The sequence below is a fragment of the Actinosynnema sp. NPDC053489 genome (assembly GCF_044544865.1).
Lineage (GTDB): Bacteria > Actinomycetota > Actinomycetes > Mycobacteriales > Pseudonocardiaceae > Actinosynnema.
Window position 1 is genome coordinate 558,058 of record NZ_JBITXT010000003.1, and the last position, 55,876, is coordinate 613,933.

At 74.1% G+C, this 55,876-nt stretch carries 59 protein-coding genes (2 of these 59 running past the window's edge); 27 read left to right on the forward strand and 32 right to left on the reverse strand.

The window, feature by feature from the left end; all coding sequences use genetic code 11:
• Positions 1-764, reverse strand: the 5' portion of a protein-coding gene (locus ACIGNX_RS09375; protein WP_396538013.1) for an NAD(P)H-quinone dehydrogenase. Its footprint begins 640 nt before the window's first position; the window shows 764 of its 1,404 coding nt (coding positions 1-764); the start codon lies at positions 762-764; its stop codon lies off the left edge, out of view.
• A gap of 136 nt (positions 765-900) precedes the next feature.
• On the opposite strand from ACIGNX_RS09375, the gene ACIGNX_RS09380 reads away from it, so the two are divergent.
• Complete coding sequence (locus tag ACIGNX_RS09380) at positions 901-1,350, forward strand: gamma-glutamylcyclotransferase family protein (protein ID WP_033429064.1); 450 nt, start codon at positions 901-903, stop codon at positions 1,348-1,350.
• A gap of 58 nt (positions 1,351-1,408) precedes the next feature.
• Here ACIGNX_RS09380 and ACIGNX_RS09385 read toward each other — a convergent pair whose 3' ends face one another.
• The 9 genes from ACIGNX_RS09385 to ACIGNX_RS09425 all read right to left on the reverse strand — a co-directional run bounded on the left by ACIGNX_RS09385 (position 1,409) and on the right by ACIGNX_RS09425 (position 9,228).
• Positions 1,409-2,326 (reverse strand): DUF559 domain-containing protein, encoded by a 918-nt coding sequence (locus ACIGNX_RS09385; protein WP_396538015.1) that lies wholly within the window; start codon positions 2,324-2,326, stop codon positions 1,409-1,411.
• 167 nt (positions 2,327-2,493) lie between these two features.
• Positions 2,494-3,288, reverse strand: a complete 795-nt coding sequence (locus tag ACIGNX_RS09390) for an ESX secretion-associated protein EspG (protein WP_396538017.1) — start codon at positions 3,286-3,288, stop codon at positions 2,494-2,496.
• Positions 3,288-4,631, reverse strand: coding sequence for a PPE domain-containing protein (locus ACIGNX_RS09395; protein WP_396538019.1), 1,344 nt, complete (start codon positions 4,629-4,631; stop codon positions 3,288-3,290). The genes ACIGNX_RS09390 and ACIGNX_RS09395 overlap by 1 nt, the downstream gene beginning before the upstream one ends.
• Before the next feature lie 27 nt (positions 4,632-4,658).
• A complete protein-coding gene (locus ACIGNX_RS09400; RefSeq protein WP_396538021.1) occupies positions 4,659-5,036 on the reverse strand; it encodes a transcriptional regulator in 378 nt (125 codons plus the stop codon).
• Positions 5,037-5,152: 116 nt separating this feature from the next.
• Positions 5,153-5,740, reverse strand: a complete 588-nt coding sequence (locus tag ACIGNX_RS09405; RefSeq protein WP_396538023.1) for a DUF3558 domain-containing protein — start codon at positions 5,738-5,740, stop codon at positions 5,153-5,155.
• 6 nt (positions 5,741-5,746) lie between these two features.
• Positions 5,747-6,187, reverse strand: a complete 441-nt coding sequence (locus ACIGNX_RS09410) for a GNAT family N-acetyltransferase (RefSeq protein WP_396538025.1) — start codon at positions 6,185-6,187, stop codon at positions 5,747-5,749.
• A gap of 11 nt (positions 6,188-6,198) precedes the next feature.
• A complete protein-coding gene (locus ACIGNX_RS09415; RefSeq protein ID WP_396538027.1) occupies positions 6,199-7,065 on the reverse strand; it encodes an HAD-IA family hydrolase in 867 nt (288 codons plus the stop codon).
• Positions 7,062-7,442, reverse strand: coding sequence for a DUF1707 domain-containing protein (locus tag ACIGNX_RS09420; protein ID WP_396538029.1), 381 nt, complete (start codon positions 7,440-7,442; stop codon positions 7,062-7,064). Before ACIGNX_RS09420 ends, ACIGNX_RS09415 begins: the two co-directional genes overlap by 4 nt.
• A 10-nt stretch (positions 7,443-7,452) precedes the next feature.
• The gene (locus tag ACIGNX_RS09425; protein WP_396538031.1) at positions 7,453-9,228 is read right to left on the reverse strand and encodes an acetyl/propionyl/methylcrotonyl-CoA carboxylase subunit alpha; all 1,776 of its coding nucleotides are present in this window, start codon (positions 9,226-9,228) and stop codon (positions 7,453-7,455) included.
• A gap of 163 nt (positions 9,229-9,391) precedes the next feature.
• On the opposite strand from ACIGNX_RS09425, the gene ACIGNX_RS09430 reads away from it, so the two are divergent.
• Positions 9,392-10,012 (forward strand): hypothetical protein, encoded by a 621-nt coding sequence (locus ACIGNX_RS09430; protein WP_396538033.1) that lies wholly within the window; start codon positions 9,392-9,394, stop codon positions 10,010-10,012.
• A gap of 132 nt (positions 10,013-10,144) precedes the next feature.
• Here ACIGNX_RS09430 and ACIGNX_RS09435 read toward each other — a convergent pair whose 3' ends face one another.
• Both ACIGNX_RS09435 and ACIGNX_RS09440 read right to left on the reverse strand, forming a co-directional pair.
• Positions 10,145-11,488 carry a dicarboxylate/amino acid:cation symporter gene (locus ACIGNX_RS09435; protein WP_396538035.1) on the reverse strand — a complete coding sequence of 448 codons (1,344 nt, stop codon included), beginning with the start codon at positions 11,486-11,488 and terminating at the stop codon, positions 10,145-10,147.
• Positions 11,489-11,665: 177 nt separating this feature from the next.
• On the reverse strand, positions 11,666-12,274 hold the full coding sequence (locus tag ACIGNX_RS09440) for a Maf family protein (protein ID WP_396538037.1): 609 nt from the start codon (positions 12,272-12,274) through the stop codon (positions 11,666-11,668).
• A gap of 93 nt (positions 12,275-12,367) precedes the next feature.
• Here ACIGNX_RS09440 and ACIGNX_RS09445 point away from each other — a divergent pair, with 93 nt between their 5' ends.
• Positions 12,368-12,766: a hypothetical protein gene (locus ACIGNX_RS09445; protein ID WP_396538038.1), complete on the forward strand. Its 399-nt coding sequence runs from the start codon at positions 12,368-12,370 to the stop codon at positions 12,764-12,766.
• Positions 12,767-12,824: 58 nt separating this feature from the next.
• Here the strand turns inward: ACIGNX_RS09445 and ACIGNX_RS09450 are convergent, their stop codons facing one another.
• Complete coding sequence (locus tag ACIGNX_RS09450) at positions 12,825-13,037, reverse strand: acyl-CoA carboxylase subunit epsilon (protein ID WP_396538040.1); 213 nt, start codon at positions 13,035-13,037, stop codon at positions 12,825-12,827.
• Positions 13,034-14,665 (reverse strand): acyl-CoA carboxylase subunit beta, encoded by a 1,632-nt coding sequence (locus ACIGNX_RS09455; protein WP_396538042.1) that lies wholly within the window; start codon positions 14,663-14,665, stop codon positions 13,034-13,036. The genes ACIGNX_RS09450 and ACIGNX_RS09455 overlap by 4 nt, the downstream gene beginning before the upstream one ends.
• A gap of 174 nt (positions 14,666-14,839) precedes the next feature.
• On the opposite strand from ACIGNX_RS09455, the gene ACIGNX_RS09460 reads away from it, so the two are divergent.
• From ACIGNX_RS09460 to ACIGNX_RS09495, 8 genes are read left to right on the forward strand one after another with little or no spacing between them, the layout of a single operon-like run.
• Positions 14,840-15,628, forward strand: a complete 789-nt coding sequence (locus tag ACIGNX_RS09460) for a biotin--[acetyl-CoA-carboxylase] ligase (protein WP_396538044.1) — start codon at positions 14,840-14,842, stop codon at positions 15,626-15,628.
• A gap of 43 nt (positions 15,629-15,671) precedes the next feature.
• Positions 15,672-16,199, forward strand: a complete 528-nt coding sequence (locus ACIGNX_RS09465; protein ID WP_396538046.1) for a PH domain-containing protein — start codon at positions 15,672-15,674, stop codon at positions 16,197-16,199.
• Entirely contained in the window at positions 16,186-17,115 is a 930-nt protein-coding gene (locus ACIGNX_RS09470) for a hydroxymethylglutaryl-CoA lyase (RefSeq protein ID WP_396538048.1), read from the forward strand. Before ACIGNX_RS09465 ends, ACIGNX_RS09470 begins: the two co-directional genes overlap by 14 nt.
• A 54-nt stretch (positions 17,116-17,169) precedes the next feature.
• Positions 17,170-17,871, forward strand: a complete 702-nt coding sequence (locus tag ACIGNX_RS09475) for an adenosylcobinamide amidohydrolase (RefSeq protein WP_396538050.1) — start codon at positions 17,170-17,172, stop codon at positions 17,869-17,871.
• Positions 17,868-18,398, forward strand: a complete 531-nt coding sequence (locus ACIGNX_RS09480; protein WP_396538052.1) for a YbaB/EbfC family nucleoid-associated protein — start codon at positions 17,868-17,870, stop codon at positions 18,396-18,398. Before ACIGNX_RS09475 ends, ACIGNX_RS09480 begins: the two co-directional genes overlap by 4 nt.
• Positions 18,395-18,703 (forward strand): hypothetical protein, encoded by a 309-nt coding sequence (locus tag ACIGNX_RS09485; protein WP_396538054.1) that lies wholly within the window; start codon positions 18,395-18,397, stop codon positions 18,701-18,703. Before ACIGNX_RS09480 ends, ACIGNX_RS09485 begins: the two co-directional genes overlap by 4 nt.
• Before the next feature lie 14 nt (positions 18,704-18,717).
• Positions 18,718-21,471 (forward strand): glycohydrolase toxin TNT-related protein, encoded by a 2,754-nt coding sequence (locus ACIGNX_RS09490; RefSeq protein WP_396538056.1) that lies wholly within the window; start codon positions 18,718-18,720, stop codon positions 21,469-21,471.
• Complete coding sequence (locus tag ACIGNX_RS09495; RefSeq protein WP_396538058.1) at positions 21,468-21,755, forward strand: hypothetical protein; 288 nt, start codon at positions 21,468-21,470, stop codon at positions 21,753-21,755. The genes ACIGNX_RS09490 and ACIGNX_RS09495 overlap by 4 nt, the downstream gene beginning before the upstream one ends.
• Here the strand turns inward: ACIGNX_RS09495 and ACIGNX_RS09500 are convergent.
• Both ACIGNX_RS09500 and ACIGNX_RS09505 read right to left on the reverse strand, forming a co-directional pair.
• Complete coding sequence (locus ACIGNX_RS09500; protein WP_396538060.1) at positions 21,742-23,016, reverse strand: ATP-binding protein; 1,275 nt, start codon at positions 23,014-23,016, stop codon at positions 21,742-21,744. The two genes, ACIGNX_RS09495 and ACIGNX_RS09500, sit on opposite strands and share 14 nt — an antisense overlap.
• The gene (locus tag ACIGNX_RS09505) at positions 23,016-23,687 is read right to left on the reverse strand and encodes a response regulator transcription factor (protein WP_396538062.1); all 672 of its coding nucleotides are present in this window, start codon (positions 23,685-23,687) and stop codon (positions 23,016-23,018) included. The genes ACIGNX_RS09500 and ACIGNX_RS09505 overlap by 1 nt, the downstream gene beginning before the upstream one ends.
• A gap of 33 nt (positions 23,688-23,720) precedes the next feature.
• Between ACIGNX_RS09505 and hisN the strand changes: the two genes are divergently transcribed.
• The gene (gene hisN, locus ACIGNX_RS09510; protein WP_396538064.1) at positions 23,721-24,539 is read left to right on the forward strand and encodes a histidinol-phosphatase; all 819 of its coding nucleotides are present in this window, start codon (positions 23,721-23,723) and stop codon (positions 24,537-24,539) included.
• On the opposite strand, the gene ACIGNX_RS09515 is transcribed toward hisN, so the two are convergent.
• From ACIGNX_RS09515 to ACIGNX_RS09525, 3 genes are read right to left on the reverse strand one after another with little or no spacing between them, the layout of a single operon-like run.
• Entirely contained in the window at positions 24,500-25,048 is a 549-nt protein-coding gene (locus ACIGNX_RS09515; protein ID WP_396538066.1) for a GtrA family protein, read from the reverse strand. The two genes, hisN and ACIGNX_RS09515, sit on opposite strands and share 40 nt — an antisense overlap.
• A gap of 37 nt (positions 25,049-25,085) precedes the next feature.
• Positions 25,086-25,601, reverse strand: a complete 516-nt coding sequence (locus ACIGNX_RS09520; protein WP_396538206.1) for a GtrA family protein — start codon at positions 25,599-25,601, stop codon at positions 25,086-25,088.
• A 35-nt stretch (positions 25,602-25,636) separates the two neighbouring features.
• On the reverse strand, positions 25,637-27,928 hold the full coding sequence (locus tag ACIGNX_RS09525) for a sigma-70 family RNA polymerase sigma factor (RefSeq protein ID WP_396538068.1): 2,292 nt from the start codon (positions 27,926-27,928) through the stop codon (positions 25,637-25,639).
• 147 nt (positions 27,929-28,075) lie between these two features.
• Between ACIGNX_RS09525 and ACIGNX_RS09530 the strand changes: the two genes are divergently transcribed.
• The 8 genes from ACIGNX_RS09530 (at position 28,076) to ACIGNX_RS09565 (ending at position 34,802) form a co-directional block, all read left to right on the forward strand.
• Entirely contained in the window at positions 28,076-28,882 is an 807-nt protein-coding gene (locus ACIGNX_RS09530; protein WP_396538070.1) for a GGDEF domain-containing protein, read from the forward strand.
• A gap of 178 nt (positions 28,883-29,060) precedes the next feature.
• Positions 29,061-29,471 carry a GntR family transcriptional regulator gene (locus ACIGNX_RS09535; RefSeq protein WP_396538072.1) on the forward strand — a complete coding sequence of 137 codons (411 nt, stop codon included), beginning with the start codon at positions 29,061-29,063 and terminating at the stop codon, positions 29,469-29,471.
• A complete protein-coding gene (locus ACIGNX_RS09540) occupies positions 29,468-30,334 on the forward strand; it encodes an ATP-binding cassette domain-containing protein (protein ID WP_396538074.1) in 867 nt (288 codons plus the stop codon). The genes ACIGNX_RS09535 and ACIGNX_RS09540 overlap by 4 nt, the downstream gene beginning before the upstream one ends.
• On the forward strand, positions 30,331-31,308 hold the full coding sequence (locus ACIGNX_RS09545; RefSeq protein ID WP_396538076.1) for a hypothetical protein: 978 nt from the start codon (positions 30,331-30,333) through the stop codon (positions 31,306-31,308). The genes ACIGNX_RS09540 and ACIGNX_RS09545 overlap by 4 nt, the downstream gene beginning before the upstream one ends.
• A 54-nt stretch (positions 31,309-31,362) precedes the next feature.
• Positions 31,363-32,550 (forward strand): 5-(carboxyamino)imidazole ribonucleotide synthase, encoded by a 1,188-nt coding sequence (locus ACIGNX_RS09550; protein ID WP_396538078.1) that lies wholly within the window; start codon positions 31,363-31,365, stop codon positions 32,548-32,550.
• A complete protein-coding gene (gene purE, locus ACIGNX_RS09555; protein ID WP_396538080.1) occupies positions 32,547-33,053 on the forward strand; it encodes a 5-(carboxyamino)imidazole ribonucleotide mutase in 507 nt (168 codons plus the stop codon). The genes ACIGNX_RS09550 and purE overlap by 4 nt, the downstream gene beginning before the upstream one ends.
• A 52-nt stretch (positions 33,054-33,105) precedes the next feature.
• Entirely contained in the window at positions 33,106-34,269 is a 1,164-nt protein-coding gene (locus tag ACIGNX_RS09560; protein WP_396538082.1) for an acyl-CoA dehydrogenase, read from the forward strand.
• Positions 34,270-34,478: 209 nt separating this feature from the next.
• Positions 34,479-34,802, forward strand: a complete 324-nt coding sequence (locus ACIGNX_RS09565) for a hypothetical protein (RefSeq protein WP_396538084.1) — start codon at positions 34,479-34,481, stop codon at positions 34,800-34,802.
• A gap of 4 nt (positions 34,803-34,806) precedes the next feature.
• Here the strand turns inward: ACIGNX_RS09565 and ACIGNX_RS09570 are convergent, their stop codons facing one another.
• The 4 genes from ACIGNX_RS09570 to ACIGNX_RS09585 form a co-directional block, all read right to left on the reverse strand.
• Positions 34,807-35,928 carry a VanZ family protein gene (locus ACIGNX_RS09570; RefSeq protein WP_396538086.1) on the reverse strand — a complete coding sequence of 374 codons (1,122 nt, stop codon included), beginning with the start codon at positions 35,926-35,928 and terminating at the stop codon, positions 34,807-34,809.
• A gap of 152 nt (positions 35,929-36,080) precedes the next feature.
• The gene (locus ACIGNX_RS09575) at positions 36,081-36,776 is read right to left on the reverse strand and encodes a TIGR03089 family protein (RefSeq protein ID WP_396538088.1); all 696 of its coding nucleotides are present in this window, start codon (positions 36,774-36,776) and stop codon (positions 36,081-36,083) included.
• Between the two features lie 221 nt (positions 36,777-36,997).
• Positions 36,998-38,209 (reverse strand): LCP family protein, encoded by a 1,212-nt coding sequence (locus tag ACIGNX_RS09580; RefSeq protein ID WP_396538090.1) that lies wholly within the window; start codon positions 38,207-38,209, stop codon positions 36,998-37,000.
• A gap of 84 nt (positions 38,210-38,293) precedes the next feature.
• Positions 38,294-39,742, reverse strand: a complete 1,449-nt coding sequence (locus tag ACIGNX_RS09585; protein WP_396538092.1) for an LCP family protein — start codon at positions 39,740-39,742, stop codon at positions 38,294-38,296.
• Between the two features lie 252 nt (positions 39,743-39,994).
• Here ACIGNX_RS09585 and rfbB point away from each other — a divergent pair, with 252 nt between their 5' ends.
• Together rfbB and rfbD are read left to right on the forward strand one after the other, a co-directional pair.
• On the forward strand, positions 39,995-40,987 hold the full coding sequence (gene rfbB / locus ACIGNX_RS09590) for a dTDP-glucose 4,6-dehydratase (protein WP_396538094.1): 993 nt from the start codon (positions 39,995-39,997) through the stop codon (positions 40,985-40,987).
• On the forward strand, positions 40,987-41,880 hold the full coding sequence (rfbD, locus tag ACIGNX_RS09595) for a dTDP-4-dehydrorhamnose reductase (protein ID WP_396538096.1): 894 nt from the start codon (positions 40,987-40,989) through the stop codon (positions 41,878-41,880). Before rfbB ends, rfbD begins: the two co-directional genes overlap by 1 nt.
• A 34-nt stretch (positions 41,881-41,914) precedes the next feature.
• Here the strand turns inward: rfbD and ACIGNX_RS09600 are convergent, their stop codons facing one another.
• The 4 genes from ACIGNX_RS09600 to ACIGNX_RS09615 form a co-directional block, all read right to left on the reverse strand.
• Positions 41,915-42,355: an Imm1 family immunity protein gene (locus tag ACIGNX_RS09600; protein WP_396538098.1), complete on the reverse strand. Its 441-nt coding sequence runs from the start codon at positions 42,353-42,355 to the stop codon at positions 41,915-41,917.
• A 286-nt stretch (positions 42,356-42,641) separates the two neighbouring features.
• The gene (locus ACIGNX_RS09605) at positions 42,642-43,727 is read right to left on the reverse strand and encodes a glycosyltransferase family 4 protein (RefSeq protein ID WP_396538100.1); all 1,086 of its coding nucleotides are present in this window, start codon (positions 43,725-43,727) and stop codon (positions 42,642-42,644) included.
• Positions 43,720-46,212 carry a glycosyltransferase gene (locus ACIGNX_RS09610; RefSeq protein WP_396538102.1) on the reverse strand — a complete coding sequence of 831 codons (2,493 nt, stop codon included), beginning with the start codon at positions 46,210-46,212 and terminating at the stop codon, positions 43,720-43,722. Before ACIGNX_RS09610 ends, ACIGNX_RS09605 begins: the two co-directional genes overlap by 8 nt.
• Before the next feature lie 47 nt (positions 46,213-46,259).
• Positions 46,260-47,192 (reverse strand): glycosyltransferase family 2 protein, encoded by a 933-nt coding sequence (locus tag ACIGNX_RS09615; RefSeq protein ID WP_396538208.1) that lies wholly within the window; start codon positions 47,190-47,192, stop codon positions 46,260-46,262.
• 26 nt (positions 47,193-47,218) lie between these two features.
• Here ACIGNX_RS09615 and ACIGNX_RS09620 point away from each other — a divergent pair, with 26 nt between their 5' ends.
• The 4 genes from ACIGNX_RS09620 to ACIGNX_RS09635 all read left to right on the forward strand — a co-directional run bounded on the left by ACIGNX_RS09620 (position 47,219) and on the right by ACIGNX_RS09635 (position 50,837).
• Positions 47,219-48,253 (forward strand): glycosyltransferase family 4 protein, encoded by a 1,035-nt coding sequence (locus ACIGNX_RS09620; protein WP_396538104.1) that lies wholly within the window; start codon positions 47,219-47,221, stop codon positions 48,251-48,253.
• A 79-nt stretch (positions 48,254-48,332) separates the two neighbouring features.
• Positions 48,333-49,463, forward strand: coding sequence for a glycosyltransferase family 4 protein (locus tag ACIGNX_RS09625; protein WP_396538210.1), 1,131 nt, complete (start codon positions 48,333-48,335; stop codon positions 49,461-49,463).
• 68 nt (positions 49,464-49,531) lie between these two features.
• Positions 49,532-49,975 carry a DUF4396 domain-containing protein gene (locus ACIGNX_RS09630; RefSeq protein WP_396538106.1) on the forward strand — a complete coding sequence of 148 codons (444 nt, stop codon included), beginning with the start codon at positions 49,532-49,534 and terminating at the stop codon, positions 49,973-49,975.
• A 10-nt stretch (positions 49,976-49,985) separates the two neighbouring features.
• Complete coding sequence (locus tag ACIGNX_RS09635; protein WP_396538108.1) at positions 49,986-50,837, forward strand: glycosyltransferase family 2 protein; 852 nt, start codon at positions 49,986-49,988, stop codon at positions 50,835-50,837.
• A 4-nt stretch (positions 50,838-50,841) separates the two neighbouring features.
• Here ACIGNX_RS09635 and ACIGNX_RS09640 read toward each other — a convergent pair whose 3' ends face one another.
• Together ACIGNX_RS09640 and ACIGNX_RS09645 are read right to left on the reverse strand one after the other, a co-directional pair.
• Positions 50,842-51,678: a DNA-3-methyladenine glycosylase family protein gene (locus tag ACIGNX_RS09640; RefSeq protein ID WP_396538212.1), complete on the reverse strand. Its 837-nt coding sequence runs from the start codon at positions 51,676-51,678 to the stop codon at positions 50,842-50,844.
• 131 nt (positions 51,679-51,809) lie between these two features.
• Positions 51,810-52,886, reverse strand: coding sequence for a sugar phosphate nucleotidyltransferase (locus ACIGNX_RS09645; RefSeq protein ID WP_396538110.1), 1,077 nt, complete (start codon positions 52,884-52,886; stop codon positions 51,810-51,812).
• Between the two features lie 156 nt (positions 52,887-53,042).
• Here ACIGNX_RS09645 and ACIGNX_RS09650 point away from each other — a divergent pair, with 156 nt between their 5' ends.
• Positions 53,043-53,414, forward strand: a complete 372-nt coding sequence (locus tag ACIGNX_RS09650) for a hypothetical protein (protein ID WP_396538112.1) — start codon at positions 53,043-53,045, stop codon at positions 53,412-53,414.
• Positions 53,415-53,534: 120 nt separating this feature from the next.
• Here the strand turns inward: ACIGNX_RS09650 and ACIGNX_RS09655 are convergent, their stop codons facing one another.
• From ACIGNX_RS09655 to cofD, 3 genes are all read right to left on the reverse strand, one after another.
• Positions 53,535-54,080 carry an NUDIX hydrolase gene (locus ACIGNX_RS09655; RefSeq protein WP_396538114.1) on the reverse strand — a complete coding sequence of 182 codons (546 nt, stop codon included), beginning with the start codon at positions 54,078-54,080 and terminating at the stop codon, positions 53,535-53,537.
• A gap of 86 nt (positions 54,081-54,166) precedes the next feature.
• On the reverse strand, positions 54,167-55,501 hold the full coding sequence (locus ACIGNX_RS09660) for a coenzyme F420-0:L-glutamate ligase (RefSeq protein WP_396538214.1): 1,335 nt from the start codon (positions 55,499-55,501) through the stop codon (positions 54,167-54,169).
• Positions 55,494-55,876 carry the final stretch of a 2-phospho-L-lactate transferase gene (cofD, locus tag ACIGNX_RS09665; protein WP_396538116.1) on the reverse strand. The gene runs 583 nt beyond the window's last position, so only the last 383 of its 966 coding nucleotides appear in the window; its start codon lies beyond the right edge, outside the window; it ends in the stop codon at positions 55,494-55,496. Before cofD ends, ACIGNX_RS09660 begins: the two co-directional genes overlap by 8 nt.

Below are 55,876 nucleotides of genomic sequence, written 5' to 3' on the forward strand. Positions count from 1 at the left end.
TGAATCAGGACACCGTCGCCGACGTTCTCGACCCGGTCCGCGCGGGCGTGCTTGACCACCGCCGTGCCGCGTTCGGCGAAGACGTCCTCCAGCACCACGGCCGCGTCGGCGTCCTCGTGGGGGAGCACCCGGTCGCGGCTGGAGACCATGGTCACCTTCACGCCGAGTTCCGTGTACGCCGAGGCGAACTCCACACCGGTGACACCCGACCCGATGACGGCCAGGTGCTCGGGCAGCTCCGGGAGGTCGTAGATCTGCCGCCAGGTCAGGATCCGCTTGCCGTCGGGCTCCGCGCCGGGCAGCACGCGCGGGGTCGCGCCCGTGGCGATGAGCACCACGTCGGCCGGGAGGACCTCCCTGCCGCCGTCCTCGGTGAGGGCGACGACCTCGTGCTGGGCCAGGCCGCGGGCGTTGTCGCAGAACTTGGCGACGCCGTTCAGGATGCGCACGCCCTCGCGCTGGAGGCGGGCGCGGACGTCGGCGGACTGGGCGAGCGCGAGGCCCTTCACCCGGCCGTGGACGACCGGCAGCTCGACGGCCGCCTCCGCGTTGTCCGTGCGAATGCCCAGCTCACCGGCGTTGCGGAAGGCGCTGCGGCCGCCCGCGGAGGCGATGAACGTCTTGGACGGCACGCAGTCGTAGAGCACGCAGGCGCCACCGAGGCCCTCGCGTTCCACGATGGTCACGTCGGCCCCGTGCTGGGCCGCGACCAGTGCCGCCTCGTAACCTGCGGGGCCGCCGCCCATGATGACGATGCGGGTCACGACACGTCCTCCTCCTGGTCATCGGCGCTGTTCGCGCCGCCGGCAGCCGCAGGTAACCGTACGCGGTCGGGTGTCGGGGTGTGTCGTCCGGTCTTCTGGTCCTTCGCGGTGATCGCGAGGTCGCTAGGCTGTGGGCGTGCCGCTCTATGCCGCGTACGGGTCCAACATGGACCCGAACCAGATGATGGAGCGAGCGCCCTACTCCCCCATGGCGGGGACGGGGTGGCTCGCCGGATGGCGTCTGACGTTCGGTGGCGAGGACCTGGGCTGGGAGGGCGCGCTCGCCACCATCGTCGAGGACCCCGACTCGCAGGTGTTCTGCGTGCTCTACGACGTGAGCCCGCGTGACGAGTCCCGCCTCGACCGCTGGGAAGGCGCCCTCGGCCTGTACAAGAAGATCCGCCTGCGGGTCCAGACCCTGGAGGGCTCGGTCACCGCCTGGCTCTACGTGCTGGACGCGTACGAGGGCGGTCTTCCCTCGGCCCGCTACATCGGCGTGGTGGCCGACGCCGCCGAAGCCGCGGGCGCCCCCGACGACTACGTCGCCGACCTGCGCACCCGCCCCTGCCAAGGCATCGGCCCCTGACCCCCGCGAGAGTCCAACGTTCACGTCGCGTGAGTCCAACGCTCAACGCGCGTGAGTCCTACACCCAGAACGCGTGAGTCCTACGTTCAGGACCCCCGAGTTCAACGCTCAACTGTCGGAACAGCCGTGCGGGGTTGCGGAGGTCCGAGGCGTCGGCCCGCAGCACCTTCCACCCGCGCCGCCGCAGGTCCTCGTCACGGGCCTGGTCCGCCTCGGCCTTGTCGACGTGCGCCGCGTAACCGTCGTACTCCAGGGCCACCCGGGCGTCCGGCCACGCGAAGTCGAGCCGCCAGAGCTCACGGCCGTCCAGGTCGCGAACGGGGTGCTGGGGCTCCGGCAGCGGGAAGCCGGCCTCGGCGATCGTGAGCAGGAGCGTGCTCTCCGCCGGTGACTCGGGCAGTCCCGTGGCCAGGTCCAGCAGGAACACGCCCTGCCGCCGTCCCCGGTGGTCACGGCGGGTCGCGATGCGCACGGTCAGGTCGGCCTTGAACGCGGCACGCTCCTGCGGAGGGAGGGCACCGAGTGCCTGATCGGCGCAGGCCAGGGCCGTGGAGCGGCGACGGCTGCGGCACAGCAGGTCGGCGATGGCGTAGTCGAGCATCATGCACCGCAGCCCGTCGACCTCGACCACGTCCGCCGGGTCGTACTGGTGGTAGTGGACGGCGAGGCCGGGGCGGGGGCGGAGCCTGCGGTCGTAGTCCAGGAGGATGTGCACGCGGTTGGTCTCGGCCGCCGTGCAGCCGTGCAGCCAGGCCGCCGTGTGGTCGGTGAGCACGGCGTCGGGCCCGGCCATGAGCAGCGCGGCGGCGGCCCGGGTGTGCAGGCTCATCATGCGTTCGCGCTGGATGACGACCGTGCGGCAGTAGTTGACGAGGTGGCCGTCGCGGATGGCGCGGCTCACGGCTTGCCGGCCGATGTGGTCGTGCAGCCGCGTGCGGGGGTAGGCGCCGTGGAGGCCCGGGGGCAGTTCGATCATGCATAACCGAGTGGCGGGACTCCCGATCCCGTACACGGTTCACCTGATCGTGGGAAGCCGCGATGCGTGAGCGTTGAACTCACGGCGTCCGAACGTAGGACTCTCGCGGGCTGACGGTTGGACTCACGCGCCGTGAAGGTAGGACTCTCGCGAGCTGGGGGTTGGACTCACGGGGTGGTCAGGGATTCCAGGTGGTGGAGGAGGCGGCGGGAGTCGACGGGGGCGACGGTGCTCCACGGTTGTTGGCCCGGGGTGGCGCGGCGCAGTTGGATGTAGCGGCCCTGCGGGGTGTCGAAGAACGACACCACGTGGTCCTGGCGCACGCGCTTGCCGTACTTGTCCCGGCTCGCCGCGCCGAACTGGCCGCGGTGACCCGCGTCGCGGAACATGTCGGCCAACGTGTGCGCGTCCTGCTGCCGGATGCCCCGCGACAGCAGCGCCTGCTCCAGCTCGTCCGGCGTGTTGGACACGGCCGCGGCGGCGTCCAGGTCGGCGCTCGGCAGCGTCACGGAGTGCCCGGGCCCGGCCGGGAGCTGCGGCAGCACGGACAGCGCCTCCCGGGCCAGCCCCTCGGCCGACGCGGGCCGCAGCGTCAACCGGTCGTGCTCCAGCACCGCCAGCACGCCCGACTGGCCCTTGGCCGCCGCCAGGACGCGGACGCTGTGCCCCAGCCACAACCGGCCGTCCACCTCGTGCCGCGGCCGGTTCAGCAGGTGCAGCAGGTCCTCCAGCACCGGGTCCAGCGACACCGGGCGGCCGAGACCGCGCCGGTCCAGCTCCGACCACGCCCGCTGCTCCAGCTCGGCGCGCTCGGCGTGCGTCTTGCCCGGCGACGGCACCTTCAGCACCAGCGGCATGGTCTCCAGCCGCAGGTGCTCCCACAGCACGTCGAACTCCAGTGCCGAGATCGTCACGGGTTCGCGCAGGTCGTTGTCGCCCAGGTCCAGGCCGAACGTCGTCATCAGCGGGTGGTGCTCTCCCCGATCACCGGTGGCGAGATCATCCCGCCGACGCCGTAGATGTCGTCGGTCTGCCGCAGGTAGTCCGCCGCGTCGTGCGTGGCGTCCTCTTCCTCCTCCGCCGCACGCGGACCGCCCAACCCGCCGAACGGGTCGAACACCTGCTGCGCCGGGGCGGGCGTGCTGCGCTTGTGCACGGTGTCGTTGCCGCCGACCTGGCTGCCGGCGCCCATCAGCGACCCAGTGGACCCGCCGGGGGCCGCCACCGCGTGCTGCGCGTTGGCCGTCGCGAACGCGCCGATCTCCGCCGAACTCGCCGTCGTCGTCCCGCTGGGCAACGCACCGCCGGGCAGCAGCTGCTGCTGGCTCGACGACGACCCCGACCCGGAGCCGCTCGCGCCACCGCCGCCGGAACCGCCCTGCTGGCCGTTGCTCGTCTCGGTCGACCCCGAGGCGTTGTTGCGCCGGTCCTTGGTGTTGCCGCCCTGCTGGCCACCGCCGCCGATCACGTCGCCCGGCCCGTACCCGCCCGGCGTCGAGCCGGGGCCCGTGCCGGAGGCGGACGCCGGGGTGGTCGTCGTCGCCGTCGACGGCCTGGTCGACCCCGAGGAACCCGACGACCCGGACCACGACGTGCCCGTCGACCCGCCGGGCGCGGGCTGCGCCGGGCGCGGCGCCCAACCGCCACCGCGACCGCCACGACCACCGCGCCACCCACCGCGGCCACCGCCGCGCCCGCCGCGCGGACCGCCGTAGCCCCAACCCGGCGCGGCCACGCCCGCCGAGTCGTTGCGCACCACGTCCGGGGTGCTGATGACCAGCTGCGGCGGCTGGTGGAACTGGCCCAGCGTGCTGGTGTTCGAGGTCGTGCTGGAGGCGTAGGTCGACATGACCTCGCGCGCCCGCTGCTCGGCCGCGTTCTTCGCCTTCTCCTGCGCCTCGAAGTCGGTCTGCCCGCCCACCAGGTTCGTCAGCGCGGTGACGAGCAGGTTCGGCTCCTCCGCGGTCACCTTCACCGGCGGCGGCATGTCCGCGCGCGCCTTGGCGATGTAGTCCGCCTGGAGCTCGGCCGACACGCGCATCACCTCCGCGCCGGCGCGGGCGTCGTCGGCCCACGCGGCCAGCGGGTTGATGCCCGACCGCGCCTTCTCCGCGGCCTGGCCCTCCCAGGTCGCCCCGGACCGCAGCACGCCGGCGTGCAGCTCGGCGTTGATCTCGGTCAACGCGGCGGAGACGCCCTGCCACCGCTCCACCGAGGCGTGCGAGGCCCTGGGCCCCGGCCCGGAGTTGATCTGCTCGTACAGCTCTTCGTGGCTGTACCCGCTCCAGCGGTGTCCGTCGGGCATGATCTTCCCCTTGCCTGCGCCGGGCGCTCAGCGGCGGCCCTGCTGTCCCATCAACCCGGTGTTGTCTTCCTCGATGGACCGGTACTGCTGCTCCACCAGGGTGAGCGCGTCCATCGCCGACTTGAGCTGCCGCTGGTAGTTCTCCAACGCGATCAGCGCCGAGTCGCCCGATTCCAACGACCGCTCGTTGAACCGCTCCGCCGCGTCCTGGCTCACCGGGTCACCCGCCCACGGGCGGACCCGCACCTCGGTGATCGCCAGCTCGATCTGCTCGTCCAGCTTGGTCAGCGCGCCCGCGAACGCGCTGCGCAGGCCGGGAATCGCGCCGGGCTCGACGTTCAACGTGTGCGCCAGGGGCGGTGGTGAGCCCGTGTCAGCGCCGTGGCCGTGGTCTTCCGACGGCATCGACGACCTCCCGCCTTCCTCGTTCCCGTCACGCGTCATCCGGTTCCCGCGCAAGGTCACTCTAGCCACACGGTCCGACAGCGGGGAGTAGGTGGACCCGACATCGCCCGCGTGGATCAGCGCCGCTGCAGCAAACCGGCTACCGCCGCTTCTGCCGCCCGTTGCGCCCCCTGGCACAGAGTGTCCTGCTTGGCCGCCGTTTCGTTACCGCCGTCGCGGAACATCACGTCGAGGAACTGCCCCTCCGCGACGTCCACCTCGACGTTGCACACGTTCTCCATGCCCGGTGTCCGCACCGTCAAACCCGGGAACCCGGAGATCGTGGTCTGCTCCACGTGCACCTGGGCGTTCTCGCTGAGCCACACTCCCACGCCCTCCACTGTGACGAGGGCGAGCCGCACGACGTTCCCGCTGATGTTGCTGCGCATGGTGCACGCCTTCGCGTTGCCGAAGCTCGACTCCACGTACGGGCTGGGCGGGTTGTCCAGGCTCAGCTGGACGCGCTGCTCCTCCGACAGCACCTCGCACGGCTCGACGCGGTCCAACCGCAGCTCACGGGGCCTGGGCGGCAACGACGGCACGGTGGTCGCGGTGACGTCCAGCGGTTCGTCGACGCGGCCGTCGGCCTTCTTCTCGGGGACCGGGGTGCAGGAGGCCAGCACCAACGCGCAGAGCGTGGCGGTGAGCACCCGAGCACCCCTCATGGACACCTACCGTAGCCGGGTCCACACGCCAAGTGGACCCTCGGCTGTGAAGCCGCACTTCGCGGCGACCCGCCGCGCGGCCTCGTCCGGTGGTCTGGCGGTGATCAGCGGGAGGTCGAGGAACCCGAAGCCGAACCGCAGCACGGCGCCGGTCGCGCGGGTCGCGATCCCCCTGCCGCGCAGCCCCGGTGTCGTCCAGCAGTCCAGCTCGCCGGCGGCGGTCAGCGCGACCACGCCGACGGCCGTCCCGGTGAGCTGGTCGCACACGGCCCAGGAGCACGACTCCTCGGCGTGCCACTGGCGCGCGCGTTCGGCGATGTGCGCGCCGGCCGCGTCCAGGTCCGGGAAGAGACCGCCGCCCACCAACGCCACCCGGTCGTCGATGCGGTCGTCGGCGCGGAGTTGGCGCAGGTAGAACTCACCCGCGTTGATCTCGACGGCCTCCATGCGGGCAGAGGCTAGTCCGTCACGAACCCGTCGTGCCGCCGGGCCAGCTCTTCGACCAGCCCTCGGTGGGCGGACGCGGGCCGGTCGTCGGGACCGGTGGTCAACTCCACGACCCAGTCGGCGTCCTCCAGGTCGTCCTCGCCGGCCAGCACGTCCTTGTGCACCGCGCACGGCGACCAGCCCGCCCCGGCCAGCTCCCGCGCGGCCTCCTCCGCGTCCCCGCGGTCGTGCAGCACCAGCAACAACGTGCCGTCACCGTCGTCGTCGCCGTCCGGGTCGTCCAGCAGGCCGCGCGACGACAACGCCCCGTGCAGCGCCGGGAAGTCCGGCGTGTGCACGGCGTCGATCCCGAGGGTTCGGGCGGCGTCGACGTTCACCGCGTTGTCGTCGCAGAACAACGTCCCCGACGGGGCGTGCCGCAACTCCCGCAACGCCCGCCGGAACACCTCGGGCGCCGGCTTGGCCACCCCGAGCCGGGCGGACGACAGCACCTCGTCCACCTCCCGGTCCAGGCCCAGCTCCGCGAGGTCGCGCGGCAGCCGGTCCGTCGCGTTGGACAGCAACGCCACCCGGCACCGCCGGCGTGCCCGCCGCACCAGGTCCAGCGCTTCGGGGACGACCTCGCCGACCCGCGTCCACGCCGCCACCGCCTCGGCCGCGCGCTCCGGCGCGAGCCCTTCGGAGGCCAGCCGCTCCCGCACGGCCGCGCGCCACTCCTCGTCGGTGGCGCGGCCCGCGATGGCGGGGTCGGACAGGGCGAACGACACCCGCGCCAGCGTGCCGCGGGGCAGGCCGAACCGGTCCTCGACCGGCGCGTCCGGCGGGAAGCGCCGCAGCACGCCGTCGAGGTCGAGCAGCAGCAACGTCGGCGCGCTCACCGCCTGCCCATCCGTCCGACGACCAGCGCCACCAGGGGGATCAGCAGGAACACCAGCGGGAACTTGGTCACGAAGAACAGCACCACGCTGATGATCGCCACCGCGGTGATGGCCGCGCTGCCGAGCCGCGCGTCCACGGCGAACCCGCGCTGGGCGGGCGCGGGCGCGAGCGGTTCGAGTTCCGTGAACCGCGGTCGCGGCGCGGGCAGGTCGGCGAACAGGTCGTACAGGTCGCCGCGGGTCTTCGCGGTCGCGACGCGGGCGGAGCGGTCGCCGTACTCGTCCACCGTCAGCCGCCCCTCGCCGAGGTGCGTGCCGAGCAGCCCGAGCGCGTGCTCCCGCTCCGCGTCGCCGATCCGGATCTCCCGCTCGCTCACCCGGGTGAGCCTATTCCTTGATCTCGCAGATCACCGTGCCCTGGGTGACGGTCGCGCCCGGCTCGGCGGCCAGGCCGGTGACGACGCCCGCCTTGTGCGCGGTGACCGGGTTCTCCATCTTCATGGCCTCCAGCACGACGAGCAGCTCGCCCGCCTCGACCTGTCGGCCGTTCTCGACGGCGACCTTGACGATCGTGCCCTGCATCGGCGCCGCCACCGCGTCGCCGGAGACCGCCGCGCCGCCCTTAGCGCCACCGCGCTTGCGCGGCTTGGCCTTCGCGCCCGCCTTGGTCGCGACACCGCCGCCACCGCCGCCGAGCACCAGGTCGCCGGGCAGCGAGACCTCCAGGCGACGCCCGCCGACCTCGACGACCAGCGTCTGCCGCGCCTCGGCCTCCTCGGCCTCCGCGCCGTCGGTGAACGGCGCGATGGTGTTGTCGAACTCGGTCTCGATCCACCGCGTGTGCACGGTGAAGCCGTCCTCGGTGCCGATGAACGCCGGGTCGCGCACGATCGCGCGGTGGAACGGCAGCACGGTCGCCATGCCGTCCACCACCATCTCGTCCAGCGCGCGCCGGGCCCGCTCCAGCGCCTGGTTCCGGTCCTCGCCCGTGACGATCAGCTTCGCCAGCAGCGAGTCGAACTGGCCGCCGATGACCGTGCCGCTCTCCACGCCCGCGTCGACCCGGACGCCGGGGCCCGACGGCGCGGTGAACGTGGTGACGGTTCCGGGCGCGGGCAGGAAGTTGCGGCCCGCGTCCTCGCCGTTGATGCGGAACTCGATCGAGTGGCCGCGCGGGGTCGGGTCCTCGGTGAAGCGCAGCACCTCGCCGGCGGCGATGCGGAACTGCTCGCGCACCAGGTCGAGGCCCGAGGTCTCCTCGCTGACCGGGTGCTCGACCTGCAGGCGGGTGTTGACCTCGAGGAAGGAGATGGTGCCGTCCACCGCGACCAGGTACTCGACCGTGCCGGCGCCGTGGTAGCCGGCCTCCTTGCAGATCGCGCGGGCCGAGCGGTGGATCTCGGCGCGCTGCTCGTCGGTCAGGAACGGCGCGGGCGCCTCCTCGACCAGCTTCTGGTGGCGGCGCTGCAACGAGCAGTCGCGCGTGCCGACGACGATGACGTTGCCGTGCTGGTCGGCCAGCACCTGCGCCTCGACGTGCCGCGGCTTGTCCAGGTACCGCTCGACGAAGCACTCGCCGCGGCCGAACGCCGTGACGGCCTCGCGCACCGCGCTGTCGAACAGCTCGGGGATCTCCTCGATCGTGCGGGCGACCTTGAGGCCGCGCCCGCCGCCGCCGAACGCCGCCTTGATGGCGACCGGCAGGCCGTGCTCCTCGGCGAACGCGATCACCTCGTCCGGGCCGGACACCGGGTCCTTGGTGCCGGGCACCAGCGGCGCGCCGGCGCGCATCGCGATGTGCCGCGCGGTCACCTTGTCGCCCAGGTCCCGGATCGCCTGCGGGGTCGGCCCGACCCACGTCAGGCCCGCGTCGAGCACCGCCTGCGCGAAGTCGGCGTTCTCGGACAGGAAGCCGTAGCCGGGGTGCACGGAGTCCGCACCCGCCCGCTTGGCCACGTCGAGCAGCTTGTCGATCGACAGGTAGCTGTCCCCGGGCGTGCTGCCGCCCAGGGCGAACGCCTCGTCCGCCAACCGGACGAACGGGGCGTCCCGGTCCGGGTCGGCGTACACGGCGACGCTGGCCAGACCGGCGTCTCGGCAGGCACGGATGACCCGGACGGCGATCTCACCGCGGTTGGCGACGAGGACCTTGCGCAGCGACACGACGTCCTACCTCCTGGCAACGCTGGGACTTGGAGCGGCAATGGTCGGGGAGTTTAGTGACCTGTCCGTTCCCGGTGACCGAGAGACAGCTCACGCTTGGGTGGAACAATCGGGAATCGTGACACGCCCGCCTGCGGCCGCGCTTATGACAGCTTGCGCAGCTGTGCTCATCACTATCGCGGGACTGGTCTTCGCCTGGTCACTGCGCCCTCCTCCGGCCGCCGACCCGGGCACCGTCGCGCCCCGGGACGAATTGCGCTGCGGCGCGGCGGCGTGCCGTTCGGTGGTGAAGCAGGAGGTCGGCCTCGATTCAGTGGAACTGCTCGTCGGCGTCCTCTCGGGCCGGATCAAGACCAGCGGCGCTTCGGGGCCCAACGTCTTCGAACTGACCATCGCGTCTTCGGGAGCCCGGATCGACGCGTCGTCCCTGCAGTGCGTGGACGCCGAGGTGGCGGTGTGCCTGGCGCGCGGCGAGGTCCGGGGCGAGATCGAGGGCGAGGTGCTCGTGCGGCGGTCCGGGGCGTGGTCGCGGGTGCAGGCGCCGTACGTGGCGGGCGGCGGTCACCTCGGGCTGCACGACGTGGACGGTGACGCGGTCGCCGACGTCGTGGCCGTGCAGCGGGGGTGCCCGGCGGGGGTGGCGTGCGAGCGGTGGTTCGCGCAGGTGTTCTCGCCGACCCGCGGCGAGCTGGGGTGCACGCCGGTGGTCGGCGGTGCGGAGGCGTTGCCGGGGTGGCCCGCCGTGGCGCCGGACGCGTCGGAGCTGCGCCGCTGCGGCACGTGACGGGGACCGGAACGCGGAACCCGGGGGTCCCGGGCGTTCGACACGAAGGGCCCGGGTGTTCGACACACGCGCGTGTCGAACACCCGGGCCCGGTGTGTCGAACGTTCAGGACCCCCGGGTTCTACGCCCGGGTCAGGCCGGGACGGGGGTGTTGGTGGTGGTCGCGGTGGTCGGGCGCGGGCCGGAGAGCAGCGGCGGCTCGCTCGGGGCGTTGAGCACCTCGTCGTCCAGCAGGCCCTCGCCGCGGGCCACCAGGACCGGGACGGTGATCTGGCCGGTCACGTTCGTGGCCGTGCGGACCATGTCCAGGATCGGGTCGATCGCGTAGACCACGGCGACACCGGTGGCGATGACCTCCGGCGGCATGTTCACCGCGCCCAGGGTCAGCGTCAGCATGGTGAACCAGCCGGTCGTGCCCGCGGTGGCCAGCGCGCCGAAGACCGCGACCGCGACGATCGCCACGTACTGCCACACGCCCAGCTGCACGCCGAACAGGTTCGCGATGAACACCGTGGCGACGGCCGGGTACACGGCCGCGCAACCGTCCATCTTCGTGGTCGTGCCCAGCGGCACGGCGAACGACGCGTAGTCGTTGTCCACGCCGAGGTTGGCGGCGGTCTGCCTGCTCAGCGGCAGCGTCGCGCCCGACGACCGGGACACGAACGCGAACTGGATCGCGGTCCACGCCTTGGCGAAGAACGTCACCGGCGACACCCGGCCGACGAACCGCAGCAGCAGCGGGTACACCACGAACAGCACCAGCAGCGACCCGCCGTACACCGCCGCGATCAGCGAGAACAGCGGCCGCACGAACGAGTTGCCGTAGGTCGCGAACGCCGTGCCGATCAGGCCGAACACGCCGATCGGGGCCAGCAGCACGACCCAGCCGACGATCTTCTGGATCAGGTCGAACGCCGAGCGGGTCAGCGTGACGAACGGGGCGGCCTTCTCGCCGAGCGCGTACGCGGCGAAGCCGACCAGCACCGAGATGAACACGACCTGCAGCACCTCGCCCTCGGTGAAGGCGCTGAACAGGTTGGACGGGATCAGGGTGTCCAGCAGGGTGCTCCAGGAACCCTGGTCGCGCGCGGCGAGCTTCTCCACCGCCGCCTGCGACGGCTGGACCTGCACGCCGGAGCCCGGCTTGAAGACCAACCCGATCGCCAGGCCGATGAGCACGGCGATCAGGGACGTGGTGGCGAACCACAGCAGCGTCTTCCCGCCCAGCCGCGCCGCGCGGTTCGTGCCGAGGCGGCGCAGGCTCGTGATGCCCACCACGATCGCGGTGAACACCAGGGGGATGACGGTGAACTGCAGCAGGCTGGTGAAGACGTCGCCGATGTGGCCCAGCGCGGTGGTGAGCCACTCCTGGTCGGCGGCCTTGGCGACGTACCCGGCCAGGGCGCCCAGGACGAGGGCGGCCAGGACGGTGATGCCGAACACCTTCGGCTTCGTATAACTGCGGACGAACGACACGACTGCTCCGGTTGGGTGCGCAGGGGAGGGCGACGGGGGCGGCGTCAGCCGCGACAGCCCGCGCTCGTCCTGCGCCCGTAGTCGATGTGACGCCGGCGCGTCAGCAGTTCACCCACGGTTCCCCCAACGCGAGAGCCCTTCGCAGAGCTTCCCGGATCAGGGGAAATGTGACAACGGCTACCAGATGTCGGACACCGCGACACCCACCTGGCGCACCAGCCGGCGGGTGAGCGGCAGGCTGATGCCGATGACGCTGGACGGGTCGCCGTCGATGCCGTCCACGAACCAGCCGCCCAGCCCGTCGAGCGTGAACGCCCCGGCGACGTGCAGCGGCTCGCCCGTGGCGAGGTACGCCTCCAGCTCGTCGTCGGTCGGCCGGCCGAACCGCACCAGGGTCGCCTCGTGCCCGATCGCGCGCGCCACCTCGCGCCCGCTGTCGATCTTCAGCACGGCGTGCCCGGTGAGCAGGGTGCCGGTGGTGCCCGCCATCTTCTTCCAGCGCTCCCGCGCGACCTCGACGGTGCCGGGCTTGCCGTGCACCTCGCCGTCGGCGGTGCGCAGCATCGAGTCGCAGCCGACGACCACCGCGTCGCCGTCCTCGTCCCGGGCGATCGCCTCGGCCTTCGCCGTCGCCAGGGCCGTGACCAGCTCGGCCGGCGTGGGGTCGGTCAGGGAGGCGGCCAGCGCGTCCTCGTCGACGCCGGACACCCGCACGACGGGCTCGACGCCGGCGGCACGCAGCACGGCGAGGCGGGCGGGGGACTGGGAGGCGAGGACGAAGCGCACGGCGTGCAGCCTAGGGCGGGCCGCCGGTGCGGTGCGGGCGCGGTGCGTAGAACTACCGATGCGCGCCGTGGGGGCGTTCGGCAACCTCGTGATGTGCAGCGAGTGGCTCTGGTGGTCCGCCGGGCCGACCGCGGTCGAGGCCGGTACCGGTGGCTCCTGGTGGTGCCGGCCGCCCTCGTCCTGGCCCTGGCGGCCCGGGTCGTGTCCACCGACCCGGTCGGCTACGGGGTGGCGTTCTGGCCGTTCGCCGACGGCGGCGACCGCGCGGAGCTGCGGGCGGTGGACCGGGTGACGTCGATCGCGCGGGTGTCGCGGCCCGCCGCCGTGCCGTCGGCGGTCGCCGCCGAGGGCGTCGAGGTGCTGGCCTCGCGGGTCGGGGCCGACGACGTGTGGCTGCGGGTCCGGTTGCGCGTGCCGGACGGCACGCGGTGCCGCGAGGTGACCGTGCTCGGCGACGGCGTGCAGGTCAACTCGCGGCGCGTGGACTGCTAGCGGGCAGCACGGGGACCGCCGCCGGCGCACCGGCGGCGGTTCGGCGGGTCCGCGCGGCTCAGCCCGGGAGGGCGGAGGCGCGCCACGCGCCGGGGCCGTGCGGCAGCGGTCGCCGCACCTGCCTCGACTTGTCCGACCACGCCGTGCGGCGCGGCTGCCCGGCCGGGGGACCGCCGGCCGAGGCGAGGCCGGCCACGACCGCCGCCACGGCGGCCAGCTCCACGTCGTCCGGGTTCCCGCGCACCACCCGGAGGTGCGGCCCCGCGCTCACAGCGGGATGTTCCCGTGCTTCTTGGGCGGCAGCGCCTCGCGCTTGTCGCGCAGCACCGCCAGCGCCCTGGCGACGTGCGATCGCGTGAAAGAGGGAGGGATCACACCATCAACATAACCGCGTTCGGCGGCCACGTAAGGGTTGCAGAGGGTGTCTTCGTACTCTTGCTGCAAACGGGCCCGAAGCGCGTCCACGTCCTCGCCCGAAGCGACGGCGTTCGCCAGCGCCTTGCGGTGCACGATGTTCGCCGCGCCCTGCGCGCCCATGACCGCGATCTGCGCCGTCGGCCACGCCAGGTTGATGTCCGCGCCCAGGTGCTTGGACCCCATCACGTCGTACGCGCCGCCGTAGGCCTTGCGGGTGATCACGGTGACCAGCGGCACGGTCGCCTCGGCGTAGGCGTAGATCAGCTTCGCGCCGCGCCGGATGATGCCGTTCCACTCCTGGTCGGTGCCGGGCAGGAAGCCGGGCACGTCCACGAACGTCAGCACCGGGATGTTGAACGCGTCGCAGGTGCGCACGAACCGCGCGGCCTTCTCCGAGGCGTCGATGTCCAGGCAGCCCGCGAACTGGGTCGGCTGGTTGGCCACGACGCCGACCGAGTGGCCGTCGACCCGGCCGAAGCCGATCAGGATGTTCGGCGCGAACAGCGGCTGGACCTCCAGGAACTCGCCCTCGTCCAGCACGCGGGTGATGACCTCGTGCATGTCGTAGGGCTGGTTCGCGGAGTCCGGGATCAGGGTGTCCAGCTCGCGGTCGGAGTCGGTGACCGAGTCCTCGATCGAGCCGTGCACCACGTCGTCGGGCGCGTCGAAGACGGGCGGCTCGGACATGTTGTTGGCGGGCAGGTAGGACAGCAGCTCCTTGACGTAGGAGATGGCGTCCTCCTCGTTGTCGCCGAGGTAGTGCGCGTTGCCGGACTTGGTGTTGTGCGTGCGACCGCCGCCCAGCTCCTCGAAGCCGACGTCCTCGCCCGTGACGGTCTTGATCACGTCCGGGCCGGTGATGAACATGTGCGAGGTCTGGTCGACCATCACCACGAAGTCGGTCAGCGCGGGCGAGTAGACGTGGCCGCCCGCGTTCGCGCCCATGATCAGCGAGATCTGCGGCACGACGCCGGACGCGGCCACGTTGCGGCGGAAGATCTCGCCGTAGAGGCCGAGCGAGACGACGCCCTCCTGGATGCGCGCGCCGCCGCCCTCGTTGATGCCGATGATCGGCCGGCCGGTCTTGATCGCCAGGTCCATGACCTTGACGATCTTCTCGCCGTACACCTCGCCGAGCGAACCGCCGAACACGGTGACGTCCTGGCTGAACACGCACACCGGGCGGCCGTCGACGGTGCCGTAGCCGGTCACCACGCCGTCGCCGTAGGGCCGGTTGCGCTCCTGCCCGAAGTTGGTCGAGCGGTGCCGCGCCAGCTCGTCCAGCTCGACGAACGAGCCGGGGTCGAGCAGCAGGTCGATGCGCTCGCGGGCGGTCTTCTTGCCCTTGGCGTGCTGCTTCTCCACCATGCGCGCCGAGCCGGCGTGCACGGCCTCCTCGTTGCGCCGGTGCAGGTCGGCCAGCTTCCCGGCCGTGGTGTGGACGTCCGGCTCCTCGCCGATGGGGGCGGTCGCACTGCTCATAGCGCGGCAGCTTAACCAGACCGCCCGGACCCGGCCGGGGGTAGTAGCCCAGGTCACTGGCGGGCGTGTTGACCTCCAGCGCGGTGGAGGTTGCAGGCTTGGCGCGGCGACCCGCCCCACCACCCACACCGCTCCGACACAGCGGGTGGGACGGGTCGCTTCTACCCTTCCACCGTGACCCTGGATGCCGCCGCCCTCCGCTCCGCGCTCACCGGCCGGTACGCGACCGTCGACGTCGTGCCCGAGACCGGGTCGACGAACGCCGACCTGCGCGGCGCGGCGGTCCGCGGCGCGCACGACCGGACCGCGCTGCTCGCCGAGCGGCAGACCGCGGGCCAGGGGCGGCGCGGCCGGGGCTGGACCTCGCCCACCGGCGGCGTGTACCTGAGCGTGCTGTTCCGCCCGACGGGCGTGGCGCCCGCGCGGCTGCCGTGGTTGACGCTGCTCGCCGGCGTGGCGCTGGTCCGCACGGCGCGCGAGTTCGGCGTCGAGGCCACCCTCAAGTGGCCGAACGACCTGCTGGTCGGCGACGCCAAGGCCGCCGGCGTGCTGGCCGAGATCGCGCCCGGCTCGGGGCAGGCCGTCGTCGTCGGGATCGGGCTCAACGTGGCGAAGCTGCCCGACGACGTGGAGCCCGGCGCGGGCGGCCTGGTGCCGACGAGCCTGGAGGACCACGCGGGCCCGCTGGACCGCACCCGGGTCGCGATCGCGCTGCTGCGCGAGCTGGCGGCGCTGGAGGAGCGGTGGCGGCGGTCCGGCGGCGACGAGCCGGCGTTGCGCGAGGAGTACCGCCGGCACTGCGTCACGCTCGGCCGGCCGGTCCGGGTGGAGCTGGCCGGGGGCGGGGCGCTGCTGGGCACCGCGCACGACCTCGGCGTCGACGGAACCCTGGTGGTGCGCGACGAGTCGGGGGACGAGCACTCCGTTTCCGCCGGGGACGTGGTGCACCTGCGGGTACGGTGAGGCTTGCCGCTCCAGGCGAGCCCAGCCACCGAAGGGACCGGTCGTGGCGTACCCGGACGACCTGCTCAGCACCGGCGAGCACGTCGTGATCCACCAGCACCCGCACTGGAAGACGCTGGTCGGCCCGGTGCTCGCGCTGGTCGTCGTGGTCGGTGGTGGCGCGTACCTCGCCGTGCAGGTGGCGGACCTGGGGTGGGCAACGGTCGCCTGGGCCGTGCTGGCCGCGCTCGTCGTGGTGCTGCTGGCCTGGTTGACGGTCGCGCCGCTGCTCCGCTGGCGCACCACGCACTTCATCGTCACCAGCGAGCGCGTGATGTACCGGATCGGCGTGTTCCGCCGCACCGGCCTGGACATCCCGCTGCGGCGCGTCAACAGCGTCCGCTTCGAGCACGGCCCGCTGGACCGGGTGCTCGGCTGCGGCACGCTGATCATCGAGTCGGCGTCGGACGAGCCGTTGGAGTTCGACGACATCGGGCAGGTGGAGAAGGTGCACTCGGCGCTGTACCGGGAGATCGACGACGACGCCGACGGCCACCGGACGGAGGACAGGGTCACAGATGGGCGCGCGTGAAGTCGGCCTGCCGGACGTGGTGGGCGCGAGCGGTCTGCCGGACCGCGTGACGATCTGGGAGGTCGGGCCGCGGGACGGGTTGCAGAACGAGTCCGAGGTCGTGCCGGTCGGCACGAAGCTCGAGTTCCTGGACCGGCTGGCCGACGCGGGCGGCACGGTGCTGGAGGCGACGAGCTTCGTCCACCCGAAGTGGGTGCCGCAGCTGGCCGACGCGGAGGAGCTGCTGGCCGGGCTGGTCAAGCGGCCCGGGGTGAGCTACCCCGTGCTGGTGCCCAACGAGCGCGGGCTGGAACGGGCGCTGCGGGCCGGCGTCGAGCACGTGGCGATCTTCGCCAGTGCCACGGAGACGTTCGCCCGGCGCAACCTCAACCGGGGCCTGGACGAGCAGTTCGCCATGTTCGAGCCGGTCGTGTCGCGCGCCAAGGCCGAGGGGCTGGCGGTGCGCGGGTACGTCTCGATGTGCTTCGGCGACCCGTGGGAGGGCGCCGTGCCGCGCGAGCAGGTCGTCGGCGTCGGGAAGCGGTTGCTGGACCTGGGCTGCGACCAGCTCTCGCTCGGCGACACGATCGGCGTGGCCACGCCGGGGCAGGTGACCGCGCTGCTGGCCGGGTTCGACGGCGTGGACCGGCTCGCGGTGCACTTCCACGACACCTACGGGCAGGCGCTGGCGAACACGCTGGCCGCGATGCGGGCGGGCGTGCGCACGATCGACTCGTCGGCGGGCGGGCTGGGCGGCTGCCCGTACGCCGAGTCCGCGACCGGGAACCTCGCCACCGAGGACCTGGTGTGGATGCTGGACGGGCTCGGCGTGGAGCACGGCGTCGACCTGGACAAGCTCGCCGACACCAGCGCGTGGATGGCGCGGCGGCTGGGCAGGCCGAGCCCGTCGCGGGTGGTCCGGGCGCTGCGGGGGTAGCGCGGTGGGGGTGCGCGGCGTTCCCGGGGAGCCGCCGAAGCCGCGGTCCGCGCGGTGATCGAGCGGCACCCCGGCGTGCTGGTGTGGCGGTTGCCCCGGCCGGTGGTGGCGATCTCCTCCGGCCCGCACGGCGGCGGGCTCGGCGTGCGGCACTGGGCGTTGAACGCGACCGTGCCGAAGGACTACGCGCGGCCCGACCCGGACGCGCACGTCGCCGAGATCGCCGCCGGCCTCGGGCTGCGCGGGCCGGGAACGGGTCTGCTGACGGCGGTGGACGTGCGGGACGTGGTGCGCGAGACCGACGGCGGCGTGCGGTCCTGGGTGACGACCGGCATCGGCGCGCACCCGACGTGGGCCGCCGGGCCGTCGTCCGGTGATCTGCCGGCCGCCGCCGGGCCGCCCGGCGTCGGCACGATCAACGCGGTCTGCGTGCTGCCCGTGCGGTTGGCGGACGCGGCCCTGGTGAACGCGGTCGCCACGGTCGCGGAGGCCAAGGCGCAGGCGCTGGGCGAGGCGGGCGTGCCGGGGACGGGCACGGTGACCGACGCGGTCGTCCTGCTGTGCCCGGTGGACGGCCCGGTCGAGCCCTACGGCGGGCCGAGGTCCCCGATCGGGTCCGCGTTGGCCCGGACGGTCCACCGCGCCGTCCACACCGGGATTTCCCTCGAACGGACGGGAACCCGGGTCGGGGTCGTAACGTCCAACGCGCGACCGACGACCATGCCCGGCGACGGCGAAACCCGGAGGTGGCCGTGACGACCGAGCACCGCGCCCAGGTGGACGAGCTGCTCGCCGACTACCGGCGCAGCCGCGACCAGCTGGCTTCCGTGCAGCGCGACCTGGCCCGGATCACCGGGTCGGCCACGAGCCCCGACGGCTCGGTGACCGCCGTGGTCGACGCCAGGGGCGCGCTCACCGACCTGGAGCTGGACGACCGCGCGTACCGGCTGCGGCCCGCGCAGCTCGCCCAGCTGATCCTCGGCACGACCCGGGAGGCGGTGGCCCGGGCCGCCGAGGGCGCGTACCGGGCGCTGAGCCCCGTGCTGCCGGCCGGCACCGATCCCGAGGCGTTGTTGCGCGGCACGGCCGACCTGCGGCCCGAGGAGATCCGGCCGCCCGCCCGCCGCCCGGTCGTCGTGGACGACGAGGACTTCGAACAGCGCGACTGGCTCGACGCCGACGCCGCCACCGCGCTGAACCCCGGTGCGCCGAACCCCGGTGCGCTGAACCCCGGTGCGCCGAACCCGGGTGCGCGGAACCCGAGTGCGAGGAGAACGAGATGACCGGCTTCCGGACCGACCTCGCCCGGCTCGCCGAGGGCGCGGACGACTTCGGCGCGTTCGCCGAGCGCGCCGGGAAGATCGCGGCCGAGCTGACCGGCACGCTCGACTCGCTGGGCGAGTGCTGGGGCGCGGACGCGATCGGGCAGAGCTTCGCGGCGGGCCACGTGCGGCCGTCCGGCGAGGTGCTGAGCGGGTTGACGGGGCTGGGCGCGGGCTTCGGCGGCGTCGGGGAGCGCTTCGCCGAGACGGCCCGCACCTACCGCGAGGTCGAAGAGGGCAACCGCAACGCGCTCGGCGCGATCTGACTCAGGGGGCCGTGATGGGGATCGAGCTGCCGGCCGAGCTGGCCGACGTCGCCGCCAAGGCGGGCGTGTCGTGGCCGCAGGCGGACGAGGACAAGTTGCGCGCCTCGGCCACCGCGTGGCGTGACGCGGGCGCGAAGCTGTCGAGGCTGGCGGGGGAGTCCGACGGGTCCGCGGGCAAGGCGCTGGCCGCCATGTCCGGGGCGGCCGGCGACGCGGCCCGCGGCCACTGGAACCGGTTCACCGCGCCGGACGGGACGCTGAACTCCGTGGTGCGCGGCTGCCACGCGGCGGCCGACCGGTTGGACCACGCGGCGCAGCAGGTCGGCGCGGCGAAGGTCGAGCTGGTGCGCGAGCTGGTGAACCTGGCGAAGAACACCGACGCCGCCCACCAGGCCGCCAACGCCGGGCACCCGACGGCCCTGCTGGGGCTGGAGACGGCGCTGCGGGGCACGGCGGCCAACGTCACGCACCTGACCGACACGTTGGCCAGTGCCGTGCGGCTGGACAGCGGGGTGCAGGTCGGCGGCCACCTGCCGGTCGACGCCAACCCCGGCGTGCACGGGCCCGGCGACGCGGGCCACGGCCACGGTGCGGGTCAGCAGCACGGCGGCGGGCACCCGGGCGGCGACCCGGCGGGCGGTCAGCACGGCGGTGGGCACGGGGGCGGTCGCGGCACCGGCCTGCTCGACGGCCTGCTGCCCGGAGGCTCCCAGGGCCACGGCTCGACCGGCCACGGGCCCGGTGTCCAGGCACCCGCCGTCGACGGACCCCAGCCCGCCGGTTCCGAGGGGCGAGGCGGCGGTGCTCACGGGCCCGGTGGCTCTCACGGGCCCAGCGGTGCTCACGGGCCCGGTGGTGGTCAGGCACCCGGTCTGGTCGGCGGCCTGCTGGGTGGCGTGACCGACACGGTGAACGCGGTGGTCACGCCCGTCGTGGACGCGGTCGGCTCCGTCGCGCCCCCGGTCGCCGCCGTGGTGGAACCGGTGCTGGACAAGGCGGGCGACGTGACCGGGGCCGTCGGCGGTGCGGTGGACGGCGCGGTCGGCCGGCCGAACCACGGTCCCGTCGACCACGGCGGACCGAACCACGCGGGTCCGGGCGACAACGGTCCGGGCAATAGCGGACCGGGCAGCACCGGGCCGGGCTACGCCGGACCGGGCCACGCGGGTCCTGGCCACGCCGGTCCCGGTCAGGGCTCGGCGCCCGGCCTCGGCAACGCGGTGGGCAACCTGGTCGGCAACGTGGTGAACCCGGTCGTCGACACCGCGGCCCACGTCGTGGACACCGCGGGCAGCCGCGCCGAGGGCACGGTGAACCAGTCGTCCGCGACGGTCCTGGACCGCCCGGTGCTGCCGCACGCCGAAGCGCCCCACGCGACGGCCCAGCCGGTGGCCCCGGCCGCGAACCAGGCCGTGCCGCAGGGTCCGGCGTTCACCGGCCCGTCCGTCGGCGGCGCGCCCACCGCGGCGGCACCGGCCGCCGTCCCGCAGACCCCGGCCGCGACCGCCGCCCCCACCGGTCCGGCGCCGACGACCCAGGCACCGACCACCCAGGCGCCGGCCGCGCAGACCCCGGGCCAGCAGTCCGGCCAGCAGGCCGCGTCGAAGACCGAGGCGCGGGCCGCCCAACCCGGCCAGACGCAGCCCGGCCAGACGCAGCCCGGCCAGGGCCAGTCGACGCAGGGCCAGTCGGGCCAGGGCCAGAACCAGGGCCAGAACCAGGGCGCCCAGGGCAAGGGCGAGGCCCCGGCGAAGGCCGAGGCGCAGCCCAAGGGTGAGACCAAGACCGACCTCAAGACCGACCACGGGGACGTCCGGCAGGACCTGAAGGACGCCCTGGCCGCCGTCGAACGGCAGGCGCAGGACGGCGACCTCGCCTTCGCGATCATCCCCGTCCCGGTCGGCGGGCGCGACACCCTCGCACCGCCCCTCCCGGCCGGCGGCACGTCGGCGGTCCTGCCGACCGAGCCCGACGGCACCCCGGCCGGACCGCCGGTGCCCGCCGCGCGCACCGCGCGGCCGACCACCGAAGCGGCGGCGGCGTTCCTGCTGCACATGTTCCCCGGCGGCACGCTCCCGCCGCCCGCCGCGAAGCCCGCCCGCCAGTTGCCGCCGCCGTCGGAGGACGAGGCGTTCGCCGCCGGCCTGCGCTTCGAGCCGCAGGGCCACCCGGAGGGGCACCTGGTCGACGCCTCCGCCCGGCTCGGCCTCGACCTGCGCGTCGGCGGCCAGGACGCGGTGCGGTCGCGGCTGTCCGGCGCGGGACCCACCGCCGCCGAGCCGACCGGCGCGGACCCGGCTCCCGCCGTCAACCGCCCGCGACTGGTCCTCGGCCCCGGCACCGAGCCGGACCCGGCCGTGCTGGCCGGCTACGACCCGCTGGCGGGCCTGCACGAGCGCGACTGGGACCGCCGCTTCCTGGTCCGCGCCGACCCGCCCGAGTACGCCTGGCCGCCCGGTGAGCTGTTCCCCGAGGGCGGTTACGAGGCGGGCCAACCGGGCGTGCTCGCCGTCGGCGTGGAGCTGGACCGGTTCGGCGGGCCGGAGGGCCGGGTGCTGTCCCAGCTCGGCACCCCGTACGCCGAGCGCTCGCTGCCGCCCGCCCTGGTGGGCGCGGGCTACCACCGCTACCGGGTCGCCAAGGTGCTGCCGGTGTGGTTCACCCTGTCCGCGGAGTGGTTCGGCCAGCCCGGCGGCGGCGCGCGGTTCCGCACCACCTACCCGGTCGCCGACCTGGTCGCGCTGGGCTACCTGGAGGAGATGGCGTGAACGCGGAGTCGATCCAGGGGTGGTTGCTGGCCGTGGGCGTGCCCGCGGAGGTCGTGTCGATCGGCGCGGAGGCCGACAACACGTGGTGCCTGCTGCCGACCGGGGAGGGGTTCGAGGTCTTCTGGCGCGAGCAGGGCAACCGGTACGACTGGGCCGCGTTCACCAGCGAGGACGTCGCCTGCCACTACCTGTTCGGCCGGTTGGTGTGGGCGCAGGTCGTGCGCGGCGCGGTCGGCGTGCTGCCTCGCGCCGCCGAACCGGAGGCCGCGCCTACCGAGGCGTGAGGTCGGTCCGCCACGGCACGCCGACCACGTCCTCGGCCTTCGGCACGGGCAGGAACAGCGCGAACGTCGCCGGCCGGGCGGTGGACAGCTCCAGCCGCCCGCCGTCGGCGTCGACCAGGGCCCGCGCGAGCGCCAGCCCCACGCCGGTCGACCCGCCGCCGGACACCCCGCGCTCGAAGATGTGGTGGGCCAGCTCGTCCGGCACGCCCGCGCCGCCGTCGGCGACCTCCACCACGACCGTGGCGTCGTCCCGGCGCGCGGAGACGACGACCAGGCCCTCGCCGTGCCGCAGGGCGTTGTCCAGCAGCACGCCGATCGCCTCGCGCAGCCGGGCGGGCGTGGCGCGCGCCATCAGCCCTTCGGGCACCCGCACGCGCAGGCTGCGCCCGACGAGCCGCAGCGGTTCCCGCCACTCCTCGGCGATGGCGGTCAACTCCGAGCGGAGGTCGAGCGGTTCCGCGCCCACCGCGCGGGCGGCCCGCGCCGCGGCCAGCATCTCGTTGAGCACCTCGGCGAGCCGCTCGGCCTGCTCCAGCGCGGCCCGCGCCTCGACCGCCATGTCCGGCTCCGGGTGCAGCGACAACGCCTCCAGCCGCAGCTGCAACGCCGTCAACCTGCTGCGGAGCTGGTGCGACACGTCGCCGACCAGCTCCCGTTCCCGCTGCACGAGTTCCGCCAGCGCGCCCGCCGAGCGGTCCAGCGCCTCGGCCACGAGGTCCAGCTCCGGCACGCCGTGCCGCCGCCCGTCGCGCCGGAAGTCGCCCGCGCCGAGCCGGGCGGCCCTCGCCGCCACGTGCCGCAGGGGCGCGGCGAGCCGGCGCGCGGTCACCGTGGCGACCACCGTGCCGGTGCTGACCGACAGCACGACCAGCAGCACCACCAGCGCCGCGACCTGGTACTGCGAGGTGCGCATCGGCGCGGACGACAGCTCCAGCCGCACGGTGCCCTGCTGCGCGATCGGCACCTCCACCGCGAGCGGGTCGGGGCCGGGCGTGCGGCCGAACTCGTGCACCGCGCCGCCCCAGGTCACCAGCAGGTGGCCGCCCTCCGGCACGCCGACCTCGACCGGCTTCAGGTCGACCGCCCGGCCGCCCGCGATCTGGTCGTCGATGGACGCGGCGATCCGCTGCGCCCGCGCGGCCAGGTCGGTGCGCGCGCCGTCCTCCACGAGCCGCAGCGCCGTGTAGCCCAGCGGGAGTCCCAGGGCGAACCCGGTGACCGCGACGGCCAGCAGGATCGCCCGCAGGATCCGGGTGCGCATCAGTCCGCGGTGTTGAAGCGGAAGCCGACACCGCGGACGGTCGCGATGCGGCGCTCGACCGAGCGCACGTCACCGAGCTTGCGGCGCAGCCACGACATGTGCATGTCCAGGGTCTTGCTGCTCTTCAGCTCCGGGTCGTTCCAGACCTCGGAGAGGATCTCGTCGCGGTGCACCACCTGGCCCGCCCGCTGGATCAGCACGCGCAGCAGCTCGAACTCCTTGTTCGCGAGCTGGACCTCCAGCCCGTCCACGGTGACGCGGCGGGCGGCGAGGTCCATGCGGACGCCGTTGACCTCCAGCGTGCCGGGCGCGCGGCGGCGCAGCAGGGCGCGGATGCGGGCCATCAGCTCGGCGAGCCGGAACGGCTTGGCCACGTAGTCGTCCGCGCCCGCGTCGAGGCCCACGACGAAGTCCACCTCGTCGGACCGGGCCGTGAGCATCAGCACCGGCAGCCCGCGGCCGGACCCGCGCAGCCTGCGGCACACCTCCAGCCCGTCCATCCCGGGCAAGCCGAGGTCCAGCACGAGCAGGTCGACGCCGTTGTGCTCGGCGGCGGCCAACGCGCTCGGACCGTCGGTGACGACCTGCACCTGGTACCCCTCCCGCTGTAACGCGCGGGACAGCGGTTCGGCGATCGCCGGGTCGTCCTCGGCCAACAAGACCACGCTCACAGCACCCAGCGTAGGCGTGGCACGATCCAGCGCGTGTCCGACCTTCGTGCAGACCTGTCCCTCGCCCTCCGCCTCGCGGACGAGGCCGACGAGATCACCACGGCCCGGTTCCGCGCCCGCGACCTGGTGGTGGAGCGCAAGCCCGACCGCACGCCGGTCACCGACGCCGACGTGGCCGTGGAGGACGCGATCCGCGCGGTGCTCGCCGCCGAGGCGCCCGGCGACCAGGTCGTGGGCGAGGAGCGCGGCGGCACGGCGGGCGGCGGGCGGGCGTGGGTGGTCGACCCGATCGACGGCACCAAGAACTTCCTGCGGGGTGTACCCGTGTGGGCGACCCTCATCGCGCTGGTCGTGGACGGCACGCCGGTGGTCGGGGTGGTGAGCGCTCCCGCGCTGGGCCGCCGCTGGTGGGCCTCGGCGGGTGGCGGCGCGCACACCTCGGACGCTTCGGGGCAGCGGCCGATCTCCGTGTCGGCGGTGGGCGACCTGGCGGACGCCTACCTGTCCACCACGCACCTGGGCACGTGGGTCGAGCACCACTCGCGGGAGGCGTACCTCGCGCTGGTCGACGCGTGCTGGGAGAACCGGGCGTTCGGCGACTTCTGGCAGCACTGCCTGGTCGCGGAGGGCGCGATCGACGTGGCCGCGGAGCCGATCGTGAACCCGTGGGACGTCGCGCCGTTCCAGGTGCTGGTGACCGAGGCGGGCGGCCGGTTCAGCGACCTCGGCGGCGTCGAGCGCTTCGACGGCGGCACCGTGCTGTCGAGCAACGGGCGCCTGCACGACGCGGCGCTGGACGTCCTCGCATCGGGTCAGGCGCGGTCGGCGGCCTCGCCGTCGGGCCGGTCGTAGGCCCGGGTGACGCGGCGCGGTCGGAAGTCGGCCTCGGGGAACACCCACTTCTTGTAGCCCCACCAGCGGAACGCCATGGCGATCAGCGTGCCGATGACCTGGGCGCTGACGAAGTCGGAGATCTCCTCGCCGAGCCTGCTCACGTGCGGCTCCTGCAGGTGCAGCAGGTAGCGCGACACCCACAGCGGCAGCGAGTTCAGCGCGATGCCGATGCCGTTGACCAGGAAGAACAGGGCGGCTTCGTGGTGGCGCTCGCGGCCGCCCCTGGTCTTGAACGACCACTCGCGGTTGAGCACGTACGACACGATGGTCGCCACGAGCGTCGCCACGATCTTCGCGGTGACCGGCTTCTCGTTGAGGATGGTCGACTTGAGGCCGAAGAAGATGGCCGTGTCGATCACGAAGCAGGTACCGCCGACCGCCGCGAACTTCAGCAGCTCGCGGTGCTTGAGGGCCAGCGAGCGCAGCGGCTCGGGCAGGCGCAGGACGACGCTCTCGACAACGGACACCCCGGCAGTGTACGGAAGACCGGGGTGAAAGCCCTGTTCAGGCGACTTCGCGCTGCTCCCGGACCACGCGCAGCGGCCGGACGTCCGGGCGGGCGTCGGCCTGGGGGAACACGAACTTGCGCATCGCCCAATACTTGAACCCGGTGGCCAGGAGCATCCCGATCACCGAGCCGGAGGCGAAGTCGGCGAACTCCGAGTGCAGGTCGAACACGTGCCGCGAGACGTACAGCGGCGCGAGGTTCACCCCGATGCCCATGCCGCTGACCACGAAGAACAGGGCCGCCTCGTGGTGCCGCTCACGCCCGCCCCTGGTGTGGAAGGACCACTCGCGGCTGAGCACGTAGGACGAGATGACCGCCACCAGCACGGCGATGGCCTTCGCGGTGACCACCTTGTCCTGGAGCACGGTGAGCTTGAGCGCGTACCAGACGCCGTTGTCGACGACGAACGTCGTGCCGCCGACGACGGCGAAGCGGATCAGCTCGCGGTGCTTGTTGATCAGGAACCGGACCGGTTCCGGCAGGAGGCCGAAGACCCTGCGCACGAGTGGCAGCACCGGGGCAGGTTACCGAGTCTGTGATCGTTCGATCACGGAGGGGTGTCGCAACGGCCGGGCAGCAGGTCGTCCAGGATCGGCGGCAGCCACGGCACCGGTCGGCACGGTTCGCGGCGCGGTGGCGGCGGCGTGGTGGTGGTCGGCGCGGTCGTCGGCGCGGGCTGCCCGGTCGGCGGAGGCCCGGCGGGCCGCTCGGTCGTGGTCGACCCGGTGTCCGGGGTGGTCGGTTCGGTGGTCGATCCGGTGGTGGGCCCGGTGGTGGGCGTGGGCGGCCGGGTCGTGGTCGTCGGCGGGGACGTGGTGGTGGGTGGCGCGGTCGTGGTCCCGGTCGGCGGGGCGACCGGTGGCGCCGGCTCGTGCGGGTCGCCGCCGCCGGGGCGGTTCGAGATCGGCACCTCGACGCTCCTGGACGCCGTGCCGAGCGTCGCCGAGACGCGGACCACGCCGTCGTGGTGGTGGTGGCCGACCGCCCAGACCGAGAGCCGGAAGGACCGGCCGCGCTCCAGCGGCACCTGGCAGACGACCCGGTGCCAGGACCGCTCGCAGCCCGACCACAGCGCCACCAGGACGACCCGGTCGTCGGACTCCACGACCAGCCGCAGGTCGCCGCCGCGACCGCCGGTGTTGGTGGCCGTGATGTCGAGCCTGGGGTCCCAGAAGCCGTGCTGCCACTTGTCGACCACCAGGTCGAGGGCGTCGCGCGCCGGCCGCACCTCGACGTCGACCCCGATCACCACGCTCAGCGACGCGCCCGCCTGGACCGTGCCGGCGATCCGGCCGGTCGTCGCGCCCTCGTCGGCCCGCACCCGGAACACGAACGTCACCGCGGCGCCGGGTGCGAGGCCCCCGGGCGCGGGGCAGGTCACCGTGCCGGTGCCCGCGGGGCAGGTCACCGCCTGGTCGGCCGCGCCGTCGAGGCGGACCGGCCGGCTGCCGGTGAGGGACTCGGCGGGACCGACGGACCGCACGCCGGGCGGCAGGTCCAGCGCGGCGCTCACCGGCTCCGACCCCGTCTGCCCGGAGTTGGTGACGGTGATCGGCAGGTCGACCGGCTCGTCGCCGGAGGTCAGGAAGAACCCGCTGGGCACGACGGGCACCAGGTTGGGCGGCGACGGCTCCGGCTCCGGCTCGGGTGCCGGACCCGGGGCGGGCGCGGGCTCGGTGGCGGGCGGCGGCTGCTCGGACGTGGGCGCGGGTTCGGGCGCCACCGGCGGTGCTGTCGGCGGCACCGTCTGGGGTGCTGTCTGGGGCGCTGTCTGGGGTGCTGTCTGCGACGGCGCGACCGGTGGCACGACGGGCGGCGGTGCCTGCGTGGGCCGCACCGGTTGCGAGGTGGCCGGCGGGGCGGTCTGCGCGGCGGGCACCTGCTGCTCCGAGCCCGAGGCCAGGCCGATCACCACGGCGACCACCAGGGCGGCGGCGGAGGCCGCGCCGACCAGGAACTGGCGCGGTGCGGACGCGGCGGCGCCGGCGGCGCCACCCGTGCCGGCCGCGGCGGCGACCGCGGCGGCCTTGGCCGTGCCCGCGCCGGCGGCGGCCAGGTAGCCCGACGCGCCGACGCCGAGGACGAGCGGGGCGATGATCCCGCGCAGCGCGCCGTTGACGTCGGCCAGCTCGGCGGCCAGCGCCCGGCAGTTCACGCACTCGTCGAGGTGCGCCTCGACCTGGGTGGTCTCGCGCTTGGAGAGCCCGCCCCGCGTCCACGCGCCGAGCCGGTCCGCGGTGGCGCGGCACCGCTCGGCCTGCGTCTCGGCCAGGTGCGCCTGCAGGTACGCCTGCTTGAGGCCCTCCCGGGCGCGGTAGGCCAGCGCGGACACCCCGTTGGCGGTCAGGCCGAGCAGCGGCGCGACCTCGGCGGGCGTCTGGCCCTCAACCTCGGTGTGCCACAGCACGGTCTGCCAGCGCTCGGGCAGCCGGGCGAACGCCCTGGCCGCCAGCGACCGCTCCAGCCCGGCCACGGCCGTGTCGGCGAACGGCACGCTGGTCGCCTCGGGCGCGACCTCGGCCACGTCGTCGGCCAGCTCGACCTTGCGGTCGCGCCGGGTCTTGTCGTACGCGGTGTGGCGCAGCGCGGTGAGCAGGTAGGCCCGGAACGCCGAGTCGGGCCCGCGACCCGCCCGCAGCGCGTCGAGGACCTTCGCGAAGGCGTCGGCGACCAGGTCGTCGGCCTCGGCGGACGACCTGGCGAGCTGACGGGCCAGGTTGTGCGCGGCGGCCACGTGGCGCTCGTAGAGCTGCCCGTAGGCGTCGATGTCCCCGCCGCGCACGGAGTCGATCAGCTCCGCGTCGCTCGGTCCCCGGACTTCCGCAGGAACGGTCGCCACGTGTTCTTCCCTCCTCGCGCGGCGCCAGTGTGACGCACCAGGTAGCGCACCGTCACGCGGAACCCCCTGACCGGGTTCGCGGAATGCCGTCATGGATGAAGCCGGGCAACGTCTCATCAGCGGAACCGACATCGAGGAGGCATCCGGGTGGGTGTTCGGGGAACGGTCACACGGCGCTTCGGCGCCGACGGGTCGCGGGCGCTGCGGTCGCGGTGGCGCACGACCACCATGGCGGCGGGCTGGGCGTTCCCGGCGGACTGGCCGTTGGCCGAGGTGGACGAGGTGTGCCGGGCCGTGCTGGAGGAGCGCGACCCGAGCGCGGAGCTGCACCGGCTGGGCGCGGCCCGCGCCGAGGCGGGCGCCGGGCTGGCCGAGACGTTGCTCGACCTGGCGGCCCTGCACGCGGTGCTCGCGGAGCCCGCGGGGGCGACCGGGGTCGTCTCGCCGTGCGTGGACGCGACCCCGTCGCGGATGCTGCGGTCGACGGCGCTGGGCTGGGGCGACGTGATGAGCAGCCGGGCCGCGGACTGCGCCGCCGAGGACCCGCTGACCGGCCTGGCCACGCCCGCCTACCTGCGCACGAGGTTGCGCGAGGTGTACGCCGAGGCACGGGCCGCCGGTCGCCAGGACCACGTGCTGGTGCTCGTGGCGCTCGACCTGAGCCGCACGTCGGGGTGGTCGCGCGTGGTGGCGATGACCCTGCTGGCCGGCGCGCTCAAGGAGGTGTTCGACGGCGGCGAGACGGTCGCCGCGCTCGGGTCGTCGGTGGCCTGCGTGCTGCTGCGCCGCGACCGGCACCTGGCGCGGGCGTTGACCAACCTGCGGGTGCTGACCGCGGACCGGCTGGCCGTCGACCCGCACGTCGCGCCGACCGGCCCGGTCCGGGTCCGGCTGGAGGAGCTGCCGCCGACGTGCGAGGACGCCGTGGCGATGGTCGCCGGGCTCGGCCGCTAGACCGCGGGCGCCGACCCCTGTCCGGCGTCCGACAACCGAAGATCCCTTCCCCCAAGAGGAGCCCGGCGCCTGCCTCCCCAGCGCGCCGGGCTCCTCGCCGTCCGGCCCGGCGATTGACAGGGGAGCGGTGTGATGGTCTTCTACTGTCTTAGTTGAGTAGAACAATCCGGAGGATCGGGTGGAGTTCCGCATCGACCGGTCCAGCGGCCTGCCCGCCTACCTCCAGCTCGTGCGCCAGGTGCGGGAGGCGCTGCGCCTGGGCTGGCTGGGGCCGGGAGACCGGCTGCCGACCGTCCGCGACGTCGTCGCGAGGAGTGGTGTGAACGCGAACACGGTGCTCAAGGCATATCGGGAGCTGGAGCTGTCCGGCCTGGTCGAGGCCCGCCAGGGCTCGGGCACGTTCGTCAAGGCCGGTCTCGGCTCGACCGACCCGGGGGTGATGGCGGTGCTCCGGGTGCGGCTGGTCGAGTGGGTCCGCGAGGCGCGCGCGGCCGGGTTGGACGCCGAGGACCTGGACGCCCTGGTGCGGTCGGTCCTCGACGCGGACGGGGACCAGGCGACGGACGGGGAGGGGGTGGCGGTCCGGTGAGCACCTCGGTCGAGCCGGTCGCCGCGACAGCGGTGCGGGCACGGGGGCTGGGCAAGCGCTACGGGAGCAGGTGGGCGCTGCGCGACTGCGCGTTCGACCTGCCCGCCGGCCGGGTGGCGGCGCTGGTCGGCGCGAACGGCGCGGGCAAGACGACGTTGCTGACGGTCCTGGCCGGGCTCCTCGACGCCGACGAGGGGTCGGCGGGCGCGGTGGGCCGGGTGGCGTTCGTGTCGCAGGAGAAGCCGGTCTACCGGCACTTCACCGCGCGCGACGTGCTCCGCCTGGGCGCGCGGCTCAACGTCGTGTGGGACGGGGACCGGGCCCGCCGCTGGCTGGAGCGCTTCGAGGTCCCGCTGGACCAGGCGTGCGGCAGGCTCTCCGGCGGTCGGCAGGCGCAGGTGGCGTTCGCCCTGGCCCTCGGTTCGCGGCCGGACGTGCTCCTGCTGGACGAGCCGCTGGCCAACCTCGACCCGCTGGCCCGCCGGGAGGTGACCGCCGAGCTGCTCGGCGAGGTCGCCGCCACGGGCATGACCGTGGTGCTGTCCACGCACGTGGTGGCCGAGCTGTCCGGGGTGGCCGATCACCTGCTGCTGCTCGCGCACGGGCGGCTGCTGGCCGGCGGCGACCTGGACGACCTGCTCGGCAGGCACGTCACCTACACCGGTCCGCGCTCGGACGTGCCGCCCGCGCTGGGCGGGGTCGTCGAGGCGCGGCACAGCGACAACCAGTCGACGTTCCTGGTCGAGCTGCCCGAGGGCAGGCCCCGGCCGGTGGTCGCCGGACCGTGGGTCGAGCGCCCGCCGACGTTGGAGGACTACGTGCTCGCACAGCTCGGAGCGACCCGGAACGAGGCGGGCGCGTGACCGCGGGGACCGGCGTCCCGGCCGGGCGCACCCGGGTCGGCTGGGGCGACCTCGCCTGGCTGACCTGGCGGCAGCACCGGTGGACGGTCGCGGGCACGGCGGCCGTCGTGCTCGTGGCCGCCGCGACGGCGCTCGGCATGGCGTGGCACGTCGACGCCACCGGCGGGACCCACGAGCTGTTCGGCCGGTTCGGCTACGAGGGCGTGAGCCAGGTGCTGGCGGTCCTGCCGGCGGCCTTCGGCCTGGTCGTCGCCGTGTTCTGGGCGGCGCCGCTGCTGGCGCGCGAGTACGAGCAGCGCACGCACCTGGTGGTGTGGAGCCAGGACGTCACCGCCTCCCGCTGGCTGGCCGCCAAGGTCGTGCTGCTCGGCGTGACCGCCTCGGCGCTCGCCGCCGGCCTCGGCCTCGCGCTGGGCCGGCTGATGGACGGCATCAACTCCCTGCACCGCGAGTACGCGCTGTTCCACCCGTTCGGCCACGCGGCCTTCGAGGCGGCGCCGCACGTGCAGGTCGGGTACGCGGCGTTCGGCTTCGCGCTCGGCCTGGCGTTCGGCGCCACCACCCGCCGCACGGTGCTGTCGATGGGGCTCACCCTGGTCGCCTACGTCGTGACCAGGGTCGCGGTGGCGGCGTTCTGGCGGCCGTACTTCCGGTCGCCGCTGCGCGAGGTGCAGTCGTACGCGGACTACTCCGGCTCCTACGACGGCCGCGTGGGCACGCGATGGACGGTGGACGGCGGGTATCTCGACGCGTCGGGCACCGAGATCGGGTTCCCGCGGGCGTGCGCCGACATCGACGGCAGCGCCGCCTACGACAAGTGCATGACCGACCAGGGCGTCCGGTTCTTCACCGAGTACCACCCGGTCGACCGGGTGGCGGCGTTCCGGTTGTTCGAGTTCGCGGTCTTCGCCGCGCTCACCGCGGGGTTGCTCGTGCTCGCCTTCACGCGGGTGCGCCGGGCCCGTCGCGCCTGAGCCGGGCCGGCCGGGTCCGGGGCACCGCGTTTGTGCAGGTAGGATCACCGAACCGTGGACTCCCGAACCCGTCTCCCCGTCGTCGGCATGATCGGTGGCGGCCAGCTGGCCCGCATGACGCACCAGGCCGCCATCCCGCTCGGCCAGTCGCTGCGGGTGCTCGCCGAGTCGGACTCCGACCCGGCGGCGCTGGTCGCGCGCGACGTCGAGCTGGGCAGGCACACCGACCTGGACGCCCTGCGCGCGTTCGCCAAGTCCTGCGACGTCGTCACGTTCGACCACGAGCACGTGCCGCAGGAGCACCTGCACGCGCTGGTGGCGGAGGGCGTGAAGGTGTTCCCCGGGCCCGACGCCCTGGTGCACGCGCAGGACAAGCTGGTGATGCGGCAGCGGCTGGCGGAGCTGGGCGCGCCCGTGCCGCCGTTCGCCGCCGTCGAGGACGCGTCCGACGTGCTGCGGTTCGGCGCGGACCACGGCTGGCCGTGCGTGCTGAAGGCGGTGCGCGGCGGGTACGACGGCCGGGGCGTGTGGATGCTGAACACGCCGCAGAGCGCGCAGCGGGTCGTGCCGGAGCTGCTGGCCGCCGGCACGCCGCTGATGGTCGAGCAGTGCGTGCCGATGCGCCGGGAGCTGGCCGCGCTGGTCGCGCGCTCCCCGTTCGGCCAGGGCGCGGCGTGGCCGCTGGTGCAGACCGTGCAGCGGGAGGGGATCTGCGTCGAGGTGCTCGCGCCCGCCCCGGACGGGCCCGCCGAGCAGGCGCAGGAGCTGGCCCTGCACATCGCCGCCGAGCTGGGTGTGGTCGGGCTGCTGGCGGTCGAGCTGTTCGAGACCGAGGACGGGCTGGTCGTCAACGAACTGGCCATGCGCCCGCACAACTCCGGCCACTGGACCATCGAGGGCTCGCTGACCTCGCAGTTCGAGCAGCACCTGCGCGCCGTGCTGGACTACCCGCTCGGCGCGACGGACCTCGTCGCGCCCGCCGTCGTCATGGCGAACGTCCTGGGCGCGTCCGCGCCGCCCGAGATGGGGCCGGACGAGCGGCTGCACCACCTGTTCGCCCGGTTCCCCGACGCGCGCGTGCACCTGTACGGCAAGGCGGAGCGGCCGGGGCGCAAGATCGGCCACGTGACGCTGCTCGGTGAGCGGATGGAGGAGGTGCGGCGGCGGGCGGGGCTCGCGGCGCACTGGCTGTCCGACGGCGTGTGGCTGGACGGTTACGACATCCACGGGGGGCAGCGGTGACGCACGTCGGCGTGATCATGGGCAGCGACTCGGACTGGCCGGTGATGAAGGCCGCGGCCGAGGCGCTGGCCGAGTTCGACGTCCCCTACGAGGTGGGCGTGTACTCGGCGCACCGCACGCCCCAGCGGATGCTGGACTACGCCGCCTCGGCCGCGTCGCGGGGGCTGCGGGTGATCATCGCGGGCGCGGGCGGCGCCGCCCACCTGCCGGGAATGGTGGCGTCGGCGACGGCGCTGCCGGTCATCGGCGTGCCCGTGCCGCTGAAGTACCTCGACGGCATGGACTCGTTGCTGTCGATCGTGCAGATGCCGGCGGGCGTGCCGGTGGCGACGGTGTCCGTCGGCGGCGCGCGCAACGCCGGCCTGCTGGCCGTGCGGGTGCTGGCGGCGTCCGACCCGGCGCTGCGCGAGCGGATGGAGGCGTTCCAGGCGTCGCTCGAGGAGCTGGTGCTGGAGAAGGACGCGGCACTGCGGGCTGTTGCGGACGGCACAGCGGCGAACTGAGTGAACGCGCGCTAACATCCGGGTAGTACGCCCTACCGGGAGGTAACTCAACGTGGACCCGAGCTTCGGTACCTACCAGCTCGCCGAAGAGCACGAGGCGCTGCGCGAGGCGGTCCGGTCGCTGGCCGACAAGGAGGTCGCACCGCACGCGGCGGACGTCGACGAGCGCGAGCGCTTCCCGGTCGAGGCGTTGAACGCGCTGGTCAAGTCGGGTTTCGCGGCCGTGCACGTGCCGGAGGAGTACGACGGCCAGGGCGCCGACTCGGTGGCCACGTGCATCGTGATCGAGGAGGTGGCGCGCGTGTGCGCGTCGTCGTCCCTGATCCCGGCGGTGAACAAGCTGGGCACGATGCCGATCCTGCTGTCGGCGTCGGAGGAGCTGAAGCGGCAGGTGCTGCCGTCCGTCGCGTCGGGCGAGGCGATGGCCTCCTACGCGCTGTCCGAGCGCGAGGCGGGCTCCGACACGGCGTCGATGCGGACGCGGGCCAGGCTCGACGGCGACCACTGGGTGCTCAACGGCACGAAGTGCTGGATCACCAACGCCGGCGAGTCGACGTGGTACACGGTCATGGCGGTGACGGACCCGGACGCGCCGAAGAAGTCGCAGGGCATCTCGGCCTTCGTCGTGCACAAGGACGACCCGGGCTTCGTCGTCGGGTCGAAGGAGCGCAAGCTCGGCATCAAGGGCTCGCCCACCCGCGAGATCCACTTCGAGAACTGCACCATCCCGGCGGACCGCGTCATCGGCGAGCCGGGCACCGGCCTGAAGACGGCGCTGCGCACCCTCGACCACACCCGCCCGACCATCGGCGCGCAGGCCGTGGGCATCGCGCAGGGCGCGCTGGAAGCCGCCGTCGCCTACGTCAAGGACCGCAAGCAGTTCGGCAAGGCGATCGCCGAGTTCCAGGGCGTGCAGTTCATGCTGGCCGACATGGCGATGAAGATCGAGGCCGCCCGGCACATGGTCTACGTGGCCGCCGCGAAGGCCGAGCGGGGCGAGCCGAACATCGGCTTCATCACCGCGGCGGCCAAGTGCTTCGCGTCGGACGTCGCGATGGAGGTCACGACGAACGCCGTGCAGCTGTTCGGCGGCGCCGGCTACACGCGCGACTTCCCGGTGGAGCGCATGATGCGCGACGCCAAGATCACCCAGATCTACGAGGGCACGAACCAGATCCAGCGCGTGGTCATGTCGCGCGCCCTGCTCAACGGCTGATCTTCCGACCCTCCCGTGCCGCGGCCCGGGGATGTCCGGTCCTCCCGACCGGGGGTCCCCGGGCTCCCGCCTCCTGCGGGGACCCGCACCCGTCACCGCCGGCGGCGCCGCCCCACCCCTATGGTCGAGTGTGCCGCGCGTCGGTCGCCCCTGGCGTTGCGTCCCGGTCCGGCGGACCGGACCACCCACCGACGAGGGGAGCAGGGCTCATGAGCAACGTCCGGAAGGCCGTCGTCGCGCTCGCCGCCGGTGTCGGGATCGTCGCGTCCGGCGGGGTGGCCGTCGCCGCGCCCACCGCGACCGGCGGCATCGGCATCCAGTGCACCCGCCAGTACGTCGTGGTCAGCAACGCCACGCTGCGCAACAGCCCCGGTGGTTCGGTGGTCGCGTACTCGTTCACCGGCGACAAGTTCAACGTGCCGAGCCCGTCCGGCGTCTGGTACGAGGGCAACCTCTACGACCAGCACAGCACCTACATCGGTCACGGCTACCTGCTCGCCTCGGCGTTGGCCTACACCGGCACGTGCTTCTGACCCGTCACCTCGGCGATTCCGCGGGCCGCACCTCGCGGGGCCGGTCGACCGGTGCTTCCCGCTCGACCGGTGCTTCCCGCTCGACCGGCAGCGGTCCCGTCGACCGCACGGCGCGGGTGCCCGCCACCAGGTCCGGCACCCCGCGCTGGTCGCGGCGGAAGGCCGGGAGGGCGAAACCGCCCAGGACGAACAGCACCAGCACGGTCAGGTCCACGGCGAACGGCCACGGCGTCGGTGCCAGGACCGTGTACGCGATCAGGCCGGTGGCGCCCACCAGCTCCCGCAGCACGACGCGGTGCGGCGCGGCACGCGTGCCGTCGGCCCGGCGGAGCCGGTAGCGCACCAGCCAGGAGCCCGGCGTCCGCCCCGTCGCCGCCGGCAGCACGACCCGGAACACCACCGCCACCGCGACCGCCCACCACGGGTTGTCGCGGAACACCAGGTGCGCGGTCGCGATCAGGAGCACCAGGTCCGCCAGCAGCGCCATCAGGCGGCGCGGCACCGTGACGGAGTCGGGCAGGGCGGTCGACGCGTCCGCGTCCGGCACCGAGGGCACCACCAGGGCGACCGGTGCGATCATCCAGCCCAGCAGCGCGCCGGCGGAGTTCGAGATCAGGTCGTCCACGTCGGCGATGCGGTACGGGCACGGGTACACGCCCAGGTTGCCGCTGTACTGCACGACCTCGACCGCCAGCGACAGGCCCAGGCCGATCGCCAGCACCGCCAGCGGGCCGCGGCCGTAGGACTTGCGCAGCACCACGCCCAGCGGCACGAACAGCGCCACGTTGAACGCCTGCTGCACGAACGCGCTCGACGTCACCACCGCCCGCACGCCCGAGCGCCCGTTGTAGGCGAGGTTGTTGCGCATGTCCGTGACCCACTGGAACGGCGTGGTGGACAGCATCTGGTCGTCGCAGTCCAGCGGACCCGACGGGAACGGCAGGAAGATCAGCGCCAGCGCCACCAGCCCGTACGCCAGCAGCCCGTACAGCACCAGGGCGCGTCGGGGCTCGACCCGGCCGAACCGGTGGTAGTGCAGAGCGATCAACGGCAGCAGGACCAGCGTGCCGACGCCCACGAACGCGCCGAAGCCGGTTCGGACGGACTCCAGGTACGAGCTCAGCATGGCCACCGATCCGGTCTGACGGTCCCGCGACGAAGGTCAACCCGCTCAATAACCCGCGCGCGTCGCGGTCAAACCCGATCGGCGGCGTTGCGGCCGAACGGAGCCCGCCCGGGCCGCCGAACCACGCACCCGCCCGGCCGCCGCCGTCCGGCTCAGCCGACCAGGTCCACGGTCGTCTGCTCGGCGGCCCGGCGGGCGGTCAGCAGGTCCGACGAGGCGTTGCTGCACTGCACCAGCGAGCCGCCGCCCGCGAGCACGGCCAGGAAGCCGTTCAGCAGGCCGTCCGGCAGGGTCCACTCCACAGTGGACAGCACGCGCGAGGCCGTGGTGATGCCCAGCGTCGCCGCGCGCTGGTGCGCCTCCTCGACCACCTCGTCCACAGTGGACTTGAGCAGGGCGGGCGTGGTGCCGTCGACCGGTTCCCACGGCGTGAAGTCGTCGCCGAACACGCGCACGTCGTCGTTGTAGTCGACGGGCGCGCCGCTGCCCAGCCCCATCGGGTGCAGCGACGCGACGGCCGTCACCAGCGCGCCGGGCGCTTCGCCGCCGGGTGCGACGAGGGCCACCTTCGCGCCCGCCGGGTCGTCGGTCACCGTGGCGCCGCACCACCACGCGCCGAGCAGGACGCCGGCGGTCTGCCAGTGGGCGGGCAGCAGCACGGCCACCGGGTCGCCGGGCTCGACGTCGTGCTCGTCGCGCAGCCAGTTCGCCGTCTTGGCCGCCCAGTTCCGGATGGTGGCGCGGGACAGCTCCACCCGCGTCCCCGCCGCGTCGTCGTAGTGCGTGATGAGGGGACGGCCGGGGTTCGCCGCGAAGAGCGGCGCGAACAGGGCATCCGTGACGGTCATGCCCCAACCTTCCCACGCCCCGACCAACCCCGACCCGCCCCCTCACCCACAAGCGCGAGAGTCCAACGTTCGCGTCGCGAGAGTCCTACATTCGGAGCACGTGAGTTCAACGCTCGGGACCACGGCCGCCGGCGCTGAGCGTTGAACTCGGGGTGCCTGGACGTAGGACTCTCGCGGTCCGAACGTAGGACTCTCGCGAGCTGGAGGTAGGACTCTCGCGGTTAGTCGATGCAGGGTGGGGTTGGTTGGGCGGTGCGGTGGTGGGGGCCGTCGAGGGAGAGGAGGGGTGGTGGGGAGAGGCGGTTGGTGAGGGTGGGGGTGGGAGTGGGGGAGGAGGCGGGGGAGGGAGGAGAGGCGGGGGGAGAGGCGGGGGTGGGGGGTGGGGTTTTGGCGCCCAGGAGGTTGGCGACGAAGGTCTTGACGTCGGCCGGGTTCACGGTGACGACGCTCTGGCCCCGGTCGTTGAGGGTGCCCACGCCGGTCACCGGGATCGTGGCGAACTCCACGTTGCCGCCCGCCAGGCCACGCGCCTGGCCCGCGAACGTCGCCAGGTCCAGGTCCTCGTCCACCACGATCGACTTGCTCACCGCGTCCAGCAGCCCGGACAGCCGCGCCGGGTCGGCCAGCGTTCCCGCGGACAGCAGCTTCGACATCGCCGCCGACATGAACACCTGCTGCCGCGTGATCCGCCCCAGGTCCCCGTTGGGGATGCCCTTGCGCTGCCGCACGAACGCCAGCGCGTCACCCCCCGAGATCGTCTGCACACCCGCCCGGAAGTCCGCGCCCGAGTCGGGGTCGGAGGTGGCCTGCCTCAAGCACACGTCCACGCCCCCGATCACCTCGGTGAGCAGGTAGAACCCGTACAGGTTGATCTCCGCGTAGTGGTCGACCCGCACGCCGGTCAGGTCCTGCACCACCTGCACCAGCGCCCGCCTCCCCGCCTGGTCGCCCGCCCGGGAGCGCTCGGCCAGGTCGGACGAGCCCGCCGCCGCCAGCCGCTCCATCGTGAAGTACTTGGTCAGCCCGTACGCCGAGTTGATCTTCTCCTGGCCGACGTCCGGGATGGTCACGTAGGTGTCGCGCGGGATCGACACGGCGTGCGCCTTGCTGCCGTCGTGCGGCACGCGCATCACGATGATCGTGTCCGTGTTGAGCGTGTCCGTCGCCTCCGTGCGCAGCTCCCGCAGCACGCGGTCCGGCAGCGGCACGCCCTGGGCGTCCGTGCGGCTGTCGCTGCCCACCAGCAGGATGTCCGTCGCGCCGTCGGCCGCGGGCGGCGCGTTGGGCACGTCGGACAGCCCGGTCAGCACGTCCGTCGTGTTCACGCTCTCCTGCACCCGCCGCACCGTCGACCAGCCGTACCCGGCCGCCACGAGCACGGTCGCCGACAGCAGCGCGACGAGCACGCGCGCGGCGATCACCGCTGCCCTCACCGGCGTCCTCCTACGAGTGGTTGTCCGATCAGGCTAACCACCTTCGACCGATCGGACGTGCCGCTTCGCCGGCAGGTGGGTGCTTCAGTTGACGCAGACCACGCCGTCGGCGGTGATCGGCGGGGTGGTGCCGGTCGTGGGGGGCTGGGACGACCCGGTCACGTCGACCGACGCCGGGTCGGACTGGTCGGGCGCCGCGTAGTCCGCGCCGGCGTAGACCTGAACCCGCCCCCTGGGCACGGAGTCGTCCTCGACGGCCTCGGCGTTACCGCCCAGGGCCAGGATCACCTTGTCGGCGCTCGCCCGCTCGCCCGGCGCGTGCCGCACGGTGGTCGTGTCGGCGTACCCGGCGGACTCGGCCGCGCCCCGGCGGAACCCCTTCTCGACCAACGCGTCCAGCACGCTGGCCGCCAACCGGCTCACCCCGGCGGCGTTGTAGACGTCCACGGTGATCGCCGAGTTCGGCGGCCCGGACGGGGTGGTGCTCGTGGCGGACGCCTTGCCCGCCTCGCCGTCGCCCGCCAGGCCCTTGATGAACTGCCGCACCTTCGCCGGGTCGACCGGCAGCACGTTGCCGTCACCCCACGTGTCCGTCGGGTCGCCCACCGGGATGGTGCGGAACACGATGTTGCCGCCCACCAGCCCCTGCATCTGGGTGGCGAACTCGGTGATGTTCCACCCCTCGCTGAGCACGACGGACTTCTTCACCGCCGTCACCAGCCGGTCGAGCTTGTCGAAGTCGGTCAGCGTGCCCGTGGACAGCACGTTGCGGGCCAGCGCGCCGATGAACACCTGCTGCCGCACGATCCGGTCCAGGTCGCCGCCGGGCAGCCCGTTGCGCTGGCGCACGAACGACAGCGCCTTCGCGCCCTCGACCACCTGCCGGCCCGCCGGGAAGTCCGCACCCGAGTCGCTGTCGCGGGTCGCCTGGTTGAGGCACACCTCGACGCCGCCGAGCGCCTTGGTGACCTCGTAGAAGCTGGCCAGGTTGACCTCGGCGTACTTGTCGACGGTCACCGAACCGCCGGTCAGCCCCTCGATGGTCTTGATCAGCGTCTTGCGGCCGGCCAGCGTCGACTCCCGCTCGATGCGCGACTCGCTGGTCACGCCCTCTTCGCGCAGCCGCTGGGCCGTGTCGTTCTTCTGCCTGGCCAGCGCCGAGTTGAGCTTGTGCTTGCCGAACCCGTCCGCGATCTCCACGTACGAGTCGCGCGGGAACGAGATAGCCACCGCCCGCGTGCCGTCCTGGGGGATGTGCACCAGGATCATCGTGTCGGTGTTCTGCGTGCCGTCCGCCACACCGCCGTTGAGCAGCGCGAGCACGTCGTCCGACAGCGGGTTGCCCTGCGCGTCGGTGCGGCTGTCGACGCCGACGAGCAGGATGTCGATCGCGCCGTCGAGCGGCTTGCGGGGCACGCCGTCGGCGTCCCGGGTGACGGACGAGGCGATCACGTCGGTCGTGGTGATGTCGTCGTCGAGGTCGCCGAGGTGGTACCAGCCGTACCACGTGACGATGAGCACAGCGGCCGACACCAGCGCCAGGAGTGAACGGCCGGTGAGCACGAGGGCACGGAGAGCAGCCGATCCACCGGCCGTACCGCGCGGACTGGAGTCCACTGCCTGCCTCCCCCGTGCGCTCAGGCTGCTTGTTCGACACTAGTGGCGCGGTGGTGGGCCGCGCCGGACATTCCTCTTATACGGGAGACGCTGTAACAACCAGGTGGGTTGCAGAGACGGGCTCCGTGACAGACTGCGGTGAGCAACGCCTCCAGGAGGGCACTGAGCATGCGGGTTCTGGTAACGGGTGGGGCCGGGTTCATCGGCTCGCACTACGTGCGGGAGATGGTCGGCGGCGCGTACCCGGCCTACGCCGACGCCGAGGTGGTGGTGCTGGACAAGCTCACCTACGCGGGCAACGAGGCGAACCTGGCGCCGGTCGCCGACAGCCCGAGGCTGACCTTCGTGCGGGGTGACATCTGCGACCGCGAGCTGGTCGCCGACCTGATGAGCCGCACGGACGTGGTCGTGCACTTCGCCGCCGAGTCGCATGTGGACCGCTCGATCTCCGGTTCGGCCGACTTCGTGCTGACCAACGTGCTGGGCACCCAGACGCTGCTGCAGGGCGCGCTGGAGGCGGGCGTGGCCAAGTTCGTGCACGTCTCCACCGACGAGGTGTACGGCACGATCGACGAGGGCTCGTGGACCGAGGACCACGTCCTGGAGCCGAACTCGCCGTACTCGGCCTCCAAGGCGTCGTCGGACCTGCTGGCGCGGGCGTTCTTCCGCACGCACGGGCTGCCGGTGTGCGTCACCCGGTGCTCGAATAACTACGGTCCGTACCAGTTCCCCGAGAAGGTCATCCCCCTGTTCGTCACCAACCTGGTGGACGGCAAGAAGGTGCCGCTGTACGGCGACGGGCTCAACGTGCGCGACTGGCTGCACGTGGACGACCACTGCCGCGGCATCCAGCTGGTGCTGGAGGGCGGCCGGGGCGGCGAGGTCTACAACATCGGCGGCGGCACGGAGCTGACCAACCGGGAGCTGACGGAGCGCCTGCTGGAGGCCACGGGGCGGGACTGGGACTCGTTCGTCGAGCCCGTCGCCGACCGCAAGGGCCACGACCGGCGCTACTCGGTCGACATCACCAAGATCAGCACGGAGCTGGGGTACGCGCCCCGGGTCGACTTCGCCGAGGGCCTGGCGGCGACCGTCCGGTGGTACCGGGACAACCGGTCGTGGTGGGAGCCGCTCAAGCAGCGCGCGGCCCTGGCCGGCTGATGGCGCTCGCACTCCTCGTGCCCGGCGGCCGCGGCCAGCTCGGGCGGGACGTGGTGGCCGCGGCGCCCGGTGACGGCCTGGTGCACGCGCCGTCGTCGGCCGAGCTGGACCTGACCGACGCACCGGCCGTGGCGGACGCGGTCGGGGCGTTCGCCGCCACCGCGCGCGACGCGGGCCTGCGGCCGGTCGTCGTGAACGCGGCGGCGTACACGGCGGTGGACGCGGCCGAGACCGACGCCGACCGGGCGTTCGCGGTCAACGCGGCCGGCCCCGGCCACCTGGCGGAGAGCTGCCGCGAGCACCGCGTGCCGCTGCTGCACGTGTCGACGGACTACGTGTTCCCCGGCGACGGCGTCCGGCCGTACGAGCCGTCGGACGAGACCGGTCCCCGGTCGGTGTACGGGCGCACCAAGCTCGACGGCGAGCGGCGCGTGCTGTCCACTTGGGACCGCTCGTGGGTCGTCCGCACGGCGTGGGTCTACGGCGAGCACGGCAACAACTTCGTCAAGACCATGGCCCGCCTGGCCGGCGCGAACGACACCCTCTCCGTGGTGGACGACCAGGTCGGCTCGCCGACGTGGTCGCTCGACCTGGCGCACGGCCTGGTGGAGCTGGCGGGCGCGGTGTCGGCGGGCGGCGCGCCGCCGCGGGTGCTGCACGCGACCGGCGACGGCGAGACGACGTGGTGCGGCTTCGCCCGGGCGATCTTCGCCGAGCTGGGCCTGGACCCGGAGCGGGTGCGGCCGTGCACGACCGCGGACTTCCCCCGGCCCGCCCCGCGCCCGGCGTACTCGGTGCTGTCGGGCAAGGCGTGGGCCGACGCGGGGTTGACGCCGTTGCGGCACTGGCGGGAGGCCCTGTCCGCCGCGGTCGCCACGCGCGCCGTTCCCTGACCGCCACGGTGGGTAGCCTGCCCGGGCGGGTCGGTCAGCCGGCCTGCCAGGTGACGGCGGTGGGTCGCCGCGCGGTGGCCAGGAACTCCTTCAGCGCGGTCGCCAGGACCTCGACCGGCACGCCCGCGCCCGCCGGGTAGTCGACGTACTCGGAGCGGTACTCCGGGGACGCCGGGTCGCCCGCGAGGGTCGAGTAGTCGTGCTCGGGGTCGGCGTAGGTGAGGTAGCCGTAACCCCCGTGAACAGCGGCGGCGACGTCGTGGTCGGGGATCTTGGTGGCGCCCGGCGCGCCGAGCAGCCCCTCGGTGTCGGTGATCAGCCCGCGGTCGCCGTGCTCGACCACGGCGGGGCCCGCGCCGGACTCGGCCAGGCGCGCCAGGAGGATGTCGACGTCCTCCGGCGCGGCGACGGTCATCTCGTCGGCGGCGTCGGCGTCGTGCTCGTCGGAGATCGGCCACACGGCCGTGAAGCTCATGGCCGCATCATCGCAGTGGACGCGCTGAGTGACCACCGGAGGGGGTGGTTGCGCCGTTGGGGTGGAGTCGGTACGTCGCACTGGTCCTGCCCTCGACCGGTGCGAGAACCTGTCCGCCATGTCCGCCATCGGGCGATCCCCTGAAGCCACCGCGACCCGCCTCGAAGGCGAGCGCCAGCGGTTCCTGCGTCGCGTGTGCGCCGTGACCGGTTCGCGGCAGATCTCCTGGAGCGTCCTCAAGCCGGCCCAGTCGGTCCGGCAACCCGGGCACCCCTGAGCCGTCGCGTCAGCGGCCCGCCGCGCGCCGGTAGGCCGACACGGTCAGCTCGGCCGTCCGGCGCCACGTGAACTCCGCCGCGTGCGTGCGCCGGGCCGCCTGGTCGGCCGGTGTCGGCGTGCCCGCCACGGCGTCGACCATGGCCTCGGCCAGCGCTTCCACGTCACCGACCGGCACGTGCGTCGCGTGCCCGCCGGCGACCTCGCGCAGCGCCGGCACGTCCGTGCACACCACGGGGACGTTGCACGCCAACGCTTCCAGCACCGGCAGGCCGAAGCCCTCGTCGCGCGAGGGCAGCACCAGCGCCGCCGCGCCCGCCACCACGCTGCGCAGGTCGACGTCGTTGAGGTAGCCGGTGCGCAGCACGCGGTCGTCGGAGCCTGCGGCGTGCGGGCCGGCCAGCACGAGCGGCGGCAGCGACGGCCGGGCGGCGTGCGCGGTCAGCAGCGTCCCGAGGCCCTTGCGCGGCCCGCCCGCGCCCACGAACAGCAGGTACTCCGACGGCAGCCCCAGCCGGGCGCGTAGCGGGGGCGACGGCGGCCGGGCCGCGAACCACGCCGGGTCCACGCCCAGCGGCGTCACCACGATCTTCGACTCGGGCACGCCCAGCCGGTCCACCACGACCTCGGCGACGGCCCGGGTCGGCGTGCACACGACGTCGGCCCCGGCCGCCGACCGGCGCACCAGCTCGGGCAGCCGCCGGTCCGACGGGGGCAGGTCGCCGGGCGCGTCGAGGAACGCCAGGTCGTGGATGGTCGTCACGCCCCCGGCCCGCAACGTCGGCGGCAGCACGAAGTTCGTCGCGTGCATGACGTCGGTCGGCCCGGCCAGGAACTCCACCGGCGGGAACGGCATCCGCAGCCAGAACTGGCGCAGCAGCCGCGCCGACACCGGCAGCCCGCGCGCCACCACGTCGTGCGGCAGCACGGTCCGCAGCGCGCGCCACCCGCGCAACGTGAACGCCACCGCGCGCACGTCGACCTCGTCCAGCATCGACGCCAGCTCCTCCGCCAGCGCCGCGGTGTACCGGCCGATGCCGGTCCGCTGCCCGAGCAGGGGGGTGCCGTCGATCAGCACCCGCAGCGGCCTAGCCACGGCCGCGCAACTTCTTCAGCACCCGGCCGGTCGCCCGCCGGGCCACCTCGCCGGCGCCACCGGCGGACATGTACTCCTTGACCAGCGCCACGTCCCGCTGCACCTTCTCCAGCCGCCCGAGCGGCCGGTTGCGCACCATGAACGACGAGCCGGGCAGCCGGTCGGCGGCCGGCCGCGGGTTGCGGCAGAAGTCCGTGAGCGGGGCGAGCACGTTCTCCCAGGTGAACCGCTCGCGCACGACCGCTATCCGCTCCACGCACCCGGCGGCGAACTCCGCGTCGTACAGCACCGCCTCCAGCGCGTCGGCCAGCGCGTCCGGGTCCTCCGACGGCACGACGACGCCCAGGCGCTCCCGGCGGACCAGGTCGGCGAACGAGTCGCCGTCCGTGGTCACGATCGGCAGCCCGGCCCACAGGTAGTCCAGCACCCGGGTGCGGAACGCGAACGTCGTCTCCACGTGCTCGTAGTGCGTGGTCACGCCCGCGTCCGCGTCGAGCAGCCAGTTCTGGCGGTCCTGGTAGGGCACCCAGGTCTCGTTGAAGAACACGTGCGAGCCCACGAGGTCCAGCCGCTTCGCCAGCGCCCTGGTCTGCCCGGCGACGTCCATGTCGGGCACCTCGGGGTTGGGGTGCTTCATGCCGAGGAACACCAGCCGCACGTCCGGGCGGCGACCCCGCAGCCGGTCCACCGCGCGCACCAGGGTCAGGGGGTCGAACCAGCTGTAGACGCCGCCCGCCCACAGCACCACCCTGTCCGCCGCGTCGAGGCCCAGCGTCGCGCGCAGGCCCGGCCCGGTGCGCTGCGGCGGCTTGCCGGGCAGCCCGAACGGCGCCTCGGCCAGCAGCGAGCGCACGGTGGGGTCGTTGTCGTACAGCGACGGCGTGAGCCGGCCCAGCGCCGTCAGGTGGCCGAGCCAGAAGTGCCGCTGCCGCTCCGAGGCGCACAGGAAGAAGTCGCCGCGCGCCAACTGGTCGTTGATCACCCTGGTGACGCCGGCGAGGTCGAGCTCGCGCTGCTCGTCGGTGCCGTCCTTGCCCTGTTCCAGCAGCTCCAGGTGCATCGGGTCGTAGATGTCGCAGACGACGACCTTGGTCGAGGTCGGCTTCTTCAGCTCCGGCACGAACTCCAGCGCGTGGCCCTGGAGCACGACCACGTCGGCCCAGTCGACCTGCGCGCCCAGGTCGCGCCGCGCGACCTTCAGCACCGGGAACGCCGCCTCGGGCGGCGCGCACAGCGGGTTGACCGTGACCAGTCGGACGTCGTGCTCGCCGGACAGCACGTCGGCCATGTTCCAGGCCCGGATCGCGGGGCCCGCCATCCGGTCGGTGATGGCGTCGCCGGTGATCACCAGCACCCGGCGCGGCCGGCCGAACACCTCCTCCAGCCCGAACACCTCGACCAGCACGTCGTGCGCGGCCAGGTAGCGGGGCAGGGGGTAGGCGGGCTCCATCGCCTTGCGCATCAACGGCACCAGGTCGGCGTCGGACACCCGGCGCGCGGCCTGCTCCGCCTGCCGCGACTCGGCCAGCGACGGCAGCAGCTCCACGAACTGGTCGATGGCGAGGAACCCGGCCAGCGCCTGGCGCGGCACCGGCACGGGCGCGCGGTCGTCGGCGGGGTCGGCGGGGCGGCGGGTGATCTCCAGCTGGGTGGCGTCCAGCTCGCCGCGCGCGGTGGCCCGGCGGACGACCAGGGCCAGCGCCGCGGGCAGCGCCTTGGCCAGCGTCGCGTCGGAGAAGTTCTTGTAGAGCGCGGCGAGGGCGTTGCGCTCCAACAGGTACAGCTCGCGGCTGCTGTCCACGGAGGACATGGAGGCGTGGTGCTTGTGGTAGGTCAACGACGTCGGCACGTACCGGACGCGCCAGCCGCGCAGGTTCATCCGCCAGCCGAGGTCGACGTCCTCGTAGAACATGAAGAACCGCTCGTCGAACCCGCCCAGCTCGCGGAACACCGAGGCCCGCGCGACGAGCGCCGAGCCGGTGCCGAACAAGACGTCCCGGGGCCGGTCGTGGCTGCCGTCGTCGGGTTGGCCGGCGTGCCGCTTGTACCCCATGCCGAACCACGTGAGGCCCGCGTCGACGAAGTCGACCTCCCGGCCCTCCCAGTCGAGCACCTTGCTCGCCACCGCGCCGACGGACGGCTCGGCGCGCAGCACGGCCACCGCCTCCCGCAACCACGCCGGGTGGGGGCGGGCGTCGTTGTTGAGGAACGCGACCACGGACCCGCGCGCGCTGCGCACGCCCAGGTTGCAACCGCCCGCGAAGCCCAGGTTGCCCGGCGCCTCGACCACCTCCGCGGTCGGCGCGGCGGCCCTGATGCGGTCCGCGCTGCCGTCGCCCGAGGCGTTGTCGACCACGATGACCTGGAGTTTCCCCGCCGGGTAGTCGAGGTCGCCGGACAACGCGCGCAGGCAGGTGATGGTGTCGTCGGCGCCGCGGTAGTTGACCACGACCACCGAGACGTCAGGCAGGGTCCCTTGCTCCACGGGCTAACTCTGCCTCATCACGCTCCGCAGCGGGTCGTCAAGGTGGCCTACGCCTCGGCGCGCCCCGGGCGGCCCGCCCACTCCCGCCACACCGCGTGCCGGGACACCGTCGCGCGCCGGCCGACGCGCCGGCGCTGGACCAGCGCGGCCGGCAGCCGCCCCAGCACCTCCAGCAGCACCCGCAGGCGCAGCGGCACGTGGAAGTTCGCCGCGTCGGGCCGGTCGCGGCGGACCGGCAGCAGGGCGGTGACGGCGGCGAACCTCGCCAGCTCCCGCGCGGCGACGGCCGGCGGGGCGCAGCGCAGCAGCATCAGCAGCCGGTTGCGCTCGTTCCAGCGGTGGAACGGCCGCGAGCCGGGCTTCGTGCTCGCGCCGTGCCGGTGGTGCACGCGCGCCGCGCCGACCGACAGCACCCGGTGGCCCGCCAGCCGCAGCCGCCAGGCCGTGTCGGTGTCCTCGTAGTAGCAGAAGAACGCGGCCGGGACGCCTCCCGCCCGCTCCAGGGCCTCGCGCCGCAGCAGCGCCGCGCCGCCGCAGAACCCGAACACCTCGCCGCCGGCGACCGCCAGGTCGGCGCCGTGGCCGTCGGCGGTGAGCCGGACGCCGACCGACTGGGTCGAACCGTCCGCCAGCAGCAGCGACGGGGTCGCGGCGGCGGCGTCCGGCGTGGCGTCCAGGGCGTCTTCGAGGGTGGCCAGCCAGTCGTCGGCGGGCACCGCGTCGTCGTTGAGCCAGGCCACGTACCGGGTGGTGACCGAGGGCAGCGCCGCCGCGAGGCCGCCCGCGTAACCCCGGTTCACCGGCAGGCGCAGCACCTCCGGCCGGCTCGGGTGCGCGGCCAGCAGCGCGGCCGTGCCGTCGTCGGAGGCGTTGTCCACCACGAGGGTCCGATGTGGACGCTGGCGGGCGAGCGCGTCGAGGCACGCGGTGATGTGCTCGCGACCGCGCCACGTCACCACGACCACCGTCGTGCTGGGGATGGGCACGGCGTGAGACGGTACGCGACGTGCCCGACCTCGTTGTGCTCACCGAGCAGTTGCTCGCGCCGGTGCCCGGCGGCACCGGCCGGTACACGCGCGAGCTGGCCGCCGCGCTGGCCGCCACCGCGCCCGCCGGGTGGACCGTGACGGGCGCGGTGAGCAGGCACGCCGACGTGTCGGCCGCCGCGGTGCCCGGGGTGCGCGGCCCGCGCGTGCTGCCGCTGCCCCGGCGTGCGCTGATCGCCGCGTGGGAGCGGGGCGTGCCGTACTGGCCGGGCGGTGACTCGGTGCACGCCTTCACGCCGTTCGCCCCGCCGCGCGGGCGGGTGGTGGTGACCGTGCACGACACCGTGCCGTGGACGCACCCCGAGACGCTGACCCCGCGCGGTGTCGCGTGGCACCGGCGGGCGATCGGCCGGGCGGCGGAACGGGCGGGTGCGATCGTGGTGCCGACCTCGGCGGTGGCCGGCGAGCTGCGGCGGCACGCGCCCGGGCGGGCGCCCGTCCACGTCGTCGGCAACGGGGTGACGGCGTTCCCGGCGGAGGTGCCGGTGGACGTGCCGCCCCGGTACGTGCTGGCGATCGGCACGATCGAGCCGCGCAAGGGGTTCGACCTGCTGGTGGCGGCGACGGCCGAGCTGGGCGTGCCGCTGGTCGTGGTCGGGCCGCAGGGGTGGGGCGGGGTGGACCTGCGCGCGCCGCACGTGCGCCTGCTCGGCCGGATCGACGACGCGCGCCTGGCGTTCGTGCTGCGGCGGGCGGCGGTGCTGGCCGCGCCGAGCCTCGCCGAGGGGTTCGGCCTGCCGGTCGTGGAGGCGATGGCGGCCGGGGTGCCGGTGGTCCACTCGGACGCGCCGGCGCTGGTCGAGGTGGCCGGTGGCGCGGGCGTCACCGCGGCCCGCGGCGACCGGGCGGCGCTGGTCGCGGCACTGCGCCCGGTGCTGTCCGATCCGTCACTGGCGGCCCGCCTCGCCGCCGCCGGCCGACGCCGTGCCGAGGCGTTCACCTGGGAAAACGCGGCGCGGTCGGTGTGGGCCGTGCACCTGGGCCTGTTTCGTTGACGAATCGTTTGCGACATTCCCGGTCAACCTCGCGGCCGCCCGCCGTACCCTTCTGCGCGTGTCGCCCGCCGAACCCAGCGTGCTGATCGACGCCACCGCCGTCCCGACCGACCGAGGTGGCGTCGGGCGGTACGTGGACTCCCTGGTGGCCGCGCTGGACGCGGACGGAGCCCGGATCAGCGTCGTGTGCCAGCCCCGGGACGCCGCGCTCTACACGTCCCTGGCCCCCGGTTCGCGGGTGATCCCGGCGGCGGAGGCGGTGGCGACCCGGACCGCCCGGCTGACGTGGGAGCAGACGACCCTGCCGCGCCTGGCGAACCGGCTCGGCGTGGCGGTCGTGCACTCGCCGCACTACACGATGCCGCTGGCCAACCGCGTGGCCTCGGTGGTGACGCTGCACGACGCGACCTTCTTCACCGACCCCGTCCTGCACTCCTCGGTCAAGGCCCGGTTCTTCCGCGGCTGGACCAGGGCCTCGCTGCGGCGGGCCGCGCTGTGCGTCGTGCCGTCGCGGGCGACCGCCGACGAGCTGGCCCGGGTGGCGGGCGCGGACCGGCGGCGGCTGCACATCGCCCAGCACGGCGTGGAGACCGAGCGGTTCCACCCGCCCACGCCCGAGGACGTGGGCGAGGTGCGGCGGATGCTGTCGCTGGGCGACGACGAGCCGTACGTGGCCTTCCTCGGCGCGCTGGAGCCGCGCAAGAACGTCCCGGCGCTGATCCGCGGGTTCGCGCAGGCGTGCCGCGACCGGGCGAACCCGCCCGCGCTCGTGCTCGCCGGCCAGCCCGGCTGGGACGGCCAGGTGGAGCGGGCGCTGGACGCCGTGCCGCACCGGGTGCGCGTGATCCGGGCCGGCTACCTGCCGTTCCCGTCGCTGGCCGGGTTCCTCGGCGGCGCGGAGCTGGTGGCCTACCCATCGCTCGGCGAGGGGTTCGGCCTGCCGGTGCTGGAGGCGATGGCGTGCGGCGCGGCCGTGCTGACGACCCGGCGGTTGAGCCTGCCCGAGGTGGGCGGCGACGCGGTGGCGTACTGCGGGGTCGGCGCGGGGGACATCGCGGCGGCCCTCGGCGAGCTGCTGGACGACCCGGCCCGGCGTGACGAGCTGGCCTCGGCGGCGCTCGTGCGGGCGAAGGACTTCTCCTGGTCCACGTCGGCGGCCCGGCACCGGCTGGCCTACGAGCGCGCGGCCCGTTCCCACCGCGGGCGCTGACTCCGCAATTTCACCCCACCGGGTGAGCGCTTGCCTTCTTGATACCCCCTGGGGGTATAGTCGACGGTATGAAAGCATCCTGGTCAACGGCTGTTTCCGCCACGCTGCACTGCCTCACCGGCTGCGCGATCGGCGAGGTGCTCGGCATGGTCGTCGGCACGGCGCTCGGCCTGCCCGCGTGGGGCACCGTCGTGCTGTCCGTGGCGCTGGCGTTCGCGTTCGGCTACGCGCTGACCCTGCGGGGCGTGTTGAAGGGCGGCCTGGGCTTCGCCGCGGCCCTGAAGGTGGCGCTGGCCGCCGACACGGTGTCCATCGCCGTGATGGAGGTCGTCGACAACGCGGTCATGCTGGTGGTGCCCGGCGCGATGGACGCCGGCCTGGCCGACCCGCTGTTCTGGGGCGCGCTGGTCGGCTCGCTCGCGGTGGCGTTCGTGCTGACCGTCCCGGTGAACCGGTGGCTCATCGCGCGCGGCAAGGGGCACGCCGTCGTGCACCACTCGCACCACCACTAGGGTGGCCGGCGTGACGCGTTACGGAGACGAGCTGGCGGTGGTGACCGTCACCTACTCGCCCGGCGAGACCCTGGACACCTTCCTCTCCACGCTGTCGGCGGCCACCACCCGGCCGGTGTCGGTGGTGCTGGCCGACAACGGGTCCACCGACGGCGTGCCGGAGCGCGCCGCCGCCGAGCACCCGCACGTGACGTTCCTGCCGACCGGGGGCAACCTCGGCTACGGCGCCGGCGCGAACCGCGGCGTGGCGTCGCTGCCGGACTCCGTGGGCTGGGTGGTCGTCGCGAACCCGGACCTGTCGTGGGGCGTGGGCAGCCTCGACAAGCTGCTGGAGGCCGCCAAGCGGTGGCCGCGCGGCGGGGCGTTCGGCCCGCTGATCCGCGAGCCGTCCGGCGCGGTGTACCCGTCGGCGCGGCTGCTGCCGTCGCTGGGCCGGGGCCTGGGGCACGCGCTGTTCGCGGTCGTGTGGCCGGCGAACCCGTGGTCGAAGGAGTACCGCCAGGCCGAGGCCGCGCCGCAGGAGCGGACGGCCGGGTGGCTGTCCGGCTCGTGCCTGCTGATGCGCCGGGAGGCGTTCGACTCGGTCGACGGCTTCGACCCGCGCTACTTCATGTACTTCGAGGACGTCGACCTGGGCGACCGCCTGACCCGGGCCGGCTGGCTGAACGTGTACGTGCCGGAGGCGGAGGTCGTGCACGTCGGCGGCCACTCCACCCGGCGCGCGTCGAAGCGCATGCTGGCCGCGCACCACTCGAGCGCCTACCGCTACCTGGCCGACCGCCACCGCGGCCCGCTGTGGGCGCCGCTGATGCTGGCCGTGCGCGCGGGCCTGGCCGTGCGGCTGCGCCTGATGACCCGCTGAGCGGTCACATCGCCCGGTAGTCGCGGGGGGAGAAGCGGGGGCCGCGGCGCGGCTTCGTGACGCCCGAGGCGAGGACGTAGCGGACGGCCCGGTGGCGCTGCGGCGCGTAGGGTGCCAGCACCTCGGCCATGCCGTCGTCGTCCACGGCCTCCCCGACCAGCGCCCAGCCCACGATGCCGGCCAGGTGGTAGTCGCCGAAGCTCACCGCGTCCGGGTCGCCCCACGCCCGCTGCGCGACCTCCGCCGCCGTCCACACGCCGATGCCCGGCACCTTGCGGAGCAGGTCGCGCCCCTCCTCGCCGCCCAGCGCGCACGCCCCTTCCAGCCGGTGCGCCACCTGGGCCGCCGCGATCAGGGCACGGCGACGGCCGCCGTCGACGCCGGCCCGGTGCCACTCCCAGTCGGTGATGCCCAGGACCGCCCGCGGGGTCGGCGGGACGCGCAGGTCCACCGGCCCGGGAGCGGGCGTGCCGAACCGGCGGGCCAGCTCCCGGTACGAGCGGAACGCCTCCACACCGGTCACCTTCTGCTCCAGGACCGCCGGCAGCAGCACGTCCCAGACCCGGCCCGTCGTGCCGAGCCGCAGGCCCGGGCGGCGGCGGCGCGTCTCCGCGACCAGCGGGTGGTGGCACTCGAACGCCGAGTCGTCGTCCCCGGCACCCAGCAGCGCCGGGAGGCCGTCCAGCAGCCACGCGGCACCGTCGCCCCACGCGTCCGCCTCCACCACGTCGGTGCGGCGGACCCGCAGGGTGCCCGGTCCGGCCGGGGTGTTGGCGGTCAGCCACACCCCGTCCGGGCCCGCGCGGAACGTCGGGTCGCCCGCGCCCCGCCGCAGCGGCATCAGCAGCGCGGCGAGGTCCAGCGGGAACGACGGCGCCCACGTCCGGCTGAGCGTCGCGGTCCTAGTGGCCGTCACTGCCCATCACCCATCGCACCGACCCATCGCACGTCGGCCCATCGCACATGGGCCCATCACACATCGGCGGAGAACCGCACACCACCCTCCGGCAGCACCACGCCCGGCCACACGCGCGCACCGTTGATCAGCTCGCACCGCGCGCCCACGACCGCGTTGTCCCCGATCACCGCGTCCGACACGACCGCGCCGACCTGCACCAGCGAGGCCGCCCCGAGCACGCTGCGCTCCACCCGCGCGCCCTCGCCGACCACCGCGCCGTCGAACAGCACCGAGCCGTCGACCACCGCGCCGGCCGCGACCGTGCAGTTCGCCCCGATCGTGGCACCGCCCTTGACCACCGCGTCCTCGGCCACCGACGCGCCCTCGAGGATCACCGCCTCGCCCCGCAGCGCCAGCGCGGCCGTCGGCGCGACCCCGAGCACCAGGTCCGCCGAACCGCGCACGAACGCGGCCGGCGTGCCCAGGTCGAGCCAGTACGACGCGTCGACGTACCCCTGCACCCGCGCGCCCGACGCCAGCAGCCCCGGGAACGTCTCCCGTTCCACGGACACCGGCCGGCCCTCGGGGATCGCGTCGATCACCTCGCGCCGGAACACGTAGCAGCCGGCGTTGATCTGGTTCGTCGGCGGGTCCTCGGTCTTCTCCAGGAACGCCGTGACGCGGCCGTCGCCGTCGGTGGGCACGCAGCCGAACCGGCGCGGGTCGTCCACCCGGACCAGGTGCAGCGTGACGTCCGCCTCGGTCCTGCGGTGCGTGTCGACCACGGCCCGCAGGTCGACACCCGACAGGATGTCGCCGTTGAACACCACCACGTCGCGTTCGCGCAGCTTGTGGGCGACGTTGCGGATCGCACCCGCCGTGTCCAGCGGCACGTCCTCGACCACGTACTCCAGCTCCAGGCCGAGCGCCGCGCCGTCGCCGAAGTGCTCCTGGAAGACCTCGGCCTTGTAGGACGTCCCCAGCACGACGTGGGTCATGCCGGCTTCCCGGATCCGCGACAGCAAGTGGGTGAGGAACGGCACCCCGGCGGTCGGCAGCATGGGCTTGGGCGCGGACAGGGTCAGTGGTCGCAGCCGGGTCCCCTTGCCTCCGACCAGAACCACTGCCTCGGCGCCTTGCAGCTCCGACATGCCGTTTTTCCTCCTCCGCTTACTTCCACCCGTAGTTTGCGAATACTCTGGCACGAGCACTCCGGCGGCACGGGCGGTGGTCCGTGTCGGCGAGCGCCACCGATCGGCACGCCGGCCTCCCCCAGCCGGCCCAAGGCACACGCAGGAGAGATCCGGATGGACCCCCGCGCTCGGGCCGACGCGGCGCTGGCCCGTGCTCGTGCACGTGGCATCCACGTCGTGACGCCGGACAACATGACCTCGCCCATGGACTCGTCGGCGACCCAGCAGATCCCGCGCGCCGTGGTGAACGCGGTCGACCCGCGCGGCGGCGACCCGGACTCGACCATGGTGCTGGCGGCGCACATCGCCGCAGGTCAACCGGCCCCGCAGCCGGTGCCCGAACCGGAGCCGGAACTGCGCGTGGCCCCGGGCCCGGTCCCGACCGTCCAACAGGTCCCGCCCGCCCGCCCGTCGCTGTCCCAGCGCCTGTCGGGCGGCCACCCCGCCCCACCCCAAGGCCTCGCCCAACGCCTGAACGGCGACTGACCCCCGCGAGAGTCCTACCTCCAGCGCGCGAGAGTCCAACGCTCGGACCGCGAGAGTCCAACGCTCACGCACCCCGAGTTCAACGCTCAACACCGCCGGCGGCGTGTCCGAGCGTTGAACTCACCCCTCCCGAACGTAGGACTCTCGAGCGCTGAACGTAGGACTCACGGTGGCGAGGAGGGGGTGCAGGTCGTCGGTGTCCGGGGGGAGGGCGGTCAGCGGCCACCAGGCGAGGTCCAGGGACTCGCGGCTCGCCCGCGGTGCGGCGTCGTGCGGGGCGCGGACCAAAAATCGCACATCCAGGTGACGGGTCGGCTTGCCCAGCGAGCACGTGATCGGGTGCACGTCCAGGTGGATCGGCACCGGCTCGATGCGCAGGTCCGCGATGCCCGACTCCTCCCTCGCCTCGCGCAGCGCCGCGCCGGCCAACGTCGTGTCCGACGGCTCGCAGTGCCCGCCCAGCTGCAACCACCGACCCACCCGCGGGTGCAGGGTCAGCAACGTCCGCGTGCCCGTCGCGTCCAGCACCAGCGCCGACGCGGTCAGGTGCCCCGGCTCGCACGACCGCGAGCACGCGTCCTCCCGCGCCGCCAGGAACGCCAGGTATGCCTGCCGCAGCGACTCCTGCGCCGGGTCCGCCGGCCGCCACGCACCGAGCGTCGCCACCGCGTCGGCGTGCAACTCCGTAGTACGAGACTCCGCGGCGGGCGATTCCGCGGTGCGTGATTCTGCGGCGGGTGATTCCGGGGTGCTCACAGCTCCAGGAACCTCTCGTCCGCCTCCGGCAGGACCCGCGGCACCAGCTCCGCCTCCGGGTGCCCGACCGCCACCGCGCCCAGCGGCTCCCAGTCGTCCGGCACGCCCAGCACGTCGCGCACCACGTCGGCGCAGAAGATCGTGGACGACACCCAGCACGACCCCAGCCCCTCGGCCGCCAGCGCCACCAGCAGCCCCTGCACGGCCGCGCCGCCGGCGATCGTGAACATGGTCCGCTCCGCCGCCGCGCGCCGCTCGTCCGGGTACGCGTGCGCCCCGGCCCGCACCAGGAACGGCACGACGACCTCCGGCGCGTTCCGCAGGATGTCACCCCGCCCCACGCGCGCCGAGACCTGCTCCTCCGACAGCCCGTCGCCGCGCAGGTCCGCCCGCCACCGCGACGCCATCGCGTCCAGCAGCACGTCCCGCCGCGCGGTCAGCCGCACGAACCGCACCGGCCGCGTGTGGTGCGGCGCGGGCGCGGTCAACGCCGCCGCCACGGCCCGCCGCAGCACCTCCGGGGACACCGGCGCGGACGTGAACGACCGCACCGAGCGGCGCAGCGGCACCGCCTCGGCCCGCCCCTGCGCCACCGCCTCCGCCGTGCCCAGCCGGAACAGGTCGTCGGCCACCGGCCGGGCCAGGTCACGCGCCGCGGACCCGTCGTCCGACGTGGGCAGCCCCCGCACCACGGCCACCGGCACCGCGCCGAGCTTGCCCTTCACCAGGTCGGCCGCCGCCGCGATCTCGTCGGCCACCGCGACCTCGGTCACCACCAGCGGGTTGCCGTGCCGGTCCACCGAACCCGCGTACCGGTGCAGCACGGCCAGCCCGGACGACCCGATCGCGGCGTCGGTCTGGCCGACCCGCCACGCCCGGCCCATCGTGTCCGTCACCACGACCGCCACCGACACGCCCGTCAACGACGCCAGCGCCGCCCGCAGCGCCGCCGCCGACGCGTCCGGGTCGACCGGCAGCAGGGCGATCTCGTCACCGTTGACGTTGGAGGCGTCCACACCGGACGCCGCCTGCACGATCCCCAGCTTGTTCTCGGTGATCAACGTCCGGCCGCGGCGCGCCAGCACGCGCACCGACTCCGCCTCCACCCATTCCCGCCGCACGGCGTCGCGCGCCTTGGGGTCGGCGGGCACCGGCACCAGCCGTCCCTCTACTTTGGACAGCACCTTGGACGTCACCACGACGACGTCGCCGTCGGCCAGCCAGGGCGCGGCCGAGGCGACGGCCGCCGCCAGGTCGTCACCGGGCCGGAACTCCGGCAGCCCGGTCACCGGCAGGATCGTGATCCGCCCGGGGGCGGCGTGGTCAGCCAACGTCGACACCGGCCAGTTCCAGCGCGGCCCGCGCCATCGCCGCCGTGGCGTCCACATCGGACATCAGCAGCGGCACCGCGCGCACGGCGACGCCCGGCACGTCCGACCGGTCGCCGGTGTGCACGAGCCAGCCGTCCAGCACGCCGGCGTCCGTGGTCTTGCGCGAGCCGTAGTACCGGCCGACGGCCTCGGCGGAGGTCTCCACGCCGATCGCCGCCAGGCACGCGTCCGCCATCCCGCGCAGCGGCTTGTCGCCGATGATCGGCGACAGCCCGACCACACCCGCCTCGGTCTTGCGCAGCGCGTCGCGCACCCCGGGCACGCCGAGGATCGTGTTCACGCTCACCACCGGGTTCGACGGCGCGATCAGCACGG

Coding starts and splice junctions, on each gene's coding strand:
- ACIGNX_RS09650 (WP_396538112.1), top strand. CDS start 53,043: ATGGACCCCCGCGCTCGGGCCGACGCGGCGCTGGCCCGTGCTCGTGCA.
- rfbD (WP_396538096.1), top strand. CDS start 40,987: ATGGCGCTCGCACTCCTCGTGCCCGGCGGCCGCGGCCAGCTCGGGCGG.
- ACIGNX_RS09485 (WP_396538054.1), top strand. CDS start 18,395: ATGACCGGCTTCCGGACCGACCTCGCCCGGCTCGCCGAGGGCGCGGAC.
- ACIGNX_RS09405 (WP_396538023.1), bottom strand. CDS start 5,740: ATGAGGGGTGCTCGGGTGCTCACCGCCACGCTCTGCGCGTTGGTGCTG.
- ACIGNX_RS09455 (WP_396538042.1), bottom strand. CDS start 14,665: ATGAGCAGTGCGACCGCCCCCATCGGCGAGGAGCCGGACGTCCACACC.
- ACIGNX_RS09640 (WP_396538212.1), bottom strand. CDS start 51,678: ATGCCGCTGCGGCGGGGCGCGGGCGACCCGACGTTCCGCGCGGGCCCG.
- ACIGNX_RS09385 (WP_396538015.1), bottom strand. CDS start 2,326: ATGATCGAACTGCCCCCGGGCCTCCACGGCGCCTACCCCCGCACGCGG.
- ACIGNX_RS09630 (WP_396538106.1), top strand. CDS start 49,532: ATGAAAGCATCCTGGTCAACGGCTGTTTCCGCCACGCTGCACTGCCTC.
- ACIGNX_RS09390 (WP_396538017.1), bottom strand. CDS start 3,288: ATGACGACGTTCGGCCTGGACCTGGGCGACAACGACCTGCGCGAACCC.
- ACIGNX_RS09600 (WP_396538098.1), bottom strand. CDS start 42,355: ATGAGCTTCACGGCCGTGTGGCCGATCTCCGACGAGCACGACGCCGAC.
- ACIGNX_RS09400 (WP_396538021.1), bottom strand. CDS start 5,036: ATGCCGTCGGAAGACCACGGCCACGGCGCTGACACGGGCTCACCACCG.
- ACIGNX_RS09470 (WP_396538048.1), top strand. CDS start 16,186: ATGGGCGCGCGTGAAGTCGGCCTGCCGGACGTGGTGGGCGCGAGCGGT.
- ACIGNX_RS09570 (WP_396538086.1), bottom strand. CDS start 35,928: ATGCTGAGCTCGTACCTGGAGTCCGTCCGAACCGGCTTCGGCGCGTTC.
- ACIGNX_RS09645 (WP_396538110.1), bottom strand. CDS start 52,886: ATGTCGGAGCTGCAAGGCGCCGAGGCAGTGGTTCTGGTCGGAGGCAAG.
- ACIGNX_RS09410 (WP_396538025.1), bottom strand. CDS start 6,187: ATGGAGGCCGTCGAGATCAACGCGGGTGAGTTCTACCTGCGCCAACTC.
- ACIGNX_RS09575 (WP_396538088.1), bottom strand. CDS start 36,776: ATGACCGTCACGGATGCCCTGTTCGCGCCGCTCTTCGCGGCGAACCCC.
- ACIGNX_RS09395 (WP_396538019.1), bottom strand. CDS start 4,631: ATGCCCGACGGACACCGCTGGAGCGGGTACAGCCACGAAGAGCTGTAC.
- ACIGNX_RS09490 (WP_396538056.1), top strand. CDS start 18,718: ATGGGGATCGAGCTGCCGGCCGAGCTGGCCGACGTCGCCGCCAAGGCG.
- ACIGNX_RS09500 (WP_396538060.1), bottom strand. CDS start 23,016: ATGCGCACCCGGATCCTGCGGGCGATCCTGCTGGCCGTCGCGGTCACC.
- rfbB (WP_396538094.1), top strand. CDS start 39,995: ATGCGGGTTCTGGTAACGGGTGGGGCCGGGTTCATCGGCTCGCACTAC.
- ACIGNX_RS09565 (WP_396538084.1), top strand. CDS start 34,479: ATGAGCAACGTCCGGAAGGCCGTCGTCGCGCTCGCCGCCGGTGTCGGG.